The sequence below is a fragment of the Shinella lacus genome, assembly GCF_010994755.1.
GTDB lineage: Bacteria > Pseudomonadota > Alphaproteobacteria > Rhizobiales > Rhizobiaceae > Shinella > Shinella lacus.
The window spans coordinates 915191-969960 of the sequence record NZ_WHSB02000001.1 but is presented as its reverse complement, the minus strand read 5'-3'; the positions used below and the strand labels follow the sequence as shown (position 1 = coordinate 969960).

Annotated in this window: 60 protein-coding genes (2 of these 60 running past the window's edge); 22 read left to right on the top strand and 38 right to left on the bottom strand. The window is 63.0% G+C overall.

Annotated elements, in window-relative coordinates:
- The 4 genes in view from GB927_RS04440 to GB927_RS04425 are tightly spaced (at most 31 nt apart) and all read left to right on the top strand, a layout consistent with a single transcriptional unit that may run on beyond the window.
- Window positions 1-729, top strand: partial view of a tripartite tricarboxylate transporter permease gene (locus GB927_RS04440; protein WP_256115380.1) — the 3' portion only. Its footprint begins 792 nt before the window's first position; only the last 729 of its 1521 coding nucleotides appear in the window; its start codon lies beyond the left edge, outside the window; the stop codon is at window positions 727-729.
- A gap of 28 nt (window positions 730-757) precedes the next feature.
- Window positions 758-1747 carry a tripartite tricarboxylate transporter substrate binding protein gene (locus GB927_RS04435; RefSeq protein ID WP_256115379.1) on the top strand — a complete coding sequence of 330 codons (990 nt, stop codon included), beginning with the start codon at window positions 758-760 and terminating at the stop codon, window positions 1745-1747.
- On the top strand, window positions 1744-2250 hold the full coding sequence (locus tag GB927_RS04430) for a tripartite tricarboxylate transporter TctB family protein (protein WP_256115378.1): 507 nt from the start codon (window positions 1744-1746) through the stop codon (window positions 2248-2250). The genes GB927_RS04435 and GB927_RS04430 overlap by 4 nt, the downstream gene beginning before the upstream one ends.
- A 31-nt stretch (window positions 2251-2281) precedes the next feature.
- Window positions 2282-3349, top strand: coding sequence for a 4-oxalomesaconate tautomerase (locus GB927_RS04425; protein WP_256115377.1), 1068 nt, complete (start codon window positions 2282-2284; stop codon window positions 3347-3349).
- A gap of 119 nt (window positions 3350-3468) precedes the next feature.
- Here the strand turns inward: GB927_RS04425 and GB927_RS04420 are convergent, their stop codons facing one another.
- The 3 genes from GB927_RS04420 to GB927_RS04410 form a co-directional block, all read right to left on the bottom strand.
- Window positions 3469-4284, bottom strand: coding sequence for a transglutaminase-like domain-containing protein (locus tag GB927_RS04420; RefSeq protein ID WP_256115376.1), 816 nt, complete (start codon window positions 4282-4284; stop codon window positions 3469-3471).
- 76 nt (window positions 4285-4360) lie between these two features.
- On the bottom strand, window positions 4361-5257 hold the full coding sequence (locus GB927_RS04415; RefSeq protein WP_256115375.1) for a transglutaminase family protein: 897 nt from the start codon (window positions 5255-5257) through the stop codon (window positions 4361-4363).
- A gap of 44 nt (window positions 5258-5301) precedes the next feature.
- Window positions 5302-5613 (bottom strand): hypothetical protein, encoded by a 312-nt coding sequence (locus GB927_RS04410; protein WP_256115374.1) that lies wholly within the window; start codon window positions 5611-5613, stop codon window positions 5302-5304.
- Here GB927_RS04410 and GB927_RS34365 point away from each other — a divergent pair.
- On the top strand, window positions 5585-5776 hold the full coding sequence (locus GB927_RS34365; protein ID WP_369431621.1) for a DUF2934 domain-containing protein: 192 nt from the start codon (window positions 5585-5587) through the stop codon (window positions 5774-5776). The two genes, GB927_RS04410 and GB927_RS34365, sit on opposite strands and share 29 nt — an antisense overlap.
- Before the next feature lie 28 nt (window positions 5777-5804).
- Here the strand turns inward: GB927_RS34365 and GB927_RS04405 are convergent, their stop codons facing one another.
- The 3 genes from GB927_RS04405 to GB927_RS04395 form a co-directional block, all read right to left on the bottom strand.
- Window positions 5805-6026 (bottom strand): hypothetical protein, encoded by a 222-nt coding sequence (locus GB927_RS04405; RefSeq protein ID WP_256115373.1) that lies wholly within the window; start codon window positions 6024-6026, stop codon window positions 5805-5807.
- Window positions 6027-6272: 246 nt separating this feature from the next.
- A complete protein-coding gene (locus GB927_RS04400; protein ID WP_256115372.1) occupies window positions 6273-6521 on the bottom strand; it encodes a DUF6894 family protein in 249 nt (82 codons plus the stop codon).
- Window positions 6522-6970: 449 nt separating this feature from the next.
- Window positions 6971-7948, bottom strand: coding sequence for a LysR family transcriptional regulator (locus GB927_RS04395; protein ID WP_369431620.1), 978 nt, complete (start codon window positions 7946-7948; stop codon window positions 6971-6973).
- A 62-nt stretch (window positions 7949-8010) separates the two neighbouring features.
- Here GB927_RS04395 and GB927_RS04390 point away from each other — a divergent pair, with 62 nt between their 5' ends.
- The 4 genes from GB927_RS04390 to GB927_RS04375 all read left to right on the top strand — a co-directional run bounded on the left by GB927_RS04390 (window position 8011) and on the right by GB927_RS04375 (window position 11178).
- On the top strand, window positions 8011-9099 hold the full coding sequence (locus tag GB927_RS04390) for an NADH:flavin oxidoreductase (RefSeq protein ID WP_256115370.1): 1089 nt from the start codon (window positions 8011-8013) through the stop codon (window positions 9097-9099).
- A 97-nt stretch (window positions 9100-9196) separates the two neighbouring features.
- Entirely contained in the window at window positions 9197-10063 is an 867-nt protein-coding gene (yghU, locus tag GB927_RS04385; protein WP_256115368.1) for a glutathione-dependent disulfide-bond oxidoreductase, read from the top strand.
- Window positions 10064-10155: 92 nt separating this feature from the next.
- Complete coding sequence (gstA, locus tag GB927_RS04380; RefSeq protein ID WP_256115367.1) at window positions 10156-10767, top strand: glutathione transferase GstA; 612 nt, start codon at window positions 10156-10158, stop codon at window positions 10765-10767.
- Between the two features lie 72 nt (window positions 10768-10839).
- A complete protein-coding gene (locus GB927_RS04375) occupies window positions 10840-11178 on the top strand; it encodes a carboxymuconolactone decarboxylase family protein (protein ID WP_256115366.1) in 339 nt (112 codons plus the stop codon).
- A gap of 54 nt (window positions 11179-11232) precedes the next feature.
- On the opposite strand, the gene GB927_RS04370 is transcribed toward GB927_RS04375, so the two are convergent.
- Entirely contained in the window at window positions 11233-12126 is an 894-nt protein-coding gene (locus GB927_RS04370; RefSeq protein WP_256115364.1) for a LysR family transcriptional regulator, read from the bottom strand.
- Window positions 12127-12246: 120 nt separating this feature from the next.
- Between GB927_RS04370 and GB927_RS04365 the strand changes: the two genes are divergently transcribed.
- The gene (locus tag GB927_RS04365; protein ID WP_256115363.1) at window positions 12247-12858 is read left to right on the top strand and encodes a glutathione S-transferase family protein; all 612 of its coding nucleotides are present in this window, start codon (window positions 12247-12249) and stop codon (window positions 12856-12858) included.
- Between the two features lie 56 nt (window positions 12859-12914).
- Window positions 12915-14981, top strand: coding sequence for a 2Fe-2S iron-sulfur cluster-binding protein (locus GB927_RS04360; RefSeq protein WP_256115362.1), 2067 nt, complete (start codon window positions 12915-12917; stop codon window positions 14979-14981).
- A 389-nt stretch (window positions 14982-15370) separates the two neighbouring features.
- Here GB927_RS04360 and GB927_RS04355 read toward each other — a convergent pair whose 3' ends face one another.
- The 4 genes from GB927_RS04355 to GB927_RS04340 all read right to left on the bottom strand — a co-directional run bounded on the left by GB927_RS04355 (window position 15371) and on the right by GB927_RS04340 (window position 18100).
- Window positions 15371-15955, bottom strand: coding sequence for a TetR/AcrR family transcriptional regulator (locus GB927_RS04355; RefSeq protein ID WP_256115361.1), 585 nt, complete (start codon window positions 15953-15955; stop codon window positions 15371-15373).
- A gap of 130 nt (window positions 15956-16085) precedes the next feature.
- On the bottom strand, window positions 16086-17102 hold the full coding sequence (gene trxB, locus GB927_RS04350) for a thioredoxin-disulfide reductase (RefSeq protein ID WP_256115360.1): 1017 nt from the start codon (window positions 17100-17102) through the stop codon (window positions 16086-16088).
- 75 nt (window positions 17103-17177) lie between these two features.
- A complete protein-coding gene (locus tag GB927_RS04345; RefSeq protein WP_256115359.1) occupies window positions 17178-17495 on the bottom strand; it encodes a thioredoxin family protein in 318 nt (105 codons plus the stop codon).
- An 11-nt stretch (window positions 17496-17506) separates the two neighbouring features.
- Window positions 17507-18100, bottom strand: coding sequence for a carboxymuconolactone decarboxylase family protein (locus GB927_RS04340; RefSeq protein WP_256115357.1), 594 nt, complete (start codon window positions 18098-18100; stop codon window positions 17507-17509).
- 423 nt (window positions 18101-18523) lie between these two features.
- Between GB927_RS04340 and GB927_RS34490 the strand changes: the two genes are divergently transcribed.
- On the top strand, window positions 18524-18949 hold the full coding sequence (locus GB927_RS34490) for a hypothetical protein (protein ID WP_439617978.1): 426 nt from the start codon (window positions 18524-18526) through the stop codon (window positions 18947-18949).
- Between the two features lie 290 nt (window positions 18950-19239).
- On the opposite strand, the gene GB927_RS04330 is transcribed toward GB927_RS34490, so the two are convergent.
- The 9 genes from GB927_RS04330 to GB927_RS04290 are packed head-to-tail and all read right to left on the bottom strand — an operon-like array spanning window position 19240 to window position 26973.
- On the bottom strand, window positions 19240-20109 hold the full coding sequence (locus tag GB927_RS04330; RefSeq protein ID WP_256115355.1) for a Pnap_2097 family protein: 870 nt from the start codon (window positions 20107-20109) through the stop codon (window positions 19240-19242).
- A 5-nt stretch (window positions 20110-20114) separates the two neighbouring features.
- Window positions 20115-21389 carry an MSMEG_0569 family flavin-dependent oxidoreductase gene (locus tag GB927_RS04325; RefSeq protein ID WP_256115354.1) on the bottom strand — a complete coding sequence of 425 codons (1275 nt, stop codon included), beginning with the start codon at window positions 21387-21389 and terminating at the stop codon, window positions 20115-20117.
- Between the two features lie 11 nt (window positions 21390-21400).
- Entirely contained in the window at window positions 21401-21688 is a 288-nt protein-coding gene (locus GB927_RS04320; RefSeq protein ID WP_256115353.1) for an MSMEG_0570 family nitrogen starvation response protein, read from the bottom strand.
- Complete coding sequence (locus GB927_RS04315) at window positions 21681-22835, bottom strand: MSMEG_0565 family glycosyltransferase (RefSeq protein ID WP_256115352.1); 1155 nt, start codon at window positions 22833-22835, stop codon at window positions 21681-21683. Before GB927_RS04315 ends, GB927_RS04320 begins: the two co-directional genes overlap by 8 nt.
- The gene (locus GB927_RS04310; RefSeq protein ID WP_256115351.1) at window positions 22832-23806 is read right to left on the bottom strand and encodes a sll0787 family AIR synthase-like protein; all 975 of its coding nucleotides are present in this window, start codon (window positions 23804-23806) and stop codon (window positions 22832-22834) included. Before GB927_RS04310 ends, GB927_RS04315 begins: the two co-directional genes overlap by 4 nt.
- A gap of 1 nt (window position 23807) precedes the next feature.
- Window positions 23808-24350: an MSMEG_0567/Sll0786 family nitrogen starvation N-acetyltransferase gene (locus GB927_RS04305; RefSeq protein WP_256115350.1), complete on the bottom strand. Its 543-nt coding sequence runs from the start codon at window positions 24348-24350 to the stop codon at window positions 23808-23810.
- Window positions 24347-25465, bottom strand: coding sequence for an MSMEG_0568 family radical SAM protein (locus GB927_RS04300; RefSeq protein WP_256115349.1), 1119 nt, complete (start codon window positions 25463-25465; stop codon window positions 24347-24349). The genes GB927_RS04305 and GB927_RS04300 overlap by 4 nt, the downstream gene beginning before the upstream one ends.
- On the bottom strand, window positions 25392-26435 hold the full coding sequence (locus tag GB927_RS04295) for a Nit6803 family nitrilase (RefSeq protein WP_256115348.1): 1044 nt from the start codon (window positions 26433-26435) through the stop codon (window positions 25392-25394). The genes GB927_RS04300 and GB927_RS04295 overlap by 74 nt, the downstream gene beginning before the upstream one ends.
- A gap of 55 nt (window positions 26436-26490) precedes the next feature.
- The gene (locus tag GB927_RS04290) at window positions 26491-26973 is read right to left on the bottom strand and encodes an MSMEG_0572/Sll0783 family nitrogen starvation response protein (protein ID WP_256115347.1); all 483 of its coding nucleotides are present in this window, start codon (window positions 26971-26973) and stop codon (window positions 26491-26493) included.
- A gap of 365 nt (window positions 26974-27338) precedes the next feature.
- On the opposite strand from GB927_RS04290, the gene GB927_RS04285 reads away from it, so the two are divergent.
- The gene (locus tag GB927_RS04285) at window positions 27339-28742 is read left to right on the top strand and encodes an aminotransferase-like domain-containing protein (RefSeq protein ID WP_256115346.1); all 1404 of its coding nucleotides are present in this window, start codon (window positions 27339-27341) and stop codon (window positions 28740-28742) included.
- A gap of 28 nt (window positions 28743-28770) precedes the next feature.
- On the opposite strand, the gene GB927_RS04280 is transcribed toward GB927_RS04285, so the two are convergent.
- Entirely contained in the window at window positions 28771-29715 is a 945-nt protein-coding gene (locus tag GB927_RS04280) for an SDR family oxidoreductase (RefSeq protein ID WP_256115345.1), read from the bottom strand.
- A 15-nt stretch (window positions 29716-29730) separates the two neighbouring features.
- On the opposite strand from GB927_RS04280, the gene GB927_RS04275 reads away from it, so the two are divergent.
- Entirely contained in the window at window positions 29731-30444 is a 714-nt protein-coding gene (locus GB927_RS04275) for a TetR/AcrR family transcriptional regulator (RefSeq protein WP_256115344.1), read from the top strand.
- A gap of 22 nt (window positions 30445-30466) precedes the next feature.
- On the opposite strand, the gene GB927_RS04270 is transcribed toward GB927_RS04275, so the two are convergent.
- Window positions 30467-32374 carry a diguanylate cyclase gene (locus GB927_RS04270; protein ID WP_256115343.1) on the bottom strand — a complete coding sequence of 636 codons (1908 nt, stop codon included), beginning with the start codon at window positions 32372-32374 and terminating at the stop codon, window positions 30467-30469.
- 298 nt (window positions 32375-32672) lie between these two features.
- Between GB927_RS04270 and GB927_RS04265 the strand changes: the two genes are divergently transcribed.
- From GB927_RS04265 to GB927_RS04240, 6 genes are all read left to right on the top strand, one after another.
- Window positions 32673-33650 carry an AraC family transcriptional regulator gene (locus GB927_RS04265; RefSeq protein WP_256115342.1) on the top strand — a complete coding sequence of 326 codons (978 nt, stop codon included), beginning with the start codon at window positions 32673-32675 and terminating at the stop codon, window positions 33648-33650.
- Window positions 33651-33836: 186 nt separating this feature from the next.
- Complete coding sequence (locus GB927_RS04260; protein WP_256115340.1) at window positions 33837-35114, top strand: ABC transporter substrate-binding protein; 1278 nt, start codon at window positions 33837-33839, stop codon at window positions 35112-35114.
- A gap of 65 nt (window positions 35115-35179) precedes the next feature.
- Window positions 35180-36043: a carbohydrate ABC transporter permease gene (locus tag GB927_RS04255; protein ID WP_256115339.1), complete on the top strand. Its 864-nt coding sequence runs from the start codon at window positions 35180-35182 to the stop codon at window positions 36041-36043.
- A complete protein-coding gene (locus GB927_RS04250; protein WP_256115338.1) occupies window positions 36040-36852 on the top strand; it encodes a carbohydrate ABC transporter permease in 813 nt (270 codons plus the stop codon). Before GB927_RS04255 ends, GB927_RS04250 begins: the two co-directional genes overlap by 4 nt.
- A 15-nt stretch (window positions 36853-36867) precedes the next feature.
- Complete coding sequence (locus GB927_RS04245; protein ID WP_256115337.1) at window positions 36868-37911, top strand: NAD(P)-dependent alcohol dehydrogenase; 1044 nt, start codon at window positions 36868-36870, stop codon at window positions 37909-37911.
- Between the two features lie 2 nt (window positions 37912-37913).
- Window positions 37914-39017 (top strand): ABC transporter ATP-binding protein, encoded by a 1104-nt coding sequence (locus GB927_RS04240; protein ID WP_256115335.1) that lies wholly within the window; start codon window positions 37914-37916, stop codon window positions 39015-39017.
- Between the two features lie 36 nt (window positions 39018-39053).
- Here GB927_RS04240 and pqqE read toward each other — a convergent pair whose 3' ends face one another.
- The 10 genes from pqqE to GB927_RS04190 all read right to left on the bottom strand — a co-directional run bounded on the left by pqqE (window position 39054) and on the right by GB927_RS04190 (window position 48790).
- Entirely contained in the window at window positions 39054-40145 is a 1092-nt protein-coding gene (gene pqqE, locus GB927_RS04235; RefSeq protein ID WP_256115334.1) for a pyrroloquinoline quinone biosynthesis protein PqqE, read from the bottom strand.
- Window positions 40142-40414, bottom strand: coding sequence for a pyrroloquinoline quinone biosynthesis peptide chaperone PqqD (gene pqqD / locus GB927_RS04230; protein WP_256115333.1), 273 nt, complete (start codon window positions 40412-40414; stop codon window positions 40142-40144). Before pqqD ends, pqqE begins: the two co-directional genes overlap by 4 nt.
- A complete protein-coding gene (gene pqqC / locus GB927_RS04225) occupies window positions 40411-41181 on the bottom strand; it encodes a pyrroloquinoline-quinone synthase PqqC (protein WP_256115332.1) in 771 nt (256 codons plus the stop codon). The genes pqqD and pqqC overlap by 4 nt, the downstream gene beginning before the upstream one ends.
- Window positions 41178-42065, bottom strand: coding sequence for a pyrroloquinoline quinone biosynthesis protein PqqB (gene pqqB / locus GB927_RS04220; protein ID WP_256115331.1), 888 nt, complete (start codon window positions 42063-42065; stop codon window positions 41178-41180). Before pqqB ends, pqqC begins: the two co-directional genes overlap by 4 nt.
- Before the next feature lie 10 nt (window positions 42066-42075).
- Complete coding sequence (gene pqqA, locus GB927_RS04215; protein WP_160862034.1) at window positions 42076-42177, bottom strand: pyrroloquinoline quinone precursor peptide PqqA; 102 nt, start codon at window positions 42175-42177, stop codon at window positions 42076-42078.
- 99 nt (window positions 42178-42276) lie between these two features.
- Window positions 42277-42723 carry a pseudoazurin gene (locus GB927_RS04210; protein ID WP_256115330.1) on the bottom strand — a complete coding sequence of 149 codons (447 nt, stop codon included), beginning with the start codon at window positions 42721-42723 and terminating at the stop codon, window positions 42277-42279.
- 76 nt (window positions 42724-42799) lie between these two features.
- Entirely contained in the window at window positions 42800-44992 is a 2193-nt protein-coding gene (locus GB927_RS04205) for a PAS-domain containing protein (RefSeq protein WP_256115328.1), read from the bottom strand.
- Entirely contained in the window at window positions 44989-46140 is a 1152-nt protein-coding gene (locus GB927_RS04200; protein WP_256115327.1) for an FIST N-terminal domain-containing protein, read from the bottom strand. Before GB927_RS04200 ends, GB927_RS04205 begins: the two co-directional genes overlap by 4 nt.
- A gap of 82 nt (window positions 46141-46222) precedes the next feature.
- Window positions 46223-46909: a response regulator transcription factor gene (locus tag GB927_RS04195; protein ID WP_256115326.1), complete on the bottom strand. Its 687-nt coding sequence runs from the start codon at window positions 46907-46909 to the stop codon at window positions 46223-46225.
- 114 nt (window positions 46910-47023) lie between these two features.
- A complete protein-coding gene (locus GB927_RS04190) occupies window positions 47024-48790 on the bottom strand; it encodes a PQQ-dependent methanol/ethanol family dehydrogenase (RefSeq protein ID WP_256115325.1) in 1767 nt (588 codons plus the stop codon).
- A 191-nt stretch (window positions 48791-48981) separates the two neighbouring features.
- Here GB927_RS04190 and GB927_RS04185 point away from each other — a divergent pair, with 191 nt between their 5' ends.
- Window positions 48982-49956 (top strand): ABC transporter substrate-binding protein, encoded by a 975-nt coding sequence (locus GB927_RS04185; RefSeq protein ID WP_256115324.1) that lies wholly within the window; start codon window positions 48982-48984, stop codon window positions 49954-49956.
- The gene (locus GB927_RS04180) at window positions 49928-50608 is read left to right on the top strand and encodes an ABC transporter ATP-binding protein (RefSeq protein WP_256115323.1); all 681 of its coding nucleotides are present in this window, start codon (window positions 49928-49930) and stop codon (window positions 50606-50608) included. The genes GB927_RS04185 and GB927_RS04180 overlap by 29 nt, the downstream gene beginning before the upstream one ends.
- On the opposite strand, the gene GB927_RS04175 is transcribed toward GB927_RS04180, so the two are convergent.
- The 6 genes in view from GB927_RS04175 to GB927_RS04150 are tightly spaced (at most 24 nt apart) and all read right to left on the bottom strand, a layout consistent with a single transcriptional unit that may run on beyond the window.
- Window positions 50548-51093, bottom strand: a complete 546-nt coding sequence (locus GB927_RS04175) for a tetratricopeptide repeat protein (protein ID WP_256115322.1) — start codon at window positions 51091-51093, stop codon at window positions 50548-50550. The genes GB927_RS04180 and GB927_RS04175 overlap by 61 nt on opposite strands.
- A gap of 24 nt (window positions 51094-51117) precedes the next feature.
- Complete coding sequence (locus tag GB927_RS04170; protein ID WP_256115321.1) at window positions 51118-51960, bottom strand: ABC transporter permease; 843 nt, start codon at window positions 51958-51960, stop codon at window positions 51118-51120.
- Window positions 51957-52670: an ABC transporter ATP-binding protein gene (locus GB927_RS04165; protein WP_256115320.1), complete on the bottom strand. Its 714-nt coding sequence runs from the start codon at window positions 52668-52670 to the stop codon at window positions 51957-51959. The genes GB927_RS04170 and GB927_RS04165 overlap by 4 nt, the downstream gene beginning before the upstream one ends.
- 7 nt (window positions 52671-52677) lie before the next feature.
- A complete protein-coding gene (locus GB927_RS04160; RefSeq protein ID WP_160862044.1) occupies window positions 52678-53133 on the bottom strand; it encodes a cupredoxin domain-containing protein in 456 nt (151 codons plus the stop codon).
- A 21-nt stretch (window positions 53134-53154) separates the two neighbouring features.
- Window positions 53155-54120 carry a YVTN family beta-propeller repeat protein gene (locus tag GB927_RS04155; RefSeq protein WP_256115318.1) on the bottom strand — a complete coding sequence of 322 codons (966 nt, stop codon included), beginning with the start codon at window positions 54118-54120 and terminating at the stop codon, window positions 53155-53157.
- 1 nt (window position 54121) lies between these two features.
- Window positions 54122-54770, bottom strand: partial view of an ABC transporter substrate-binding protein gene (locus GB927_RS04150; protein WP_256115317.1) — the 3' portion only. It continues 443 nt past the right edge of the window; the window shows 649 of its 1092 coding nt (coding positions 444-1092); its start codon lies off the right edge, out of view; its stop codon occupies window positions 54122-54124.

Sequence of the window (54770 nt, the reverse complement as noted above, 5' to 3'; positions counted from 1 at the left end):
CCCGGCGTTGGAGGCAATATCGCCTGTTGGGTCGCCCGCGATTATGCGCGGGCCCGCGATCGCCGTCCCGAAGAATTCGGCCATGGCTCTGCAAACGGCATCGCCGCGCCCGAAGCCTCCAACAACGCGACCGTCGGCGGGGCGCTCGTTCCGCTTCTCGCACTTGGCGTGCCGGGCTCGCCGACGACCGCCATCATGGTCGGCGCGCTCATCATGCATGGCCTACATCCCGGCCCGCAGCTCTTCACCGAAGCGCCCTCGCTGGTCTATGCGATCCTCTTCGGCACGATTATCGCGTCGCTCGTGCAATATGCCGCGGGCTCGCTGTTCCTGCCGCTGATGGCGCGGGTGATGCGCCTGCCGGATGCGGTGATCGCGGTCGGCATCATGGCCTTTGCCGTGCTCGGCGCCTTCGCCATCCGCAACCTGATGTTCGACGTCTACCTGATGCTTGGTTTCGGTGTCGTCGGGTATCTCATGAAGAAGCTGCGCTTCCCCGTCGCGCCCATCATTCTCGCAATGGTGCTCGGCTATCTCGTGGAATCCAACTACCGCACAGCGCTGGTTTCCTCGCAGGGCGACTACATGATTTTCATCACCGATCCGGTCAGCCTGTTGTTCCTCGTCCTCAGCCTCGTCAGCCTGCTGACGCCGCTATGGCGGCGGCTCCAGAAGCGCCGCGTGCGGCAGGTCGATGTCGACGAAACGGCGAACGGCACTGCCCGCTGATCAAAAGTTCAACAGGAGGAGAAGGCATATGACCATCAATAGAAGAACGTTCGGCACGCGCGTGGCGGGGGCAGCCCTGGGACTGGCGCTCGCCCTTTCAAGCGTCGCTTTGCCGGCCCCGGCCATGGCGGCCGGTTTTCCGGAAAAGTCCGTGACACTCGTGGTCTGGGCGGGTGCCGGGGGAGCGCTCGATACCTATGGCCGCAAGCTCGCCGAGCTTCTGGAAAAGGAATCCGGCTGGAGCGTCAAGGTCGATAACCGGCCGGGCGGCAGCGGTGCGGTCGGCGTTTCGCAGATCATGACCCAGCCGGCGGACGGCTACAACATCCTCGTCTTCACGGGAACGCTGACTTTCGGAATCGCCCAGGGCCTCATTCCCTTCGAGCTCAAGGACTTCCGCATGCTGCGTGCCATGCAGTCGGAGCCATCCTCGCTGGCGGTATTGTCCGACAGCCAGTTCAAGTCCGTCGACGACTTCGTGAAATACATGAAGGAAAACCCGAGCGGGCAGAAGGTCGGCGGCCATGCGCCCGGCGGCTTCCACCAGTATATGCTCTACCAGCTGATGAAGTCGGGCGGCTTTGAGAGCGGCTGGATCCCGCATGACGCCTCCGGCAAGGTGACACTTGCGTTGCTCGGCAAACATATCGACGCCGCGATGATGACGCCATCGACCGGCCTTGCCCAGGTCAAGAATGGAGAGATCAAACTGCTCGGCGTTTCCACCGACAAGCGTAGCGAATTCCTGCCCGATACGCCGACCTTCAAGGAGCAGGGCTACGACATCGAAGGCGCGGTCTGGCGCGGGATCGCCGTGAAGGCTGGAACGCCCGACGATGTGGTCGAATCGATCCAGGCGGCGGTCGATAAGGTCACTGCCTCGGCAGACTGGAAGAAGTTCCAGACCGAGCAGTTCCAGGACAGCCCAGACTGGAAGGAAGAGGAATTCACCAAGCGGGCTGAAAGCGACCTCACCAACCAGCTCGAATTCCTGAAAGCGAACGGATACGCCCAATGACGAACCAGGCTTCGGCTGTTCCGGGCTCCCACCTCTCCCCCGCGCCGGGGGGAGAGGCCACCCGCAAGCACTTCTGGCAGAACCTCGTCGCGGCCTGCATTTCCATCGCGTGGAATGCGAGCTTCCTCTTCATGAGCCTCGCTCTGCCTGCCGGTCATTCGCGCGGCGATGTTGGGCCGGGGTCATTGCCGATGCAGGTCTCCGTCTTCGGCCTCATCGTCTCGGCGGTCTATCTGGTGCAGGTCCTGCGCGGCATCGACCTCGGTGGTTCAAGCGACAGGATCGACGTGCCGCGTGTTGCCGGCCTGCTCGGCCTCTTCGTTGCCGTGGCGCTCAGCGCGAACTGGATAGGCCTTGCGCTCTGCCTCGGTATTGGCACGGGCGTGGCGACGCTGCTCTTCCCCGGGGAAAGGCCGTTCGTGCGCGCGATCGCGACGGGTGTCGGCTTTTGGGCGATTGCCTATGGGCTGTTCGGCAAGCTGCTCGAACTGCCGCTTCCCTGAACTTGAATAGAGATCGATAGGAGTGACGGACATGACGCCGGATGGCATCGCGTGCATGATGATGAGGGGTGGCACGTCGAAGGGGGCCTATTTCCTCGCCGACGACCTGCCTTCAGACCCCGCGGAACGCGACCGGCTTCTGCTGCGCATCATGGGTTCGCCCGATCCGCGCCAGATCGACGGCATCGGCGGCGCGGACCCGCTGACCAGCAAGGTAGCAGTCGTGCGGGCCTCGACCCGGCCGGATTTCGACGTCGACTACCTGTTCCTCCAGGTCTTCGTCGACCAGGCGCTCGTAAGCGACAGCCAGAACTGCGGTAACATCCTCGCCGGCATTGGCGCGTTTGCAATTGAACGCGGGCTCGTCAAGGCCCAAGAGGGTGAGACCGTCATCCGCATATTCATGGAGAACACTGCACAATCCGCCGTCGCACGAATCCGCACCGAGAACGGCCGGCCGGTCTATGCCGGCGAGGCACGCATCGATGGCGTTCCGGGATCGGCGGCGCCCGTCTACCTTGCCTTCACCGATGCTGCGGGTTCAAGTTGTGGCGCATTGCTGCCGACCGGTTCGGCCGCGACCGAGATCGACGGCGTGACCTGCACGCTGATCGACAACGGCATGCCCGTCGTCGTCATGCGCGCCTCGGATTTCGGACTGACGGGTTATGAAAGCCGCGAGGAGTTGGAAGCGAACGAGACGGTCAAGGCGCGCGTCGAGCGCATCCGGCTTGCAGCCGGTCCATTGATGAACCTCGGTGACGTCGCGAAAAAATCCGTGCCCAAGATGACGCTCGTCGCCCCGCCGACCGGCGGTGGCGCCATCATGACCCGCAGCTTCATTCCCCACCGCGTGCATGCCTCCATCGGTGTTTTCGGTGCGCTGAGTGTGGCGACGGCCTGCATGTTTTCTGAAAGCCCGGCAGCCTCCATGGCGGTGCTTCCGGAAGGCGAAGTCAAGACCGTCGCCGTCGAGCATCCAACGGGCCAGATGGACATCCTGCTGCGGCTCGACAAGGATGCATCGGGCGGGCTCGGTGAGTGCTCGTTCCTGCGTACCGCGCGCAAGCTGTTGGATGGGCAAGTCTTTTTAAAGTGAGGTCACCAGATGTGGATCCGCACAGCGACGTCGGATTTTGCGTCTGAGAAAAGCTGTTGTTCCGGGGTCGTTCTCCTTCAACGCCAGCAGTTCTCGACTTCGCATTTTCGAATGCCCTTCTAGGCAGCGTGGGAAATCTCTTCTGTCACGACTTCGAAGCGGGAGAGAATTGCCGGCCCGAAGGCGGTTGTCAGCGCCACATCGGTGGCGTCCCGGCCGGTTGCCATCAATATACGGCCGATGCGGGGCGTGTTGTGCCGCGCATCGACGGTATGCCAGTGCCCTCCGAGATAGACTTCGAACCAAGCGCTGAAATCCATCGGGTTTGGGTCTATCGGCACGCCGATGTCGCCGAGATAACCCGTGCAATAGCGGGCCGGAATGTTCATGCACCGGCAAAGCGTGATCGCGAGATGGGCGAAGTCGCGGCAGACGCCTGTCTGGTCGGCATATCCGCCGGAGGCAGTCCTCAACGGATCCGCCTTCTGGTAATCGAAGGCGATATGGTTGTGGACGAAATCTAATATGGCCTGTACCCGCGGCCAGCCGAGCGGAGTGGCTGAAAACGTCTCCCAGGCGAAATCCGCCAGATGGTCGGTATCGCAATAGCGGCTGCCGAGCAGGTAGACCAGAACGTCGTCCGGCAAGTCCTTGATGTCATGCTGGAAGGCATTTTCCGGCACGGGATCGGGCTGGCCACTGTCATAGATCTCGAACCTCGTGGAGATCGTGGTCAGCCCCGGCGGCGCAACGATCCGGCTACACGCATTGCCGAAGCCATCGATGTAATCCCACGTCTCGATCGGCCGATCGAAACTCAGCACCTGTTCCGTGAGAAGATCCGGGCGGCGTGATGGGTGGATGTTGAGGACCAGCAGCATCGGCGTCGCCTGCTTGCATTCATAGCCGACGTGAAACCCAGCACGTATTTTCATGTTCGCGTCCTTTGGAGGAGGAAGTTTTGCCAACGAGGCTGTCGAGTGCAACGCCCGGAAAACGCGGGAGTTCCACTCATCCATTGTGTTTGGCATCCTGATCGTCGGTCGTAACATTAACCTGCACGGACATATTCTCGAAGTCGGATGCTCTGCCGTCGTAGCTGCCCCAAAGGGGGATGGCCTGTCTGGGATCGCGCGCAACGCCGACGCGGATGAGGTCGCGGTTGCCGACGATGCCGTTGGTCGGATCGAACTCCACCCAACCCGCGCCGGGCAGATACACCTGGCACCAGGCATGAGTTGATCCCCCGCCGAGCGTCGTTGAGCCGTCACGATCGGGAACGTAGATGTAACCGGTGACGAAGCGTGCTGCGAGGCCGAGCGATCTCGCCGCTTCCATCGTCAGCAGCGCGAAATCCCGGCAGGTGCCGCGCCGAAGTTTTAGCGTCTCGAGCGGCGCCTGCGTTCCGTGCGCCATGCGCCGGGCATAGGCAAAGCCCTCATGGATCGCGTAACACATCGTCATCAACAGATGGCCGGTTTCAGTGGGCTGTCCGATCTTCACAAACTGCTGTGCCCATCTGGCGATCTCGCCATCGGGATCGGGGTAATGGCGCTTGATTGTACTTTCCAGATCTGGCGCCTCTTCCGCGTCATAGACAAAAGGATAGGTGAGGGCCCTCTCGTCGATCTGCAGATCCATCGCCGCCTGCGGCGTGTGCTCAAGGCGGATGATCGTTTCGAAGCGGAGGTTACGCGAGGTTTGGGAAAAACCGACGAGCGCGACGCAATTGCCGAAAACATCGAGAATCCAACGGATACGATCTGGTTGCGGTTCCACAGAAAGGCGAGAATTCAGGAGTGTTTGATCGAAACTATCCCTCGGTCGAAACAGCAGTCGATGTTCACCAAACGCCACGCGCCTCTTGTACTGATACGTGGTGACATGCCGGACAGAAAATATGGTCATACAATCACCAATTGTGGAGGCGCCACCTCGAAACCGATTGCAGTTTAATAGAGGTCGATCCAAAGACGATACGTAGCAAACTCTTGTGGTCGAAGCTTCAATTGTCCGGTCGCTTTCGCTTCGAAGCGAAATCCACACGCGAGCGAATTGAGAGTTAGGCAGAACGCGTCGTGAATTTGCAGCGGGCAATTGATTGGAACTTCTACTCGGAAACGGCGTTCGTCTTCCCAATCAAATGGAGTTCCATCATGAACCGGATTATCTACATTGTCGGCCTCGTCGTCATCGTCCTTGTCGTGCTGTCTTTCCTCGGTTTCAGGTGACACCATGGGCGACGAACGCGACAGGCGCATCAAGGCGCGTGCCTTTGAAATCTGGCAGCAGGAGGGGTCGCTAGATGGGCGCTCTCTAGGCCATTGGCTTCAGGCCGAAAAAGACGTCGATGACGCGGAGCGTTCTGTCGATGGAGCCAGTCCTTCAACGAATCCTAGCCTTCGCACTTTGAACGGTAAAGCCTAGCGGCGACGATTTTCGTTCCGCGCTGCTTTCACCGCTCGAAATCGGGGTCGGCTAGGTGTGGTGGTATTTCGGTTGTTTCGCCTGCGGCCAACCGAAATAATTCGATATAGCGCGCCCGTTCTTCATTGATCGCTTCCACAATCATTTGCACGGGGTCCTTTTGACCGCGTGCGAGGTGTCGAGCTGCAATGTTCCAGGCCGCGCGTTCAATGCTAGAAATCTGCTCTTCGGCATTGCCAGATATTTCCACGCCCTCCTCCTATACGTTCGGCTGTGTAACCTGACTAAATAAGCTTGCGCGAAATTGACCTCAACCTATGCGGGATTACGAGTGGGAAGTTTGAAGGTGATCCACAAATAGGAAACGAGCGCCCGAGGCGGATAGGGCGCTCGCTTGTTTGGCCGTGCGTTAAGACGCTTTGATCTGAGCATAACAGCTGGCACTGCAACTTGTTCCGCCGCGTCTGACTATCGAAGAGATATCTTCTCCGCGGACCTAGGCTTCATGGACGCCGTGGGGAATGACCTCCATAACGAGCCGCACAGTGATGAGCGGCACGTGGTTTTCGTCCTGAAGTTCTACCGCAAGGCAATCGAGCTTGCCCCGAGGGAGTCCGTCAACCGCGATTTCCGCCAGGAGTAATTTGGCCTCGCTCTCCGCTTCGTCCAGCCCGGAAAATTCGAAACTTCGATCCGGCTGAAACACGTCTTCCTGATCTTGGATCTTGAAGTAGAATTTGGCCATCGGTCCCTCCATGCTACCTCAGCGGATAGACAATGACGAATCCGTCGCAACGTTCCCCCTGATCGCTGCGAAAAGAGCCGACGCAAGTGTGCCGGCGACGTGCGTGATGGAGCGCGGCTGCGGGGACGACCGCCCAAGATGGAATCGGTGACCACAGTCTGTACGCTCAGGCGTTTTTGAAGAACCTCGAAACGCTAGGCCTCGCCGACTGCTGAAATGATGACCATGCGTCGGCGCCTGTGGTCGGAAAGACGAATGATCGCATGTTCAGCCGAGGCTTCCGGGTAACCCGTGCGTTGTAATAAGATGTTGCGCCCTCTTGTGTCGATGAATTGTCGAGAGAATCTCGCGAGGAGTAAGGGTCTCACGTTGTAGGTTCATATCCCTTCAAGGGCTTAGTCGAGCAACTGTCGAGGGTCGCCGTGTGATCGATAAGCCGACATCGCCGCTTACCCGAAATTTGCGTGTAATCCACTTCTAATGGCTTCGGTCATGAATTTGACGAACGCTGACAGTTTTGGTGGCGGGGTCTTGCTTCGGGGCCACAGCAGCCGGAAGGCGCGTGTCCGTTTCTGGGAGCCGGGAAGCACCTCCTGAAGAACACCGGTACGGATTCGGGCTGCTACCGCGAAGTCCGGAAGCCACGCGATCCCATGCCCCGCTTCGGCAAACCGGATCAATGGCTCAAGCGACGTTGCCGCCAGAGTCACCGGCAGCACCATCCCCTCCGGAACGATGGGATCCCAGCCTCCGAGCTTGCCGGTGTCGTAGAAGCGGTGGTGCAGGAGACGGTGATTGATGAGATCCGAAGCTATGCGCGGCTCTCCAAATCGCGCGATGTAGCTTGGGGCGGCCACCAAAAGGTTCGAAAACTCACCGAGCTTCACATGCATGAGACGACTATCGGAGACTTCGCCGGATCGGATCACCGCATCGAAACCGTCATCGATCACATCGACCATGCGATCGTTGAAATCAAGATCAAGCTCGATCTCCGGATATTTTTGCGCAAATGCGCCCAGCAGCGGTGTCAGAAGATCGAGAGAAAAGGGAACAGCCACGCGAAGTCTTCCGCGTGGCGCTGCGGTCGTGTGTGCAAGTTCGGCTTCGGCAGCCTCCATTTGCGACAGGATGTGACGGCAACGATCGAAGAACATCTCGCCTTCCGCGGTCAATCTGATCGCGCGCGTCGAACGGTGGAAGAGCCGAACGCCAAGCTGCTCCTCCAGCTTGGCAATGGTCTTTCCGATTGCCGAAGAGGACAGTCCAAACTGCTGACCCGCTAGCTTGAAGCTGCGCAACTCTGCCGCCTGAACGAAGGCTGACATCGCACTCACGCTTTCCATTCTGATCTTCATGGCATCCAGTTTGTCCGCAATGTTCGGAAATGCGGCTTGTTTATCGGTCTTATCGACTTCGGTAGTCAAGGGACATGCCGTCGCCATCGTTACCGCCGCGACGAAAGACACTGCCACCGGAGACGTTTTCGATGTCGCATTCGCACTTGTTTGAACCCCTTACGTTTCTGCACGGGCCGCCGATGCAAAATCGCTTCATGCTTGCACCGCTCACCAATCAGCAAAGCGAACACGACGGTACCGCGACCGAGTTCGATTTGGACTGGATCCGGCAAGTCGCCCGGTCCGGCTACGGGCTGGTGCATACCGGGGCGGCCTATGTCGAGGGGTGTGGCATCGCCTACGAGCGGCAGCTCGGCATCCAAGACGATGCAGAACTATGGGGCCTGACACAGATGGCGTCCGCGATCCGCGAGGGCGGCGGATTGTCGTCGGTGCAGCTTCACCATGCCGGTCATCGCGCCAATCCACGGCTCGGAGGTATTCCGTCGCCGGCATCTGGCCGGACGCTGCCCGGGATTTCGGCGTTGACCACGGAGGCAGTCGAGCGGATCCGCGACAGCTTCATCGCGGCTGCCAAACGGGCCCAGCTTGCAGGTTTCGACGGTGTTGCGCCGCATGGCGCATTCGGGTGGATCCTGTCGGAGTTCCTGTCGCCGCTGATGAACGACCGAAAGGACAAATACGGTGGCAGCATCGAAAACCGGGCCCGGCTGACGATAGAGATCATCGAGGGTATCCGGCGTGCCTGCGGACCGGATTTCCAGATCGGCTGGCGCCTTTCGGTCGAACGCTATGGCCTTCTGCTGGAGGAACTTCGCGAGATCGTTTGGGAAATCCTCGACCGGGAACTGATCGACTATCTCGATCTCGCGCTGTGGGATTCTGCCCAGATCGTCGGGACGGGAACGTTTCGCGGAAAACGCATGCTTAGCGTCTTCACCGAAATCCCCCGTCGGGGTGTCCGCGTCGGCACGGCTGGAAAGATCATGAGCGCCCGGCGCAGCGCAGAACTGCTCGAGGAAGGGTGCGATTTCGTGTTGATCGGCCGCGCCGGCATCCTCGAGCGCGATTTCCCGCTCCTCGTCAAAGCCAACCCGCTGCACGAGGGCCCAAAACTGCCGGTAACCGCGCAGTTTCTGCGCGACGGTGGTCTGAGCGAACGCTTCATCAACCACATGCGCGGATGGGAAAGCTTTGTCCGGCCGGGCAGCCCGTGACATCAGCCGCTTAGGGCTCGAGCAGCTCCCCCTTCAAAATCAGCAACCAACAAGCTTTTCAGAACGTCCCACTCATCGTGGGCGAAAGGAGAATGTCATGAATGCCTCAGAAGAAAACCTGCCGGCAGGTTACGTGCCACCGAAGGTCTGGTCTCAGAAACAGACTTATGGCGGCGTCTTCGGCACCAGCAACCGGCCGGTGTCCGGCGCCAGGTACGAAAAGGCACTGCCCGTTGGCGAGCACCCTTTGCAGCTCTATTCGCAGGGCACGCCCAACGGCCAGAAGATCACGATCATGCTCGAGGAGCTATTGGCTGCCGGGCATACCGGCGCCGAGTACGATGCCTGGCTGATCGATATCTTCGAGGGCGACCAGTTTGGAAGCGGGTTCACGGCCATCAATCCCAATTCCAAGATTCCGGCACTTGTCGATCGGTCGACGGAGCCGGCCACTCATGTCTTCGAGAGCGGCTCGATTCTCGTTTATCTCGCGGAGAAATTCGGCGCCTTCCTACCGACCGAGCACCGCGCCCGCACAGAGGCGTTCAACTGGTTGATGTGGCAGGTGGGAACGGCGCCCTTTGTGGGCGGTGGCCTCGGCCACTTCTATGCCTATGCTCCGTTCAAGATCGAATACGCGATCGACCGCTACGCGATGGAGGTCAAGCGTCAGTTACATGTGCTGGACACGCACCTGGCGCGCCACGAATTCTTGGCCGGCGATCAGTACACGATCGCCGACATCGCCGTCTGGCCTTGGCAACCGGGCAGTCTTTATGGCGTCTACAACACTCATGAGTTCCTGAACGTCGAGGAATACAGGCATCTTTTGCGTTGGTACCGCGCGATTGCTGCCCGGCCTGCCGTGGCGCGGGGGAGGATCGTCAATCGTACGTCCGGAGGGCCTAGCGAATTCCTGCGGGAACGCCACAGCGCTGCCGATCTCGACGCCCTGTTCCGATAGCGCAGGCCATTTCACGCTGAACTGCAGATATCTCCCATTCAATCAAAGCGCGGGCAATCCCGCCTGCGCGAAGTCTTATCCATGGAGTGAATATGAAGCTGTATTACGCCACTGGTTCCTGTGGGCTTGCCCCGCAGATTGCCCTGCGGGAAGCCGGACAGACATTCGATCTCGTCAAAGTCGACTTCAAGACGAAGACGACGGTCGAGGGAAACTATTTTGAGGTGACGCCAAAGGGTTTTGTGCCGGCGCTCAAGCTAGATGACGGCGAGGTGATCACCGAAGGTGCTGTCGTCCTACAATGGATCGCCGATCACAATCCCGATCGCGGGCTCCTGCCGGCGCATGGATCCGCTGAGCGCTATCGAGCCCTGGAATGGCTGAATTACATCGCGACCGACATGCACAAGGGCTATGCGAACCTGTTCTACCCCCATCTGGACGACGCCTCGAAGTTGAGGTTCATCGAAGGAAATCTCGCGACCCGCTTCGCCTATCTGGACGATCACTTGTCCCGCAACGACTATCTGCTGGAGAGTGGTTTCTCGGTTGCCGACGCCTATCTCTTCAACATCCTGACCTGGTCGCACCGCGTGAACGTCGATCTTTCGGCCTATCCCGCGATCCGGCGCTTCATGGCGCGCATGGGCGAGCGCCCGACGATACGGGCATCGCTCGAGGCCGAGGGGGTAATGCTCGGCTGACCACAGATCGCATTCACATCCTCGACTACAGGTCACAGCACTGGCGATGGCCGACCAAAAAGGAAATCTCAAATGGACTGGAATGAAAATCGTACGAACCTTCTGGCAAATGTCGGCGAGTTGCAAAAACTGTCACCCGACATTGTGAGAGGCTACCTCACGATATCGGGCGCGGGCCGCAAGACCGAGCAGATGGATGAGAAGACGCGTCAACTCATCTCCCTTGCCGTCGCCGTCACCACGCGCTGCGACGGATGCATCGCAATCCACAGCGCCGAAGCGCTCAAGTCTGGCGCCACCCGCGAGGAACTGGCCGAGGCGTTGAGTGTGGCGGTCGCGATGAATGCGGGTGCGGCACTGGTCTATTCGACCCGTGCGCTTGAAGCCTTCGGAGCGGCCGAACACGGCTGAGGCGGTCGATATCAAGTTGCGAGCAGCTTGCGGGCCCCGATACCAACTGTTCCGCTATGACAGGACTGCCCTGAGCCGTGGAGTGGCAAAATCTAGAAACGTCCTGAGCTTCAGCGGCATCAGGCCTTGTGACAGATGTACGAGTTGTACCGGCGACGGATCCAACTCGAAGTCTTCAAGGACGGGCGCCAGCAAGCCCGCCTCTACGGCACGTCGTGCCTGATAGGCTATGACACGGGTGATACCAAGACCGGCAGAGGCGGCATCCACCGCCGCCTCTGCCGTGTTGACGGAAAGGCGTGACCGGATAGGCGTGGACATCTCCTGCCGCCCGTCACGGAATGTCCAGAACCGGTTTGACAGCAGCCCTTCGAAGGAGATGCAGTCCAAGTTCGCTAGATCGCGCGGGTGGGTGGGGCCAGGATTGCGCCTCAGATAATCCGGATTGGCATAAACGGTCGTGCGGATCGAGCCGAGGCGGGTGGCGATCAGGCTGCTATCTGCCAGATGGCCGATCCGAAGCGCCACATCGATCTGCTCGTCGGCGAGGCTGACCGACCTGTCGCTCATCGTCAGGCGGATATTGATGTCGGGAAACGCCTTTAGGAAATCCGTGACGACGGGCAGCACATGCAGGCGGCCGAAGACGATCGGCGCCGATATCGTCAAGTCCCCGCGTGGGGCAATATATTCACCCGATGCTCGGCGTTCGGCCTCCTCGACGCGCCCAAGGATTTCGCGGGCGGCTCCCACATAACTTTCTCCTGCCTCGGTCAAAAGGATCTTGCGGCTGGTGCGTGTGATCAGGCGAACCCCGAGATGGGCCTCAAGCTCGGAAATCTTGCGGCTGACGGTCGGGAGCGGCGAATGCAGCGCCCGAGACGCAGCCGAGAGACTGCCGGCCTCGACCACGGCGATGAACACGGACATGGCGTCGAGACGATCCATCGATCATTCCAGAATTCGAGAGGATACCTTTTCAGATATCAGTCTACTACAGAAATTCGGATGCCAATAGTCTCCTTGCTGTCATTGACGCTTTTGTTCAGCACTTCAAAGGAGCCTTCCATGAAACTCTACAATTTCCCACTTTCCGGTCATGCGCATCGCGCTCTCCTGTTCCTCTCGCTTCTTGGCGTCAAGACAGACATCGTTGACGTGGATCTCGCAAATGGTGCTCATAAGGCGCCGGATTTCCTGAAGCTCAATCCTTTCGGTCAGGTTCCGGTCCTTGACGATGACGGTGTCATCGTCGCCGATTCCAATGCCATCCTCGTTTATCTGGCCACCAAGCTCGGCCGGAAAGACTGGCTGCCCGATGATCTCCAGTCCGTCGCGACTATCCAGAAGTGGCTCTCCGTCGCTGCTGGCGAGATCGCTTACGGTCCTGCCGCGGCTCGCCTGATCACGGTGTTCAAAGCCGACTTTCGCGCCGACGAGGTGATTGCCCGCGCTCACCACATTCTGGGTCTCGTCAACGCCGAACTCGGACGGCATCGGTTCATCGTCGGCGACCGACCGACTATCGCCGATGTCGCACTCTACAGCTACATCGTCGGCGCGCCGGAGGGGAATGTCGATCTGACGCCACACCCGGAAGTCCGCCATTGGCTTGCCCGTATCGAAGCACTGCCGGGCTTTGTGCCTTTCCCCAAGACGGCAATCGGTCTCGCGGCCTGACGGTGTGGGCGCGGCCGGCCCGTTCCGGCCGCATCCTCTTTGGAGAAGGAGGCGGTATGTTTCAAAAATCGGATTTGTCGGAGGCCACTCCAGCCCCTTCTCCCTGGCACGAGGGTGAGCTTGAATTGCAGCGCCACGCTGGCGTTGCCGAGCAAATGGATAGGGTCGGGCGCAAATTCGTGCGGCATTTCTTGCTCGACCAACATCGCGAGTTCTTTCCGCTCATCTCATTCATTGCCATCGGAACCGTCGATCACCAGGGCGTTCCCTGGGCGACGATCCGTTGTGGCGAGCCGGGTTTTCTGCATTCTCCCGATCCGCAGACCTTGGAGATCAATGCAATCCGCGATCCCGGCGATCCGGCGGAAAAGGGTATGGATGACGGTGATCCTGTCGGGTTGCTTGGCGTCGATCTTATCACGCGACGCCGCAACCGAATGAACGGTAGGATCGTCCGCAGCGGAAATGATAGGTTTTCGGTCGCTGTCGACGACAGCTACGGGAACTGCCCGCGCTATATCCAGAACCGGCATTTCCGGTTCGTCAGAGATCCGGCCGAGATGTCGTCGTCAGCGTCCCTCGTTTCGGACCGGTTGGACGACCGTGCGCGGCAAATCATAACGGCGGCCGATACGTTCTTCGTGGCCTCCTATACGGACCGCGAAGGCGAGGGCCGGCAGGTCGACGTCTCCCATCGCGGCGGCCGGCAGGGCTTCGTGCGCATCGACGCGGACGGCGGGCTTACCATTCCGGATTTCAACGGCAACCTGTTCTTCAACACGCTCGGCAATTTCCTCGTCAATCCGCGCGCTGGCCTGCTGTTCATCGATCATGAGACAGGCGATACGCTGCAGATTGCTGGCCGAACCGAGGTCATTCTGGATAGTCCGGAAATTGCGGCCTTTGAGGGTGCCGAACGGCTCTGGCGGGTCATCCCCGAACAAGTGGTGTTGCGGCCAGATGCGCTGCCCTTGCGGTGGACATTTGCGGAAGACGGAATGTCGCCAAGCATCCTGATGACCGGCACCTGGCAGGAGGCGGAGGCGCGCCTTCAGGCGGCCGCCAAGGCGAAGATGTGGCGGCGGTTCCGCATCGAGCAGATCGTTGCCGAAAGCGCAACAATCCGTTCCCTGCATCTGGCCCCGGTGGATGGCGAGGCGCTGATCCCGTATCTGGCGGGGCAGCATTTGCCGATCCGGATCGCCGATGGCGGCGAATTCATCCGTCGTAACTACACACTGTCGAGTGCGCCCTCTGATGGTTATTACCGATTGGGCGTCAAGCGCGAGGGCAGGGCGTCATCACTTCTACATGCTATGCGGGAGGGGGACGAGATTGAGGCCCTGGCGCCGGCCGGTGCCTTCACCATCGATGCGATGGAACGCAGTCGGCCGGCCGTGTTGTTGGCTGCAGGCATTGGCATTACGCCGCTGCTGTCCATGCTGCGCCACGTCGTTCGTGAGGGTGACAGGACGCGCCATCGCCGCCCGGTTTGGCTGTTCAGATCATCGCGCACGCTTGAAGAGAGAGCTTTTGATGCCGAGATTGCCGAACTGGTCGAGCGCGGGCAGGGCTCCGTCCAAGATGTCCGGGTCCTGAGTGGTCCCGCATCTGCTGATGTGGGGAGGTATGACGCCGCAGGCCGCATCGACGTGGGGTTGCTGAAGGCGCATCTGCCGTTTGGTGATTACGATTTCTATCTCTGCGGGCCTGCTTCCTTCATGCAGGCGATCTATGACGGTTTGCGGCGACTGAACATTGCCGATGGCAGGATCCACGCCGAAGCCTTCGGGCCATCCGGCCTGAAGCGTGAGGCAGAACCAGGTCCGCGCGCCGCTCCCGCCGTACCCGCGGCCACAGAGCCTGTCCGGGTGATCTTCGCTCAATCGGGGAAGGAGGCTCGCTGGAAGCCGGATGGCGGGACCCTGTTGGAACTTGCCGAGCTGAGAGGATTGACCCCGCCTTTCGGGTGCCGGGCTGGTAGCTGTGGGGATTGCAGGACGAAGATCTTAAAAGGCCAAGTCAGTTATCAATCGAACCCTGCCTACGCTGTCACGGACGACGAAGCCTTGATCTGTTGCTCGGTCCCGGCGGCCGGCGGCGACCTACATGTCAATCTCTGATCTTGTCCATGTCTTTAAGCCGACGAAATCTCGACGCGTTACTCCTTCCTATTCATGGGTCGTCGGTTCAGATTTCTTCGAGAGCTTAGTTTGCCTGAGATGGTCTGGAGCCGCGAAAGGATGGCCGCTCGTGCCGCGTGTGAACTTCAAGACGGATTTCACGTCAATCTCGGCGCATTCACCGTTGCCCGACAGGACGTCCCTTCGCTTTCGCTGATCAAAATGGCGGACGGCGTTTCCATGGAGGAAATAAGGGCGAAAAGGGGCGCGAGTTTTCGCCTGCAATTGCGGTTGAGATGAGTCGGCTTGAGGAATGGTTTAGCCGTGCGACAGCTCCTGAGGACCAGGCCGATGGGCGGGCTCAACAGAAACGGCAACTGCACGCTGGTTTATCTCAGGCAGTCGAGGGCCATGTCGCGCGCCGAACGCATGCTCTCGATATCTTTGGTGCTTTTGGAGATCGCGAGCATGCCCTGCAGCAGGACCATTATGTAGGCGGCCAGCCTCGGCGCGTCTGTTCCAGGCTCCAGTTCGGAATTATCACGTGCCTCCTCGATCCTCAACTCTATCGCTTTCTGCATGTTTTGAAGCTGCATGGCGGCGGAGTTCCCCAGTTCGGAATCAACCGTGGCCAATTCGGCTGCGAGATTGCTGACAAGACAGCCGGGCAGGCGTCGGGCGTTGGGTCGAGCGCTCTCGATGGCCACGTCCAACACTTCGCGGAGAGCATCGCGCAGCGGTAGGGCGGACTTGCTTTTCAGGATCGCCAGGTAGGACTGTTCGTCCATATACTTCTTGACGCAATGGGCAAAGAGATTGCGCTTGCTGCCGTAAGCCTTGTACAGGCTTCCGGTTGTCAGGCCGGTTGCCGTCTCCAGGTCGCGGATGGACGTTGCTTGGTATCCATTTTTCCAAAAGGCGTGGATAGCAGTTCCGAGCGCGTCTGACTCATTGAATTCACGCGGTCTCGCCACGCCAACATCCTTCCCACGATTTTGCGCACCCGGGCTACGCGTCTTTTTTAGCCCATGTGTCTGGGGAAATACCGGCAAAACCGATTTTTTTCAACCGGCTCCCCAAATGTCGGAGCGTTGGCCGGCCGGTTCAATTCACACGCAAGTCCATCGCAGCAGACGATTCCGCTTCTCCCGCAGGCATGATAGCATCATCGTGTTCGGGCGCATCTGCCTCCAGGAAAACCTGTGCGTCAAGCGCCGCCATGCATCCGCTACCGGCGGACGTAATGGCCTGGCGGTAGGTGTGATCCATAACATCACCAGCTGCAAAGACACCGGCAACGCTTGTAGATGTGGCGGTTGGCATGGGACCCCTGCGAACGGACACATAACCGTTTTCCATTTCGATCTGACCACGGAAGAGAAGGGTATTAGGCTCGTGACCAACGGCGATGAAGACGCCTTGAACGTCAAGACTGCTCACTTTGCCCGATAGGGAATTAAGAAGGCGCAAGCCCTGCATGCTCTTACCGTTACCGAATATTTCGACCACCGTGGAATTCCAGCATACGTCGACGCGGCCACTGGCGACGAGCTTCTGCAGCCTGTCGTGCAGAACCTTTTCGCCCCGGAGCGTGTCACGGCGGTGAACGAGCGTGATCTTGCGCGCGATGTTTGCCATGTATAGCACTTCTTCGACGGCCGTGTTCCCGCCACCGACGATGGCGACGTCGCGGCCGCGGTAGAAGAATCCATCGCATGTCGCACAGGCAGAAACACCCTTGCCACGGTACGAGGTCTCGCTCGGCAATCCGAGATATTTCGCCGTGGCACCGGTCGCGATGATCAGTGCATCCGCTGTATAGCGTCCTATCTCTCCCTCGAGACGAAAGGGTCGAGAGGAGAGATCGACGGAGATGACGTGATCCTGCGCCAGCGTGCTGCCGAAGCGCATGGCGTGCTCCTTCATGCGCTGCATGAGATCCGGACCGAGCAACCCATGCGCATCGCCCGGCCAGTTGTCCACTTCGGTCGTCATCATCAGTTGGCCGCCTTCCTCTGACCCGCTGACGATCAGCGGCGCCAGATTGGCGCGCGCAGCGTAGATCGCCGCCGTGTAGCCCGCAGGCCCGGATCCCAATATGACAAGCCTGCTGTGTGTCATCGTGCCCTCTATGTCGATATTGCAGCCAATAGGAAATGCCGCCGCGAACCGGGGTTCACGGCAGCATCGTGCGGTTTAGTTTTGCAGCGCCCGTTGCATGAGCGTGTAAGGAACCTTGCCGCGTAGTTGCTCCACGCGCATTCCCGAGCGGTAAACCTGCAATGTCGGCAGGCTCTGCACCTCGTATTCGGAAAGCAGGTCCTCGTGTCTTTCCGCATCGACCTTGATGATCTTTACGGCTGGAAACTCGCTCGCGAGACGGTCGATGAGAGGCGCCATTGCCCGGCAGGGCGCGCACCACGATGCCCAGAAATCGACGAGGACGACTTCGTTTGCGGAAATCGCCTGCTTAAGAGCCGTTCCGTCTGCGTGAATGATGTTTTCGCTATTCATCGTTCCACCCCTCAACCGGCGTTTGCCAAGGCGGCGCGCGCTTCGCCGCCGGGGTAGATCATGCCCTTCGTGTAGCGGCTGTCTTCGCTGCCATCGATCTGCATGGTGATGTTGAATTTGTTGCCCCAGTTGAAAATACTGCAGGCGAAAACAAGTTCGATAATCTCTTCTTCCGTAAAGACTGTCGCCAGCCGTTCAAAAAAGCCGTCCGGAATGTAGTTGGGGTCTCCCGCAATGTACTCGGCTAGCTGGACGGCGAGTGCCTCGTTCAGGGGGAGATTATCAAAGTCAACCTTGCCGAAGATCGCATTTTCCCGCTCGGAGACAAGAGCACGGGTGGCCTCGCTACGCACTTCCTTGCAATATGTGCAGTCGTTGATTTCGCCGGTTTTCAATCGCATCATTTCGAAGATGTGCGCAGGGATGCGCTGTCCTCCAAAGAAGGATTCAAAGACCGGAACAATGGTCTTCAGCAGGGACGGTTGCCGGCCGATGGTGCCGAACATGGATGTATCCTGCCACCATCCGGTCCGTGCTCCCTCCAGCAGGCGGTTGACATCGCTGTCCGGCGACTCGCCGGGTTTAAGGGCTTTAAATCTGCTCATATCAGTCTCCTCCCGAGATAGGCGACGTCTTCGTGAATTCGGAAACGATCGCTTCCTAATTGATGCAGATGAGAGGAATATGTCAACTCAAAAAGATGACGTCCGTTGTCCGCCCCTATCGGTACCCTTGAAAACGTTAGGGAAAAGAACGCTATTTCGGCAAAACTCAAGCGGCGTTTTCGTAAGTTTAAACCTAGGCAGCGACAACGCCGGCCGCCGCCAGCGGAAGTGATGTGCAAGTATGCGTGCGTGCGACTAAACGAGCAGGAAGCCGTTCAGAGGTTGCAGAGGATAGCGTTCAAGCCCTTTTTTGCGAGGTCGATTCCCTCGCTCGTCGTAAGCACGCTGACAGCGACGGCATCGAGAACGTGTCGTCCAATATGACGGGGCGCGACGCCACCGAAACCCGTATAGCGAGGAGTAATGAACCGGCCGCGCGTACTGTTTTCGGGTGAGTGCGCAGGCAATCTCTATGGCCAAGTGGCTTTCGCTTCCTCTGCCGCCGACGAGTACCATGTTGCGCTGATTGCGCTCATAAGTTGCTTCTGCCGAGGCCTTGCAGAAAATCGCGTTGGCCTGACGAAGCTTGCGGTTCTCCCGCTCAAGAGCCTTCAGCCTCTCGACCGCATCACTCGACAAGCCTGCTCGTTTGCCGGGTCGCGCTGGATCGTTATGACTTGCGGCCTGACGCTCGCCGGTTTGAGACCTGGGAGAACAATTATGCCGCGCGGCTGGGATTCGGTGTTGCAATCGATTATGCGCAAGCAATTGGGACCGATGTCATTATGGAGCGTTGTCGATCCTTGGCCGACCAGCTTCGTAAAGCCCTTGCCGGGATTTCCGGTGTGAAGGTCCACGATCTTGGGCCATGTCCCGCCGCGATCGTGACACCTTGCTCGATGCAACCGCCCGCGCACTGCCCAACGTCGTGCGGGCGTCGCCCCACTACTCCAATAGTGAAGCAGAGATTTCGCGCCTTGCGGCCATGATCCACAGTCTGGTGCACGGCAGTTAGGCACACGCAAGATCACCGAAAGCCTAATTTCGATAAAAGACCGCACGGCCGGTAGACTTTGTGAAATCTGCATGCATCTTATCGATCAGGATGATGTCCGAGATCGAGTCCAGGTGCGAGCTTCTCATCGAAGAATGCGGCCCGCCCTATAGTTGGAAAACACCACCCCGATTGTCTTTCCGTCGCTCCGCTTGAGCCGGCATAGCTGGGTCGGGCTGTTGGGTGTCTCGGCCGCCAGCTCGGCCTCGATGGTTTCTCCGGCATCGATATTGCCGAAGAAGAAGACATCGCGGTCGCCGATCGTCCTGTCTTCCGCTGGGCGCCAAGACGCGAGGGCTCTGCTGGCGATGGTCTGGAACTCCACGCAGTAGAACAGGCCGGCGCCGTTGAATTCCTGAAGGCGATCGGGCTGGAAGCGGTGGGAGGAGAGGGGCGCACTGTCGGTTGCAAGGTCGAAATGGCTGCGTAGAGTTCCCGCGCGAAGCGCTGCCGCCGTCTTCGCCAACGTGCTTTCCACGCCGGCCGCGCTCCTGCGATTCGACAGCGCGGTGCGCATGATGGAGCGGTTGTCGCCCGCCCGGCTGCGTGTCACGAAAAGCGAAAGGAGTTCCACCGTGCCGATCGGCCTTTCACCGCAGGAGAGGTGGTGCCGCGTGAGCGTCTGCGTCCGCCCGACGGGATGAAGCGTCGAGCGGATGGTGAGCACATCGTTTGCCTCGACCGCGGCGAAATCGGCATTGCTCAACGCCGTCGCGCAGAAGGCCGCATAGGCCTCGGCCCCGTCCGGCGTGCGAAAATCGGCGTCGTCCATGCCGAGATCGCGCGCCAGCATCAGCCAGTGGCGATGCCCGAGCTCCTTCATCAGCCAGGTTTCGGAAAGCCCGTCCGGCGTCAGGTGCGGCATGCCGATCAGGAGGTGCGGTTCCAGCGCCCGCTCCATCAGCAGTCGGGCGGTGGGCGCGCGTATCGCCTCGGGGAAGATCGCGAGATTCATGGGTGTCAACCGTTCGCCGCCTGCCGGGTCATGGATCGCCGCTCGGCAAGCGTTCCGGCGAGATGGCCAACGACATGTTCGGCGTCCTTGCCGACGGCGAGGAGGCGGCCCGAGCCCCAGGTCCACAGCCACGGCAGGCCGAGCACGTAGGCGCCCTCCACGCCGGTTACGCCGCGCCGCTGCACCGGGTAGCCGGTGCCGTCGAAGATCGGCAGGCCGACATAGGACCAGTCGGGCGAAAAGCCAATCGCCCAGATGACGGCGGAGACGCCGGCCGCGGCGAGGTCGAGTTCCGTCGGGTCCGTCTCCGGTCGCCAGGCCGGCTGGTAGACGGTTTCCCCTGACGCATTGATGCCGTGTTTGAGGATGTGTTTGTCGATCAGTGCGTTGATGCCGTTATAGACCCGGTCAGCGTGGTCGAGATTGGCCGTCAGGTCGGCATCGAAGAGCATGCGGCCGTGTTCCACCGTGCGCATGCGGCCGTAGAGGGACATGCCCTCCAGCGCGAATTTCCTGAGGTCGATGTCGCGTCCGCCGTCGCGGCCGGTGAGGTAATGGTTGGTGTCGTGACGCTTCTTCGTCATGCCGTCGTGCTCTACGGTGATGTCGTACTGGCCGATGTCGGCGAGCCAGTCGACCACGTCGCGGCCGCGGTAGAAGCGGGCGCAGCGCGGGGCGTTGCCGGTGACCATGTGCACCTTGCGGCCGGCAAGATGAAGATCCTCGGCGATCTGCGCGCCCGACTGGCCGGAGCCGACGACGACGACCGCACCCTCCGGCAGCTGTCCGGGATTGCGGTAGTCCGCGGTGTGGATCTGGACGATCGTGTCGAGCAGGCGTTCGGCGGCGCGCGGGATCGCGGGGCGACTGTAGAGGCTGGTGGCGAGGATGACGCTTTCGGCCGTCACGGTGCCGATGGGGGTCTCGACGCGGAAAAGATCGCCGGTCTTTTCCACCGCGGTCACGCTCGTATGCTCGAAGACGGGCGCTTTCACCTTGTCGATGAAGCCGTCGACATAGGCGATGACCTCGTCCTTGACCATGAAGCCGTGCGGGTCGTCGCCGTCATAGGGATGCTCGGGAAGCTGGCATTGCCAGTTGGGCGTGACGAGGCAGAAGGCGTCCCAGCGCTCGTCCTTCCATTTGTGGGCGACGGTCTTCTGCTCGAAGACGACGTGGTCGATGCCGTGTTTCTGGAGGTAGTGGCTGGCCGAAAGGCCTGCCTGCCCGCCGCCAACGACGACGGCGCTGTAATGGGATTTGAGGAAGGGCTTGGTCATGACGGGTCCTTTCAGGGAAGGAAGGTTTCGCAGCGCACGCGCGCCTCGGTGTCGGCAAGGAAGGGGGCGCCCGTCGCCACGATGCGGGCGAGTTGGCCGCGGGCGAGCGAGCAGGGATATCCGTATTTCGCCTCCACCCGCTCGCTGGCGATGGTGAGCGCCTTGCGGCTGCGGTCGAGAAAGTCGGAGACGGGGTAGCTTGCGCCTTCGTCGAGGAATTCCTTCACGACGAGCGAGGGCGAGTAGCAGGTCTCTTGCCGGCCGTCCGGCCAGGTGACGACGAAGTGCATTTCAGGCATGGACGGCCTCCTTCAGGGTCCGGTAGGCGGCGAGATGGCTTTCAGCGACGCGGCGCCAGCTGAAGCGCGCCGCCACATCCAGCCCGCGGGGAATGACGCGCTCGCGGATCGCCGGCACGAGGGCCAACGCCATGGCATCGGCAATGGAGGCGGGATGCTTCGGATCGCACCAGAGCGCATGGTCGGCGCCGAGATATTCGGTGAAGGGCGGGATGGAGGAGACGATGGCCGGAATGCCGCTCGCCAATGCCTCCAGCACGACGAGGCCGAACCCTTCCTTCAGCGAGGGGAAGACCAGCGCGTCGGCGAGCCGGTAGAGGTTCGGCATGTCCTCGTCCGCAACGGGGCCGATCATGTGCACAGCGGCGGCATGGCTTGCGAGCGCGGCAAGCTCGGCGCGGAATTCCGTCTGGTAGGCGCTGTGGTCGAGCAGCGAGGCGCCGCCGGCGATCACCAGCTGCGCATCGGGGCGCACGGCGCGCAGCTGGCGGAAGGCCTCGAGGATGGCCGTGGTGTTCTTGCGCTTCTCCACTCCGCCGATGCTGAGGAAGACTGGGCCTGACGGAATGCCGAGCCGGTCGCGCAGCGCCGTCTGCTCGCCGCTCCAGGTCGGCGCGAAGCGCTCCGTGTCGACGCCGTTGCCGACGACGACGGCCGGCATGCCGCGCTCGCCGAGCGCTTTCTGCCAGAGCGTGCTCACGGTGAAGAACAGGTCCGCCTCGACGATCGAGCGGTCCTGCAGCGCCACCAGGCGTGGGTCACCGAACGTATCGACATGGTGCACGGTGCGGGCGAAGCCGGGGATGAGGCCGCGCGCCTTCAGCGTCGCCAGTGCATTGCCGGAAATGCCGTCATGGGCGTGGAAGATATCGAAGCCGCGGTTGGCGCGCTGCTCGAAATGGGAAATGTAGTCGGCAATGCGCTGCTCGACCATCGCCGTCATATCGGGCGGTGCCGCGGCGACGGGGAAGGCGGCGGTGCCGCAGGTCGGCTGGCGGAAGAAGCCCTTGCCTTTCGCATCGGGCGCATGCAGCACGACCGCGTGGCCGAGTGCCGTCAGCGCCTCTGCGAGGTGCATGGCGTGCACCACCCCGCCGCGCGGATTGGTGGAATGCGCCAGCATGGCGATGCGCAGCCGGTCCGTCATGCGCTTTCCTCCAGCGGTGCGGCCTTCATGAGCGGGGTTTCGGCGTGGTCGCGGACAACTGCGCGGGTCCCCCCGTCGGTGATCGCGACCGTGCTGCCGGCCGTGACGGTGCCGATCACGGCGGCGGTGATCGCGCGGCGGGCAAAGCACTCCAGCACGCCATCGCGCTTTTCCGGCGGAACGGAGAGGAGATAGCCGAAGCTCGGGAAGGTTTTCAGCCAACGTCCCAGCGGCACGCCGGCCGGCAGCGGAATGCGAGTCACGTCGATCTCGATCGCCACGCCCGAACATTCAGCGAGCATGATCGCCGTGCCGATGATCCCGCCCTGGCTGATGTCCTTGGCGGCAAGGGCGAGGCCTGCTTCCGCGATCTCCGGCAGGGTTTCGAGGTCGCCGCGAAGCCGGGCCGGCGGGGCGTCGGTCGCGGCCTCCCAGTTGTCGAAGGGTTCGCGGTAGCGACCGCGATGGTCGATCGCCGCCACCAGCACGTCGCCGGGTTTGGCGTCGAAGCTCGTCAGCAGCCGCTTCGCCCGACCGAGGATGGCCACCGAAAGCTGGCCGCGGTCGGTGCGGATGTTGGTGTGGCCGCCGACGATCGGCACGCCGAAGGCGGCGGAGGCCGCGCGCATGCCGTCGAGTACGGGGGCGGCCGCCTCGCTGCCATCCGCCCAGACGGCATCGACCACGGCGAGCGGCCGGCCGCCCATAGCGGCGACGTCCGAAATGTTGACCATGACCCCGCACCAGCCGGCAAACCACGGATCGGCGGCGACGAAGCCATTCATGAAGCCCTCGATGGCGAAGAGCAGGTAGCCGTCGCCATCCGGCAGCGCCGCGCAGTCGTCGCCGACGGCGACCGGCGCGCCGGCAAGGCCGAGCCGGGCGGAGACGTCGGCAATGTCCGCCTTGGCGGCGACGCCGCTGGATTCGGCGAGAAGGGCGGCAAGGCCCGGGATATCGATTTCCGCCATCTCACGCCGCCTTTCTCGCAAGCGCCACGAAGCCCGCTTCGGGCGTGGGGCAGGGCGGATACCAGGCAAGGTCCGCCTTCATGCGCAGGTGCGGCCGGCCGTAGATGTCGATTTCCCCGATTACATCCCAGTGCAGCCGGCGGAAGAGGAGGCCGTTCTGCGGCTGCACATTGGCGAAGAACGTGCGACAGCCCATAGCGCTTGCCGAGGACACGGCAAGGCGGACGAGCGTGGCGCCGAGCGCGCCGATCTTCCGGTAATCCGCATGGACGGCAAGCCGCGAGCCCCACCAGACGCCCGGCTCCGCCTCGTGGATGCGCACCGTGCCGACCAGGCGGTCCGCCGCCACGCCTAGCATCGACAGGGCGACGATGGGCGTGGCGTGCGCGTCGATCGCGTCGCGGTCGTCGCCCTCGAAGAGGCCCTGTTCCTCGCAGAAGACGGCGCGCCGCAGCGCATGGGCCTGCGCCCGCTCCCAGGCGGAGGTGGCGAACTTCACCTGAAACTCGCTGGCGCTGAAGGGTAAGACCGGTTCGATGATCATTTCGTCAGCATCCTCTCATAGGTGGAAAGGGCCGAGCAGGCGCCGCATTTGCCGCAGCCCGCCTTGATGTCCACGGCCTTGAGACCGCTATCGACCAGCATCTTCGAGAGCGGTCCGAGGATCGAATGCATGAAATCCGGCTTCGGCGCGGGGTGGCTTTCGAGCGGCGTGCCGGAGATCGGCACGAAGGGCACGACGAAGGGATAGACGCCGATCGCCACCAGCTTCGCGCAGATGTCGAGGATCGCCTCGTGCGTGTCGCCGAGGCCAGCAAGGATGTAGGTGGAAACTTGCCCGCGGCCGAAAATCTTCACCGCCGCCTCGAAGGCACGCATATATTGCGGGACCGACACCTGCGCCTTGCCGGGCATGATCCGCGCGCGCAGTTCCGGTGTCACCACTTCGAGATGCATGCCAAGCGTATCGACGCCCGCATCCTTCATGATCCTGTACCAGCCGTCGTCCTCCGGCGGCTCGCACTGGGCCTGGATCGGCAGGTCGACGGCGGCCTTGATGGCGCGGGCGCTTTCGGCGAGGATAGCGGCACCCCGGTCCGGCCCCTTCGGCGTGCCCGTGGTCATCACCATGTGCTTGACCCCGTCGAGCTCTACGGCGGCCTTCGCTACCTCGGCCAGCTGCTCCGGCGTCTTGTGGGCGATGGTGCGGCCGGCGGCAAGCGACTGGCCGATCGCGCAGAACTGACAGGTCTTGGTGCGGCTCTGGTAGCGGATGCAGGTTTGCAGCACCGTCGTCGCCAGCACGTCGCGCCCGTGCAGCACGGCGATCTGCGAATAGGGAATGCCGTCCGCCGTCGTCTTCTCGTAGAAGCGCGGGCGGAGTGGAAAGGCGACCTCGCCGATGACGTGGCCGTCGCGGCTGATGCGGCTCTTGCCCGCCGCGTCCGGCTTTTCGACCAGATAGGGGCTTTCGAAGGCGGGTGCGGTGTGCACCGGCACCATGACAGTCATGCCGTCGATGGTCATCGGCTTGTGGTCGGAAGGGCCGGCGCCGCCGCGGCGGCTCTCATGCCCCGCCTTCGGATCAACCAGTCTGGCCCCGAAGGACTGCAATTCGTTGATCAGTTTCTCGGTCGGAAGACGCGTCATCGTGTCCATCGGTGCTGTTCCTTGCCGGATCGGTTTCGAAGGCGGGGTGGGCGGTGACCATCGGCCGCGCCGGCCGGTCGTCGTGGAGGAGGGAGAGCAGTTCCGGCCGGGCGTAATGGCCGACCGAATCCATCATGCGCTTGCGCTTGACGATGAGGCTCATGTCGAGGTCTGCGATGAGGATGCCTTCGCCCTCGGTGATCGGCGGCGCGAGGTGCTTACCTTCGGGCGAGATGATCGCCGTCATGCAACCGCCGCGCAGCGCCCGTTGCAGCTTCTCGTCCGGCGTGATCGAGGCGATCTGCTCGTCGGTCAGCCAGCCGGTCGCGTTGACGACGAAGCAGCCGCTTTCCAGCGCGTGGTGGCGGATCGTCACCTCCATCTGGTCGGCGAAGATCGGGCCGACCATGGAGCCGGGAAACTGCGCGACGTGGATCTCCTCGTGGCGCACCATCAGCGCATAGCGGGCGAGCGGGTTGTAGTGCTCCCAGCAGGCGAGCGCGCCGATGCGCCCGACGCGGCTGTCGACCACCGTCAGCCCGGCGCCGTCGCCCTGGCCCCAGATCATGCGCTCATGGAAGGTCGGCGTGATCTTGCGGCGCTTCAGGAGAAGCGTGCCGTCGGCGTCGAAGACGAGCTGGGCGTTGTAGAGCGAGCCGCGGTCGCGTTCGTTGATGCCGAGCGCGACGACGATGCCGTTTTCCCGCGCGGCAGCGGCGACCGCCTCCGTCGCCGGGCTCGGCACGGTCACGGCCTCCTCGTAGAGCCGCAGATGCTCGCTGCCCGAAAGCACCGGCGGCAGCACGAAGGAGAAATAGGGATACCAGGGCACGAAGGTCTCGGGAAAGACGATCAGGTCGGCGCCCTTGCCGGCAGCCTCGCGGATCGTTTCCAGCACGCGCGCCATCGTCGCCTCGCGGGACGTGAGGTCCGGTGCGATCTGCGCGGCGGCGGCCCGGACCATCAGCTTCTTGTCCATGACGAATTCCTTCCATCGGGGCGGGGAGGCGGAGCGTATCTCCGCCTCCGCCGGTTCAGAGGGTCCACGTATCGAGGATGAAGGCGCCGTCGCGGCGGTGGATGAGGATCAGGTCGAGCACGTCGAGCGGACTGATCGGGCGGATGCCGGGGATCAGTGCCTGTTCGCCGTGGCCATAGAGCGCCTGGAGTGCGAAGCGGCAGGCATAGACCTTGCCGCCTTCCTCAATGAAGCCCTTGATCTGGTTGTTGAAGTTGAGATGGCCGGGAAAGGCCTCAGCGCCGAGTTTTGGGAAACCGCGCTGCACGCCGAGCGTGACGCCCGGGCCGTAGAGCAGGACCGCGGTCTCGAAGCCCTTGCGTTTCAGGCGCTTGGCCTGCAACAGGTTGACGAGGCCGATCGAACCTTCGAAGGCGACGGTGTGGAATGTGATGAGGGCTTTCTCGCCTTCCCTGGCCTGGACGTCCTCGAAAACCTTCTCTTCGTAATCGACGAAGAAGTCTCCGTCTGCATGGGCCGGTGCGGTGACTGCGGGCATGAATGGCTCCTGTGTTGGCGTCAAGCCCCTGCCGGGGCACAGCCATTCAATTGCAAGGCCCATGCCAGAATTGATTTTGCACAAATTGCAGTCAACGGTCGCAAAAATGCATTCAATTATGCATTCAATCGGTGAAATCCCAATTCTAAGAGTCAAAAATGAGAGCAGAGACCTGCTGAAACAGCGATCAGCAATGGCCGTATTGAATGCATTCAAATTGCACTCAATACGGCGCCGGAAGACCGCAGTGCGGCGGTACCCCGTCTGGATGCCGCGCTTTGCCATGCTTTGCCCGCAATAGCGGGATGACAGGGAGAAAAAGCAGCAATATACAGTCAATGATCGCAGACGGACTCCCGCACCTCATGAAGACCTGGCATCCCGACCTCAGCCGCTCCAATAGCCCGCGCTACATGGCGATCGCCGATTTGATAGAGATGGACCTGCGCAGCGGCCATCTGGTCGTCGGTGACCGGCTGCCGCCGCAGCGTGAGCTGGCAAAGCGGCTCGACATCGACTTCACCACGGTCGCGCGCGGCTATCTGGAGGCGCAGAAGCGCGGGCTCGTGCAGTCCCATGTGGGGCGGGGCACCTTCGTCACCGGCGGCCTGGACAGCGAACGACGCGGTTTTTCCTCCGCCATGGCGTCCGATCCGCGCCGCGCCACCGTCGTCGATTTTTCCATGAACATGCCGCCGGAGCCGGACAATCCGGATCTGCTCGCCCGCATGCGGGAAGGGCTTTCGGCCGTCGCCGCCGATCTCGTGCCCCTCCTGCGCTACCAGGGGTTTGGCGGAACCGTCATGGACAAGGATGCGGCCGCCGCCTGGCTCAGCCGCCGCGGCCTCGTGCCGGCGCAGGAGCGCATTTTCGTCACCCCCGGCGCGCACCCGGCGCTGCTCGCCATCCTGAGCATGCTGGCAAAGCCGGGCGAGACGGTCCTTTCGGAAAACATCACCTATCCCGGCATGCGCTCGATCGCCGCCCAGCTTCGCCTGCGCCTCTTCGGCCTGCCGATGGATGACGAGGGCATCCTGCCGGACGCGTTCGCAGAGGCCTGCGAGCGCGAGAAGCCGAAGGCGATCTACCTCAATCCGACCCTTCAGAACCCGACGACGCTGACGATCCCGACCATCCGGCGCGAGGCAATCTGCGCGGTGGCGCGCAAGTACCATGTGCCGATCGTCGAGGACGACGCGTACGGTTTCATTCCGCTCCATGCCCCGGCGCCGCTCGCCGCCATGGCGCCGGACCTCACCTGGCATATCGGCGGGCTGGCGAAATGCATCGGCGCAGGCCTGCGCCTTGCCTATGTGGTCGCGCCGGACAGCCGCGCCGCCTGGCCTTTCGCCAGCGCCATGCGGGCCAACAACGTCATGGCCTCGCCGCTGATGATGGCGCTTGCCACGCGCTGGATCGAAGACGGCACGGCCGACACGATCCTGCGCTTCATCCGTGCCGAATCCGAAGCGCGACAGGCGCTCGTCGCCGCGATGCTGCCTGCCGGCAGCTACCGCGCCGATCCGATCAGCTTCAACATCTGGCTGCCGCTTTCAAACGGCTGGACGCGCTCCACCTTCGGCACGCACATGCGCTCCGCCGGTATCGGCGTCGTCGCCTCCGATGCCTTCACCGTCGATGGCACGCCGCCGGAAGCGGTGCGCATCTGCCTCGGCGGCCCGATCAGCCGCCCGTCCCTGCAATCGGCGCTGGAATTCATGGCCCACGCCCTCGAAGGCCCACCGGAAATGGCCGGCTCCTTCTTCTGAATTCCGGGTCAAGCCTGCGTACGCCATTTTAGCTTGCGAGGGTTTGTCTTGCGGAGATCGGCTCGCGCCCTAGGAGTTTGCCGAGCGTGGGGTCCGTCCTTGCGAACTCTCCGGCGCGCGCTGCGCGATACATGCTGAGCGTGATGGCGATCACGGCCGGGGGCAGGCTGCGGGATGCGAGAAGCCGCTCGAATTCGTCATCCGCCACGGTTCGGCGCGCGATTGTCTGCCCGGAAATCTCGCTCAGAATATTGGCGATATCCGTGAAATCCAGCGCCGCCGGGGCTGTCAGCGGCGGCGTTGGGCCGTCGAAGCGGCCTTCCTCGGCGAGGATGGTTGCAGCGGCCGCTGCTAGGTCTTCGTGGGCGGTCCAGGAGAATTTTCCGTCCTCCGGAGCGACGACCTCTCCCGTCCTTGCAGCATCGGCGGTCATTTGTCGGGCGCTCTCAGCGTAGAAACCGTTGCGCAGCGCCGTCCAGGCCAGGCCGGACTCCTGCAACATAGTTTCCGTCGCCGCATGCACGTGCATCGGCAGGAATGCCGACGTCGCGCTCACGGCCATATGGCTCGTATACAGGATGCGCCGCACGCCCGCGGTCTTGGCCGCCGCTATGGCGTCGCGATGCTGCGCTTTCGAATCTCCGCCATAGGCGCTGGCGTTGGATGAGACGACAAGCACCTGCGTTGCATCCTCGAATGCACTGGCAAGGCTGTCCGGCTGTGCGAAATCGCCATGGCGCACCCGCACACCCTGCTGCAAGAACGCTGCTGCCTTGCCGGGATCGCGCACGCTGACCGCGATCCTCTCTGCGGGAACCCGTTCGAGCAGGTGTTGAACCACCAGACGGCCCAGCTTTCCGGTGGCGCCCGTTACGACAATCATGATTCTACCTCTTGTTAGCGATGATAACGCGACGGTGATATCAGTGATTATCGTTGAAATCAAGTTTTTGATAGCGCTGATAACAATCACTGCTAAAATCGGCCCATGGCGACGAATGATTTTCCCTCTCCCGCAGATGAACCCGGCGATACGCGTGCGCGCATTCTCGCCGCGGCTACCCGCCTTGTGGCGGCGGGCGGGGAGGAGGCGGCGACCACGCGGGCGGTGGCGGACGCCGCTTCCGTCCAGGCACCCACCATCTACCGCCTGTTCGGCGACAAACGGGGGCTTCTCGACGCCGTGGCGGAAGGGGCCTATGCAAACTACATCGCCGAGAAGGTACGGCGCGAACCGGCGGCCGATCCCGTTGAAGACATGCGCAGGGGGTGGGACGACTATATCGCGTTCGGTCTCGCCAATCCGGCGATCTTCAACTTGATCCGGACGACCTACCCGAATCCGCCATCAAAAGTGACCCTTGCCGGATTGGCAGTGCTGCGGGAAAAGGTTGGCCGTCTTGCGCGCCTCGGGCGTCTTCGCGTGAGCGAAGAACATGCGGTCGATCTCGTTCATGCGGCAGGAATTGGTTGCGTTCTTTCCCTCTTGGCAAAGGCCCCGGATCAACGGGGCGATTTGGCGGATGCCGCGCGCGAAACTGTGTTCTCGCAGATTATCGAGGGGCGCCCCCTGAAGAATGGCGGCGAGCTTTCAAGCATCGCTACCGCGTTGCGGTCCCGGCTGAACGAGGTTGCCGTTCTGTCGCCGGGTGAGCGCCTTCTCCTGGAGGAGATGCTGCAGAGGATCGCAGACCGAGGATAGTGGTGGCCTTCGGGTGCGCCGATCATCCCTTTGTTTTCACGAGGTGCGGCTTGGTGGGCTCCCATGCGCGCACGAGGTCCCGACCGGACGCCTTGGCAAGATAGAGGGCTTCATCGGCGCGCAGCACGAGCCGGCCGGCATCCGGCCCGATCGTATGGTTGGTGAGCGTCGCCACACCGATGCTGGCGGTCACGATGCCTTTCTCGCTGCCGGTATGGGCAATCTCCAGCGCGCGGATGCGGTTGCGCAGTTTGTGGGCGAGGGTGAGTGCGCCTTCCTCCGGCGTGTCGGGCAGGATCAACGCAATCTCCTCGCCGCCATAACGGGCGACGCGATCGGTGGGGCGGTGCGCGACTGCGCGCAGGCACTCGGCGATCGCACGCAGGCAGTCATCCCCGGCCGTGTGGCCATAGGTGTCATTGAATGCCTTGAAACGGTCCACGTCGAGAAGCAGGAGGCTCAATGGTCCTTCTCCGCGCCCCGCGGCCGCTATTTCCTGTGCCAGGATGGTGTCGAAGGCGCGCCTGTTCAGCAGGCCCGTCAGCCCGTCCGTTTCTGCAAGTTCCGCCAGCCGGATGTTGAGATCGCGCAGCCTCTGTTCGCTTTGCTTGCCGTCGGTAATGTCCGAACAGACCACGAAGCATGTACCGTCCGGCGCGGGGTTCGTTCTGGACTCGATCCAGCGTCCGTCGAAGAGCGGGAACTGCACCGTGCCGGGGCTGCGCAGGCGGGATACGGCGGTATTGACCCATTCGGTCACGTTGTCCGTGGGAATGTTGATGAGCTCGCCGCGCGCGATCGAGGCATAGAGGATGGATGCGGCCGGCGTGCCCGGCACGCGCAGGTCCGCCGTCAGGGGAAACATCGTCCGATATTGCTCGTTGCAGAAAACGACGTTGAGGTTCTCGTCGAACATGACGAGGCCGTCGGCCATGTTCGTCAGCGCGGCCGTCGCCTTGCGCTCGCTTTCGGCGAGCGCCGTCTCAAGCTCCTTTTTTGCCGTGACGTCGCGATTGTGGGTGATGACGCCGGTCACGTGTCCGTTCTCGTCCAGCAGCGGCGACTTGAGCGTCGAAAGCCAGGCGATCGTTCCGTCCCGGTGGGTCACCTGCTGCTCGATGACGTAGGACGTTTCCCCCTGTGCCGCCTTCTCCTCATCGGTTTTGAACTTGAGGGCGATGTCGGCCGGATAGAAGTCGAAATCGGATTTTCCGATAAGGGCGTTCGAATCCGCTGCTTTCATGAGCGCTGCCGTCGCCGGATTGGCGACGATGAACCGTCCTTCGACGTCTTTCACGTTCAGGCAGTCGGGAAGGCTGTCGATGACGACCTTGTAGATATGGTTTTTCTTCGTCATTTCCCGCCGGCGAAGCTCGCTGGCGATTGCAAGCGAGATCATCAGGGTGGAGGCAAAAACGATGATCGTTGTCGGCAGCAGCACGGTGGGCGCGATGGCGATCAAGGTGTCGCGCGGCAGCGCAAGGAAGCCCAGGAGACCGCTGACGGCGACGGTCGCGGAGAAAACCAGAATGGCAGGAAAGGAAGGGCGCTGGTCCTTCTTCAGATGGTAGGCCGCCATGCCGACAGCAGCGGCGATCGCGATGCCCGTCAGCCCGGCCACGGTTCCCGCGCCGCCGGAAGAGAGCCTGAAGGCCGCGACGAGAACGGTCGTCACGGTCAGGGCGATCGGTCCGCCGAAAAGGCCCGAAACCGCAATCACCGTGGTCCGCAGGTCGATGAAGATACCGTCGCTGATCTGGAACGGCAGCAGCATCACCAAGATCGCGCCGGTTCCCAGAAGCAGGCCGAAACTGAGCTGCCGCACGACGGCGTGACGGAAGAGCCGCGGAAGTTGTGTATTGCTCCAGATCGAAACCAGGAGTGCCAGGATCGCCATGTTGGCGAGCAGATCATGCCATACTGTACCCACGCTTCGCCTCCGCGGACAACGTGCTAGCCGGTTGCACCGATGTCAAACAGGATAGGCGCTTAGGTAAAACGTCCGGTTAACGCGGGGTTAAATTTGGGTGACCCTCGAGCGTCGGGAGGTTTCGGATTGTCGGCCTCATGAGGGGCTAGCTTCGTCCTCGGTAAGCGCGACCTCCGCTCGATCGATTGTCCGACGCAGTATTTGGCGTCACAATGCAAGTGGAAGGCAGGATGCGGGACGTCTGGGGGCGGGCGGGTGGCACGTGCTTTCCTTGGAGTTTGATCCGCAGGAGCAGGACGTGGCCACTCTTACCAAGATGCGCGAAGCCAAGGGCGGCATAGAGCTGAGGCCCGGTCCGTTCGCCTCAAGCCCGCCGACCTTCGAGCACATCATCACGGGCATTGACGAGAGCTTTCTCTGGCGGCTCGACGATTATCCCTGGGAGCGCAATGTCTGGAATTTCCACCCGGAGTTCGAGATCCATCTGATCCGCAAGGGCGAGGGCGTTGCCTTTGTCGGCGACTATATCGGCGCCTTTTCCGCCACCTATCTCACCGTGATCGGCAGCGACCTGCCGCATGACTGGGTGACGATGACCGCGCCGGGCGAGGTGATCGAAGGACGGGAGGTTGTCGTGCAGTTCCATCCGGACCGCATCCGCGAGGCGACGCGGTTGCTGCCGGAATTCGCCGAGCTGGAGGACTTTTTTGCGCGTACCCAGCGGGGTCTCGTGTTCAACGGCGAGACGCTGGTGAAGGGCGCGGACCTTATCGAGCGCATGGGAACGGAAAAAGGCGTGGCGCGGCTTGCGCTCTTCCTGCAACTGCTCGATCTGCTTGCCCGCTCTGCGGAATACGAGATCCTCTCCTCGCCGGAATACTCGCCGAAGCTCGATGCCGAAACGCTCGATGCCCTCCAGCGCGCGCTCGTCTTCATCTATCGCAATTTCGCGACAGACATCCGCCTGTCCGATGTCGCCGATCTGGCCGGCATGAGCGAGAGCGCGTTTTCGCGCTTCTTCAAGAAGAACACCGGCAACACCTTTACCGATCACGTCAACAAGCTGCGCATCTGGCAGGCCTGCAAGCTTCTGGCGGAGAGCGACATGCCGATCACCGACATCTGCTTCGAGGTCGGTTACCTGAACATCTCCAATTTCAACCGGACCTTCCTGCGCCACCATCGTATGACGCCCTCGGCCTATCGCCGGCTGACGCCGCAGCGCCGCCCCCAGCGCGATGACCTGGCGCCGCCCGATGAAACCTTGCGCAGATAGAACCATTTTTTCGCAATGCAGCATAATAATTCGCATTAAAGTACAGAATCTCCGCATCAAGCGCGCTAGTTCCCGAAATTTCCTCCGCTAGTATCAGTGTTAGCGAAGATATTCGCTGACAGATTGGCGTAGGCCACGAGGAGGTCGTGCCGCGCCGACCATCGGATCCTTAGGGGAGGTTCATCCATGACATCCGTGAAGACGCTCGTTTCGAGCATCGCCTACGCATGCCTTCTTTCCAGCGCGGTCTCGTCGATTGCACTGGCCGCCGAATGCTCCGGCACGATCCGCGTGCTTGCCCAGCCACGCGAAGGCCTGACGCTTCTGGAAAACTACAAGGACGAATTCGCAACGCTTTCCGGCGGCGCATCGTTCGAGATCGACTATCTCAACGAGAACGACCGCCGTGCCAAGACCAAGGCGGACGCCTCCACCATCGGCAAGTACAATGTGTACTATATCGACGAGGCGAACGTCGCGCTTTTTGCCTCCGCGGGCTGGGTCTCGCCGCTGATGGACTACTATCCTGAAGAATACGACTACGCCGATTTCGACCCAGGTCGCCAGAAGGTTGCGACCTATGACGGCAAGGTCTGGTTCGCGCCGCTGACCGGTGGCGGCGACCTCCTGGTCTACCGCAAGGATCTCCTGGAGGCTGCCGGCGTCAAGCCGCCGACGACGCTCGACGAGATGAAGGAGGTCGTCAAGAAACTGCACCAGCCGGACAAGGGCATTTACGGGATCGCGCTGCGCGGCCAGCGCGGCTCGGGCGCGAATGTCTGGCGCTGGATGCCCTATTTCAAGGGCTTCGGCGGCGAGTGGTTCGATGGCGACACGCCCAAGTTCAACAGCGAGGCGGCCGTCAAGGCGACGGAGACCTATCTCGAGCTGTTCAAATATTCCGCACCGGGCACGCAAACCGGCGGGTGGGACGAGTCGGTCGGTGCATTCACCTCCGGCCAGGTGGCGATGCTGGTGGAATCGACCCCGCTCGTCGGCATGGCGATCGACCCGAAGTCGTCGCAGGTTGCCGGCAAGGTCGGTTACCTGCCGCCGCCGACGCCGCTGACCGGCGGCGGTTATGGCCATGGTCTTGCCATCGGCACCAAGGCCAATGCGGATGATGCGTCGAAAGCCTGCGCCGGCCTCTTCATCGCCTGGGCGACGTCCAAGGAGAATGAACAGCGTCGTCTGGAAGCAAACCAGTTCAGCGAGCTCAACCGCACGAGCATCATGACCAGCGAGACCTTCGCCAAGCTCTACGGTCCTGATCTCGGCCAGGCGCTGGCCGATACGGGCAAGGTCACGGCCGTCAACTTCTGGCAGAGCCCGCTCTGGCCCGATCTCGGCGACCGCTGGGGCATTATCCTGGAAGAGCTGATCGCCGGTTCGCGCACGGACATCAAGGATGGCCTGAACGAACTCGAAGGCTTTGCCAAGGACCTCGTCGCCCGCAACCAGTGAGCCTTTGAGCCGCGCGGCCGCTTCGCCTCCCGAGACGGCGGCCGCGCGATCTTGAGGAAAAATCCATGAAATCCAGAACCAGCCTGCCCGCCGTCTTCCTGGCGCCGCCGCTTGCCATCCTCGCGGTGCTCGCCTTCGTGCCGACGGCCTATGCCATCTATATTTCCTTCCGCGACCGCGAACTCAGCCGTCCGGATGGCAGCTTCGTCGGGCTTCAGAACTATCTCGACCTGTTTTCCGATCGCCGCTTCATCAATGCGGTCGGCGTGTCGCTGACCTGGGAGGTCCTCACCGTCACGCTGACGCTTCTCGTCGCGATCGCTCTCGGGATCCTGCTTTTCGAGTTCGCGTCGTCACGCATGCGTGGGGTCATGACGCTGCTCTTTCTCGTGCCGGTCATCCTGCCGCGTGTCTCGGCCGCCTTCGTCTGGAAGTTCGCCTTCCATCCGCTCTATGGCATCGTCACCTATCCCTACAAGGCGATCACCGGCCAGCCGCTGGATCTGCTTTCGAGCCCCGCCACGGCGCTGATGACGGTGGCTTTGGTCGATGTCTGGCAATGGGGCCTGTTCTTCGCGGTTATCGTGCTGAAGCTGCTCGAAACCCTGCCGCCGCAGCCCTTCGAGGCCGCGCGGCTCGACCATGCGCGCCCCTGGGAAGTCTATGCCTATGTCGCGCTGCCCATGCTCAAGGCGCCGCTCATCTCGCTTGCCTTCATCAAGATGATTGAGTCCCTGCGCGCCTTCGATCTCATCTATGTCATGACCCGCGGCGGCCCCGGCATCGCGACGGAAACGCTCGATATGTACGCCTTTTCGCAGGGCTTCATCGAATCGGGACGTATCTCCTACGCATCCGGCATGGCGGTGCTGATGATGCTGGCGACGACCGTGATCTTCACGGTGATCTGGAAGAGGGTGAAGCCATGAGTGTCTCCCGGTTTCTCGGCAGGTCCGTGCTCTATCTTGCGGCCTTTTCCGCGGTCTTCCCCATGGTGTGGACCGTCATCAACGCCTTCAAGAACCGGGTGGATATCGTCACCCCCACGCCGCTCTTCATCTTCACGCCGACGCTCGATAACTTTGCCTATGTGCTGGGTCGGGAGAGCGTGGCGACCGGCCTCGTCAACTCGCTGATCGCCGCCGGCGGCTCGGTGCTGATCGGCGCGCTGCTGGGCCTGCCGGCAGCCTATGCCATCGCCCGCTACCCGAACCGCTGGTCGGCGGACATCCAGTTCTTCGTTCTGTCCTTGCGCTTCCTGCCGCCGGTCGCGGTTGCGATCCCGCTGATGGTCATCTGGCTCGATCTCGGCTTCTACGACACGCGTCTGTCGCTGATCCTGACCTATACTTTGTTGACGCTCGCAACCGTCATCTGGCTCGGCGTGCCCGCCTTTGCCCAGGTGCCGAAGGAGGTCGAAGAAGCCGCGCGTGTCGATGGCTACGGCCCCTACGCCGTCTTCCTGCGCGTCGCACTTCCGATCGCCGCGCGCTCGCTCATCGGCGCCGTCGCCTTCGCCTTCGTGCTGGTCTGGAATGAGTTCCTGATCGCGCTGATGCTGACGACCTCGGATGCCAAGACGCTGCCGATCGTCGCCTCGGAACTCACCCAGCTCGGTCGCGACGTGCCTTGGGGCATCCTCAATGCCTCGGTGGTGTTGCTCTCCATTCCACCGCTCCTGCTTGTCGGCATTCTGAGCGGCCTCCTCAACAACGCGTTCCGGCGCAACAGCAAGTGATGACAGGAAAATTTCATGCAAGCCTTGATTCTTGAAGAAAAGGGTGTGCTTGCCCTGCGCGACATCGATCTTCCGCTGGCTGTCGGGCCGGATGACGTGAAGATCGCCATCCACACCGTCGGCATCTGCGGCAGCGACGTGCACTACTATACGCATGGCGCAATCGGTCCCTATGTGGTGCGGGCGCCCATGGTGCTCGGCCACGAGGCGGCGGGCACGGTTGTTGAGGTCGGCGAGAATGTACGCTCCCTCTCGGTCGGCGACCGGGTTTGCATGGAGCCCGGCATTCCCGATCCCTCGTCCCGCGCCTCCAAGCTCGGGCTCTACAATGTCGATCCGGCAGTCCGCTTCTGGGCGACGCCACCGGTGCACGGTATTCTTGCGCCCTATGCGGTGCACCCCGCCGCCTTCACCTATCGCCTGCCGGACAATGTCTCGTTCGCGGAGGGCGCGATGGTCGAACCCTTCGCCATCGGCACGCAGGCGGCGGCGCGGGCCCGCATCGTGCCGGGCGACGTCGCTGCGGTGATCGGCGCGGGACCGATCGGCATCATGGTGGCGCTTGCGGCGCTTGCCGGCGGCTGCAGCCGTGTGCTCATCTCGGATTTCTCCGCGGAGAAGCTGGCGATTGCCGCCGCCTATCCGGGCATCGAGCCGGTGAAACTCACCGAGACCACCTTTGCCGCCGCCATCGCCAAGGCGACGGAAGGCTGGGGCGCCGACGTGGTCTTCGAGGCGAGCGGCAGTGCGAAAGCCTTTGACGGCCTCTTCGATCTCGTGCGGCCGGGCGGTGCCGTTGTGCTGGTCGGCCTGCCGGTCGATGCCGTGCGCTTCGACGTGCCCGGCGCCATTTCGAAGGAAGTGCGCATCGAGACGGTCTTCCGCTATGCCAATGTCTTCGACCGCGCGCTCGAACTCATCGCCTCCGGCAAGGTCGACCTGAAGCCGTTGATCACCGGCACCTATGCCTTCCGCGAAAGCATCGCTGCTTTTGACCGCGCCGTCGAGGCGCGAGCGACCGACGTGAAACTTCAGATCCGTGTGCAGGAGGAGAACTGACCATGGCCCATATCGTCTGCTCCCATGTCGACAAGGCCTACGGGGCCGTCAATGTCATCAAGGACTTCAACCTGGAGATCGACGATCATGAATTCGTCGTCTTCCTCGGTCCGTCGGGCTGCGGGAAGTCCACGCTCCTGCGCATGATCGCGGGACTGGAAGACATTTCCGGCGGCGAAGTGTCGATTGCAGGACGCACCGTCAACGATCTCGAGCCGCGCGACCGCGGCGTCGCGATGGTTTTCCAGAACTATGCGCTCTATCCGCATATGACGATCTACGACAACATCGCCTTCGGCCTGAAGCGCATGAAGGTCGACAAGGCGGAGATCGACAGCCGCATAAAGACCGTCGCTGCCACGCTTGGGCTGGAGCCATATCTGTCCCGCAAGCCGACCGAATTGTCCGGCGGCCAGCAGCAGCGCGTGGCCATCGCCCGCGCGATGATCAAGACGCCGCGTGTCTTCCTCTTCGACGAGCCGCTTTCCAACCTCGATGCCAAGCTGCGCAACCACATGCGCGTCGAAATCGCCCGCCTGCACCAGAATCTCAAGACCACCACGATCTACGTCACGCACGACCAGCTCGAAGCCATGACGCTGGCCGACCGTATCGTCCTGATGAAGGGTGGTGCGATCGAGCAGGTCGGCACGCCGGCGGAAATCTACGAGCGTCCGCGCACGCTCTTCGTCGCCGGTTTCATCGGCACGCCCAACATGAATATCCTTGACGTCACCGCCCGTTCCGACGGTCAAGACTGGCTGCTCGAAGGCGATGGCCTGCGCTTCAGGGTCGACCGCAACCGGTTCGCGCTGAAAGAGGGGCATGCCTATACGCTCGGCGTGCGGCCGTCATCGCTGTCAGCCGCGCCTCTACAAGACAACAGGGAGAACACGCTCGCCGGCATCACCGATCTCGTGGAGTTCCACGGTGACAGCGCGCTTGTTTCCTTCCTTGTCGGCGGCAAGGAAATCGGCGCCCTCGTTCCTGCAAGCAGCCGGCCGAAGACCGGGGCCCCTGTTGCCTTTTCAACCAGCGTCGAGAGCCTGCATCTCTTCGATCGCTCGACGGGCCTTTCGATGTTGCGGATGGAATCGCAGGCTTGAGGGTGATCGCCTCCGAGCCGGGGACGCTCGGGCGGTTCATTGGTGCTTGTGGCTGCGATAAATGAATGGTGGCGATGCCGCGGTTTGCTCGGAAATGATGTGGTCCACGATGGAGCGTGCCGCTGAGTGGTGACAGACCGGGTCGGCGGCGTGGGGATCGGAGGCCAGGGCCATGGCCTGGCAGCGGCATCCGCCATGGTCCCGGTCGCGCCGCGCGCAGCTGCGGCAGGGCTCCTGCATCCATTCGTGGCCGCGAAACGCGTTGAAGGCCGCGCCGTCGTACCAGATCTCGGCGAGGCTGCGGTCTGTCACCCGGTCGAACCGAAGGCCCGGTATCGTCGCGGCGGCGTGGCAGGGCAGGGCGGTGCCGTCGGGGGCAATGTTGAGGCCGGTCGAGCCCCAGCCACCCATGCAGGCCTTGGGATAGTCCGCGTAATAGTCCGGTGGAACGAAGTCGATCGTCATGCGACCGGCATAGGCTCGCCGTGCCGCGGCCACCGCGCTCTTCGCGCGCGTGACCTGGTCACGGGAGGGCAGCAGTGCAGCCCGATTCGCCAGTGCCCAGCCATAGAACTGGACACAGGCAACCTCGATCCGCCGCGCTCCGAGATCTGCGGCGAAGGCAATTGCCGCGTCGATATCGTCGATCGTATGACGGTGCATGACGGCATTGACCGTGAGGGGAATGCCGCGCTGGCGAACCTCGCCCGCGAAAGAGAGCTTGCGGGCGAAGCCGCCGCTGTAGCCGCCGATCCAATCGGCCTTTTCGGCGTCAATCGCTTGCAGCGAGAGCTGCACATGATCGAGCCCGGCTGCCTCTAGCGCGTCGAGCCGCGCCGGGGTCAGGCCGATGCCGGAGGTGATCAGGTTCACATAGAGGTTCGCGTCGCGGGCCGCCTTGACGAGATCCTGGAGATCACGCCGCGATGCCGGTTCGCCACCGGAAAGATGCAGTTGCAACACGCCGAGATCGGCGGCCTCGCGAAACACGCGTGCCCAGACATCCGTCGGCAGTTCTCTTTCGCGTGCCGTCAATTCTAGCGGATTGGAACAGTAGGAGCAGGACAGCGGACAGCGATGCGTGAGTTCCGCAAGCATGGCGATCGGCGGGCCGGGGCGCTCGGTCATTGGTAGTCCACCAGACGCTGGGCGACCAGCCCGTCGAGAAAGGCGCGGATGTCGGCCGCCACATCCGGCTCCGGCGCGCCATAACGCTCCGCCAGCCGGGCGGATATCGCCGCGAGCGTCGATTTGCCGTCCACCTCCTGAAGGATGGCGGTGCCGATCTCGTCGAGCAGCAGCGCGCGTTCGGGGACAAGCAGCACCATGGTGTCGCGGACCCGGTCGTGATGAAGGCGTGTGCCGCGCGGTAGGAGGGGAACGGGATCGGCGTTCATGGACGATCCGCCATTTGTCCTTCGCCAGGTTTCCAGGCGCCCGGCGGTATGTGGCCTTCGACATAGCCGCTCCAGAGCGCGTCGAGCTGGGCCCAAAGTACGTCCGTCTTGAATGTCAGGGCGGCGATCGCCGCTTCCTGGTCCGCACGGGTCACGGCATGGGTCAACACCCAGTCGAGCGTGAACTGCACATCCTTTGGCGCTTCCGTCAGGCGGTGGCCGAAATAGGCGATCGTTTCCGGGTCGGCGAAGTCGTAATGCGCCAGCAGGCCGGCGATGCGCTGTGTGTGAATGGCGGGCGCAAACATCTCGGTCAGCGAGCTTGCCATGGCGGCGATGAGCGGCTCGTCGCGCACGAAGCGGATATAGGCATCGACGATGAAGCGCGTGGCCGGCATCACGCCACGGCCGGAGGCGACATAGGCGGGATCGAGCCCGACACCCTGCGCGAGCCGCAGCCAGCGGCGAATGCCGCCGCCGTTTTCGACCGCGCCGTCATGATCCTCGATGCGGGAGCGCCAGATGCGGCGCAGATCCGGGTCGCGACAGCGCGACAGGAAAGCAGCGTCCTTCATGGGGATGGAGGACTGGTACTGCCAGCGATTGATCACCCAGGCCTGCACCTCGTCCATGGTGCATTGGCCGCCATGCAGGCGATCATGGAACCGGTGTTTGTCGTGATAGCGCGCCTCGCCGACCTGGTGCAGGCGCGCCTCGAATTCCGCGCGGCTCAAGGGCCAGTCTTCGTGCCTCGGGCTGATGTTCACAGGATTATCTCCATGCCATCCTTCGCAATCTCCCATCCGGCGGCCGTGATCGCCGCGCGGGCATCGCTTTCGGGCATCAGCGCCGGATTGGTATTGTTCACATGGGTGTAGATACGCCGTCCCCGAAGCTTAGAGAGACGTTCGAGCGAGCCCTCCGGTCCGCTGATCGCCACGTGCCCCATGCGCGCTCCGGTCTTGGAGCCGGTGCCGGAGGCCGGCATTTCGTCGTCGCTCCAGATCGTCCCGTCGAACAGCACGACGTTGGCTGGCTCCAGCCGCGCGACGAGCCAGTCGTGCAGGACCGCGCAACCCGGAATGTAGTGCACGTCGTGTTCCGACGATTGTAAGCGCAGGCCTACGGTCTGTTCTCCCATCATTTCCAGGTCCGGCGCCTCACCTTCCAGATAAAGCGGGATCTTTCCGGGCACCGCATAGGCGGTGATGGTCAAGCCCGGCAGCGGACTGAACGGCTGATCGAGGACAATCGTTTTCCGCTCGACCAGCGCCGGATCGAGAACGCCGAAGACCGTGTTCTCCGAGAGAACCCGATGCGTGGCTTCGGTCGCGTAGACGGCCAGGGCGGTTTTCTCGCGCAGCGTGAGAAGGCCGGTAATGTGATCGACATCGCCGTTGGTCAGCACCACCGCCTTGACGGGGCTGCCGCGCAGGCTCGTCGGGTGCAGCGATGCATTGGCGGCAAGCTGGTGGCGCAGGTCCGGAGAGGCGTTGAGCAGCACCCAGTCGGCACCGTCGAGGCTGACGGCCAGCGTGCTCTGCGTCATAGCGGGGATCAGGCCCTTGCGCGCCGCGGCACACTGCAAACAGCCGCAGTTCCATTGGGGCAGGCCGCCACCGGCGCCTGCCCCGAGAACGGTGATGCGCATAGCGTCCCGTTCAGAAGGGATGTTCGGGACGCGGATCATCTTCCGACGGGCCGTACATGTTGATTTCCATGCCGCAGGCAATGTCTTTGACGACGGGTTTCTTCCAGGCCATTTGTCTCTCCTCCAGAATGTGGACAGTTCACCCTGTCAGGCTGCGCTCGTCCGGTCGGCTTCACAATGCGACCAAGGTCTTGGGTCTCTTAAACCGGGGTCAGTTCACCGCCGCTGCGGCCAGCGTATCGAAGGCAGCCATCATGCGCTCCGCCGCTTTCTTCGGCAGTTTCACCGCTTTCGCAGCGTCGAGATTGGGGGAACCATCGCCGACCCGGATGAGGGCGACCATGCCCATGCTGTAGTGCGGCGAGCACTTAACGCCGTAGAAGCCGGGCTCGCTGACCTTCAGGACATATTCCTGGTTCACCTTGCTCTTGAAGGGTTTTACGCCTTCGGGAAGCATGCCCTTGATACCCTCGACATTGTGGCTCTTGTCCGTCGGGATGAAGCGGATCGTATCGCCGGGTGCCGCCGCGATGGCGGCCGGTTCGAAGACCATGGCGCCGCTTTCGCCCTTGTTCATCATCTTGACGGCGTGTTCGGCCGCCTGTGCCGCACCGCTTGCAAGGATCATCAGGGCGGTTGCCGCGAGTAGCTTCTTCATGTCCTTCCTCCTCCAATTCGGGTGGAAGGGATGTCCCATCTGGCACGCCGTGTCGCAATGCGACCTTGGTGCCGGGTCAGCTGGCGTGCAGCACGAAGGCCTCCAGCGCGTCCGCAGCGATCGGTTTGTACATGACCTCGATGCCCGCGGCGTCCGCGGCAAGCCGCGTCTGCGGCGTGCGGTTGGCGGTGAGCAGGCGGGTGGGGCGCTCGCCATATTCCGCATGCAGCGCCAGCACGGTTTCGATGCCGGTGAGCGTGCCGTTGAGTTGCTGGTCGATCAGATAAAGGTCGGGCACGATGCCGATTTCTTCCAGAAGGGAGAGCGCCTCTTCGCCACTTGCCGCTTCGAGCACGCTGACCCCGCGCCGCTCTAGGAGCAGGGAGATGGCGCGGCGCAGGTCCTCGTCGTTCTCCACGAGAAGCGCGATGCGGTCGGAGTTGTCGCCCGGCTCCTCGGGTATTGCCGGCGCGGTCTCCCGGTAGGCCGGTTTGGCGTGGTGCGGAACAACGGCCAGATCGACGGCGAAACAGGTGCCGCGCCCAGGCTCCGAATAAAGCGCCAGCCGGTGGCCAAGCAGGCCGCAGGCCCTTTCCACGATCGCAAGGCCGAGCCCCATCCCTTCGGATGCCGAGGCGGAACCCTGGATGCGGTGGAACTCGCGAAAGATCGATTGCTGCTGGTCTGCCGCGATGCCCGGCCCGGTGTCATGTACCTCGATGCGCACATGTCCTTTTACCCGCCGCGGCCCGACGAGGACGCGGCCGCTGCTCGTGTAGCGGATGGCGTTGCTGATCAGGTTCTGAAGGATGCGGCGCAGGTAGGTTGGATCGCTCGAGACGGTGAGGCCGCAGTGCAGAATGTCGAGCCGCAGGCCCTTGCGGGCGGCGATGGGGGCGAACTCGTCGGTCAATTGGTTGAGGAGAACGGAAAGAGGAACCGGGCCGATATCGACCGCAGCGCCGCCGGCCTCCAGGCGGGAAATGTCGAGCAATGCGCCGAGGATCCCCTCCACGCTGACAAGGGCATTGTGTGCCTTTTCCAGCGTCCCGCACATCGGGGTTGCGCCCGCATCGTCACGCGCCGCCGCGACGAAGAGTTTTGCGGCCGACAGTGGTTGCAGCAGATCGTGGCTCGCCGCCGCGACGAAGCGGACGCGGGCGGAATTGGCGCGTTCGGCCTCGGCAAGCGCTGCCGCGAGATCCCCGGTGCGCGCCGCCACGCGCGCTTCCAGCGAGCTGTTGGCGCGGATCATGGCGTGGATGGCAAGGCGCTCGCGCGTCACGTCGGCAAACGACATGACGAAGCCGCGCCCTGGCATTTCCTGCGCAAAGACGTCGAGGATGATGCCCGAGACGTGCTGGAGTTCGAAGGACAGGGGTTCGCGCGGCAGGCGGCCGTCGATCCATTGGCGTAACATGTCGGCGGAAAAACCGTCGCTGAGGGTGATCGAGCGGGCAATGCGGTCCGCCAGCAATTCGAACGGCGTTCCCCGCCGCAGCAGCCGCGGCGGAATGTCGAGAAGCTGCGCGACGCGACCGTTCCAGCCGGCCAGCCGGCGGTTTGCGTCGAAGATGCCGACGCCCTGGTTGATGTGCTCCAGCGTCGCGCGGATCATGCGGGCCTGGTCGTCCAGCAGCTTGCCGCGTTCTGAGCGCTCCATGCGGATGATGTCGGTGATATCGGTCTGGAGGATGACGGTGCCGCCATCGGCGGTGCGCTGCTCGCTGACCTGAAGCCAGCGGTCGCCGGTCAGCCCGACATTGAAAACCTGCCGGGTCCGATGCAGGCGCATGCGTTCCGCAGCCCAGGCCTTGACCGTGACGCCTTTGGGAAAGGCCAGCATCGTGGAACGGCTGACGATTTCCACGTAATCGGCAAAGGCGATGCCGGGAAAGAGTTTCGGGCGGACGTCGGTGAGGTCGCGACAGAAGCGGGAATTGCAGAGCACGAGGATGTCGGCGGGGTCAAAAAGGGCGAAACCCTCATCGACCGCCTCGATTGCCTGGGACAGGTCTCGTCTCGCCCGCTCGGCGGCGCTGTTGGCGTCGTTGAGCTGCTTCAGCGTTGTTTCGAGGTCGCGCGTGCGCTGGCGCACCCGGTCCTCCAGAACCGCGGCGCGGCGGAACTGCTCGAAGGCCGCACCCCTGTCGCCGGAATTCTGCTCGACATGGCGGATGAGGGCATCGGCAATGACGAGCATCTTTTCGAGGTTTTTCGTCTCGCCGTCGGCGGGGTCGAGCAATCCTTCGGACAGGCGTGTGTTCATGGATCGCTTCCCGAAAGGATCGTGCCGGGCGGGTAGAAGGCAAAACCGGTCATGGTATGGTTGATGTGCATCGGGCCGATCTGCTCGCCATAGGTGGAAAAGCCGATGACGCCATGATGCCGCAGAAGCTCGGAAACGCGGCCGGTCATCTGTTTTTCCTGCGCCTCGACGCGCCGCAGGATGCAGTCGAAAGCAAGCACGGCGACGGGGTTTCCCGGCTGTTTCAGGGCCTGCAATTCGCCCGCCAGGTGGTCCACGAGATCGTGCGGTTCGGCGATGGTGAGAACCATTCCCTCGTCGATCGCCGAAAAGAACAGGAGTTCGCCGGACGGCAGAACGCGTTGGATAGCACGCACGTGGTGGCGCTCGCCCATGCGCACGGTAAGCGGATGGATCGCGAAGGTGAGGGTATCGACGCTTTCCGGCTGCATGCCGATGAGACGGGCATATTCCTGCACGGCGGGTTCGGCGTTGATCTTTCGCACGATGCGGGCGGCAGGGTCGGCTTCGGTTACGACCATGCGCCGCTCCGTCGGCCTGATATGGTCCATTTTGAAGGCCCGCAGCGGACAGGCGCCGCGCATGACGGAAATCACCGCGGCATTTGCCAGAAGCTGCCTGCCGTCGAAGACGAGGGTTTCGCGGAAATTCGTGCCGTCGCCGGCCGATCCGCCGATGAGCGGCATTGCGCCCGTGCCGGCGGCAAGCACCGAGGCAAGTTCGTCCTCGCGCGCCGACAACCCATCGACGAACAGCAGCGCGAACTCTTCGGGCAGGTGCCCGTGATCGCGGGCGAGCGATTGCCTCACATGCAGCAGCGCCTCCGAAAGCTCGCTTGCCGCAAGCTGCGACAGATCCGGAATGAGCAGCGTTTCGGCCGCGAAATGGCGTGCACGGAAACCGATGGCGACGATGCTTCCGTCCTCATAGCCGGCGCCGGAGATTTCTCCGGCGGTGGTACAGCCGGCGATGCGTGCATCCGGCCAGGCCTTTGCCGCGCCCGAGACGATGCCGGGCACGTCGGCTTCCGGCGAGACGAACAACAGGACGAGCGAGAACGGGCCGGGACCGAGGCTTGACGCCAGTCTCTCGACCGCATGGGCGTCATGCGCCGATGCGAGCGCACGCGTGATGAACTGTTCCTCCACGGGTGATGGCCTCCTCCGCCGGTTCCCCCGCCTTAAAGCTTAGAGCATCCATGATGACCGGACGCCAGCACGCAGTTCGTTGTCAGATATCGGTCGCCATGACGTTGAAACTTGCCTCCTGGGCGAAAAGCACGGCCTGCATGCGCGTCTGCACGCCGAGCTTGCGCATGATGGCGGTGACATGAGCCTTCACGGTGGTTTCCGCGATGGAAAGCTCATAGGCGATGTGCTTGTTCATGCGCCCGGCGCAGACGAGTTGCAGGATGCGCGCCTGCTGGCGGGTCAGCAATGCCAGCCGCTTCACCGCCTCTTCCGACGGCGTCGGCGCCGAGGCTTCGAGCGCCATGCGGCTCGCATGGATTTCGCCGCGTGCAATGACGGCGAACGCCTCGCGGAATTCTTCGCGGGAGGCGTGTTTGGGCACGAAGGCATTGACGCCGGCCTTGAGTGCCGCGCGCACGACGCGGATCTCGTCGAGCGAGGAGACGACGACGATCGGCGTGTCCGGCAGGGCGCGGCGCAGGCGCACCACCCCGTCGAGCCCGTTGACGTCGGGAAGGTTGAGATCCAGCACGACCACGTCGGGCAGCGGGCCGGTCTCCAGCCTCGCAAGCGCCGCCTCAAGCGCACCGACGGCCTCGACGTCCGGAATGCCGACCGGACCGGTCAAGGTCATCGCCAGCGCATCGCAAAACAGCGGGTGATCGTCGACGATCAGCGCCGATTTCAGCGTGCGCACGGGTTTCTCGGGGGCTGGGACTGGCATCATGCGAAATTCCCGAAAGGGCTGGCGATAGCTTAGCATTGATTTCGTCCGTCTTCATCGGCCTTGTTGGCCCGTGCAGAAAGCAGGAAGCCGGGCGTTTCCGCCCGGCTTGTCGTCTCAGTCCAGCGCTGCGAGCTGTTTTGGCAGGCGGAAGGTCCAGACCATGCCGCCCTGGTTGAGATAGTTGACCTTCTTGGCCACCTCACCGCCCCACAGGGGGACCGCGCCGCCCCAGCCGGAAATCACCGAGACATATTGCTCGCCGTCCTGTTCCCAGGTCACCGGCTGTCCGACGATCCCGGAGCCGGTCTGGAACTTCCAGAGCTCCTCGCCGGTCTCGTTGTTGAGGGCGACGAAATCGCCTTCGGGCGTTCCGAAGAAGACGAGGCCGCCGGCGGTGGTCATCGCGCCGCCCCAGAGCGGAGCGCCGTTCTTGTATTCCCACTTGATCTCGCCCGTATTGGGGTCGATCGCCTTCAGGCTGCCGATATGATCCTCGAAGAGCGGCTTGATCGTGAAGCCAGCGCCGAGATAGGCGGCACCCTTCTTGTAGCTGATCGGCTCGTTCCAGATGTCCATGCCCCATTCGTTGGAGGGAACGTAGAACAGGCCGGTCTTCGGGCTGTAGGCCATCGGCATCCAGTTCTTGCCGCCAAGGAACGACGGTACGGCGAAGACCTGCTGGCCCTTGGCGCCATCGGCGGCGGCGGCGGCATCGCCCGGACGGTTGTCCTCGTTGTAGATCGGGCGGCCCGTCTCATCGATGCCCTTCGCCCAGCTGATGTTCTTCACGAAGGGATGGGCGGAGACGAACTTGCCGTCCTCGCGGTTCAGCACGTAGAAGAAACCGTTGCGATCGGCCGTCGCAAAGCGCTTGTTGCCGTCCTTGTCGACGAAGGGCACGACCTCGTTGACGCCGTCGAAATCCCAGCCTTCGCGCGGCGTGGTCTGGAAGTGCCACTTGATCTCGCCGTTTTCCGGATCGATGCCGATGCGCGAGGCGGCATAGAGGTTGTCGCCCTTGTTGCCGTCCACCGGCTTGCCGGCGCCGCGCAGGTGGCTGTTCCAGGGCGAGGGGTTGCCCGCGCCGAAGACGAGCGTCTTCGTGTCTTCGTCGTACGAGCCGCCGAGCCAGGTCGCGCCGCCGCCCGTCTTCCACATGTCGCCGGGCCAGGTCGCGTTGAGCGTCCCGGTCATCGTGCTTTCCTTGCCCTTGAAGGTGCCCATGTGGCCTTCGATCACGGGCCGGGTCCAGACAAGCTCGCCGGTCTCGGCATTGCGCGCCTGCACCTCGCCGACGACACCGAATTCGCCGCCGGAATTGCCCGTGACGACGAGGCCGTTCACGATCAGCGGTGCGGCGGTGTAGCTGTAGCCTTCCTTGTAGTCGGCGATCTTCTTGTTCCAGACGACATCGCCCGTCTTGCGATTGAGCGCCACGAGGCGGGCATCGAGGGTGCCGAAAAAGATGTTGTCGCCGAAGATCGCCGCGCCGCGATTGACCACGTCGCAACAGGGCAGGATGCCTTCCGGCAGGCGGGCATCGTACTGCCAGACTTCCTTGCCGGTCTTGATGTCGATGGCATAGAGGCGGCTGTAGGAGCCGGTAATATACATCATGCCGTCATAGATGATCGGCTGGCTTTCCTGGCCGCGCTGCTTTTCGCCGCCGAGCGAGAACGCCCAGGCCGGCAGCAGGTTCTTGACGTTCTTCGTGTTCAGCGTCTCCATCGGCGAGAAGCGCTGCAGGCCGCGCCCCATGCCGTTGGTCAGCACGTCGGCGGCGGTTTCGGCGTCCTTTGCGAGATCCTCCTCCGTTACGCCGGCCTGCACGGCACCCGCACAGGCAATGGCCGCAACCGCGGCCAGAACGAGACTCCTCATGGCATCCTCCCACTCCCTGCCCGCAGATCGATGCGGGCTTCATGGCGTGGATCATCTGCTCACTCTTGCAACGGATGAATTGGACCTTGGTCGTAATGCCGAGACCCGGGTGTCCTTGGGGGCCCCCAATAGGTCGTATATCGGGCTGTGCCCGCGGCGGATAGCATCGCAGGAGCAGGGGAGGAGAGCCCATGACAATCCTGAAATCGTTCGTCGCGGCAGCATTTGCCGCGGTTCTGTCCAGCCTGCCGGCGCTCGCCGAGCCGGCTGTCGTGCGCGCCGCGCTCCAGCTTTCGGGCACCGTGAACTGGGAAGTCGATACGATCCGTCACTACGGTTTCGACACGGCGAACGGCTTTACGATGGAGGTGATGGACATTGCCGGCGCTCCCGCGGCCCAGATTGCGCTTGCCGGAGGCGAGGTGGACGTCATTGTCTCCGACTGGCTTTGGGTGGCGCGGGAGCGGGCCGCCGGCCGCGACGTCGTGTTCATTCCCTATTCGCGTGCGGTCGGCGGCCTGATGGTGCCGGCGGACAGCACGGCAAAAAGCCTTGCCGACCTGAAAGGCCAGAAGATCGGCGTCGCCGGCAGCCCGATCGACAAGAGCTGGCTGATCCTGCGCGCCTATGCGCAGAAGGTGGAGCATTTTGATCTTTCCGGCACGACCGAGCAGGTCTTCGGCGCGCCGCCGCTGATCTACAAAGCCGCCCTCGACGGCGAGGTGCAGGGCGCCCTCAACTTCTGGAATTTTGGCGCACGCATGCAGGCGGCGGGCATGCGCACGCTGGTCGGCGTCGACGAGGCCGCGAAAGCCCTCGGCCTCGATCCGGAGACCCCGCTGATCGGCTACGTCGTGCGGGGCGACATCCTGAAGAGCCATCCCGGACTGGGCGAAGCGATCGCCACCGCTTCGCGCCAGGCGAAGGACAAGCTTGCCGCCGATCCGGCGGCATGGGAGCGCATTCGGCCGATGATGCGGGCGGAGACCGATGCGGAATTCGAAGCGCTGAAGGCGGGTTTCCTCGCGGGCACGCCAGAAAGGCGCGTGGTGGATGAAAAGGCGGCCGCACGCATGCTGGCCCTCATGACCGAACTTGGCGGTGCCGATCTGGTCGGCGACCTGAAAGAGCTGCCCGATGGCGTCTTCCACCACCCCGGCAGTTGAGCCCGTCCTCACGCTCGACCTTGAACGCGGCGGGCCGGGCGGTGTGCTCGGCCCGATGAGGCTTTCGCTGGCGCCGGGCGAGACTGTGGCCTTGACCGGGCCTTCCGGCGTCGGAAAAACCTCGCTGCTGCGCGTCGTCGCTGGCCTCGACCGCGGTTTTCGCGGGCGACGGGAGGCCACGGCGCGGCTTGCCATGGTGTTCCAGGAACCGGTGCTTTTGCCGTGGCGGACCGCGATCGAAAACCTCACCATCGTCGCGCGCATCTCCCCTGAAGAGGCGCGGCATTGGCTTGAGGCCGTGGAGCTCGGCGGTCTCGGCGAACGTTTTCCCGGCATGCTTTCCCTCGGCCAGCAGCGGCGCCTGTCGCTGGCGCGCGCCTTTGCCTCTAAGCCCGATCTTCTCCTGATGGACGAGCCCTTTGTCAGCCTGGACCCGGCGCTTGCCGGCGACATGATGGGCCTTTTCGAGCGCCTGATCGCGAAGCGGCCCTGTGCGACGCTGCTCGTCACCCATGTCCGCGCGGAAGCGGAGCGGCTCGCCGGGCGTATCCTCCGGCTTGAGGGACGTCCCGCGCGGATCGTCGAGGAGGATCAGAAGGCCGGGGCGTATTTCCAGTTGTCGGCGTCCGGCGTCACGACATCGAGGTCGTAGTCGGCGGCGCGCAGGCGCTTTGCGGTGGGAAGGCCGCTGCGGGCCGCCTCGTCGATATACTGACGGCCGAGTGCGCGGTTTTCCATCACGCCGCGGCCCCGCATCAGGTCGAGCCCGTAGTTCAGCTTGCCGATCGGATCGCCGGCCTCCGCGGCCCGGCGGTCCCACTCGGCCGCCTTATCGGGGTCTTCCGGGCCGCCGAGGCCGTTGTCGTCAAGCTGGGACATCCAGGTCATGGCGTGCGTCCACCCGGCTGCGGCGCACCGCTCGAAAAGTTCGCGCGCCATTTCGTGGCGGCCCGATTTGGTGATGTAGTAGCCGGTCGCGCAGATGGTCATGCTCGTCCGTCCTTCCGCCACGTCTTTCATGACGCGGTTGAGCGTCAGCTCTTCGGGATTAAGCGTGCCGCCGGCAGTCTCCGTCTGGGACAGGGCGGTGTTGGCGGATATCAGCAGAAGGCCGGCGGCGAGGGTGGCAAGGCGCATGGCAATTCTCCTTTGCGGCCTTGGTCAGGCCTTTCGCGCGGTGAGCCCGCGGGCGGGATCGTAGCCCCAGACGGCGACGAGCCCGAAGACGGCGAAAGCGGCGAGCGTGACGGCCAGCGCTGTCAGGTTGCCCTTCGCATAGAGCGCGAAGCGGATGAGTTCGACGGCATGGGTGAAGGGGTTCAGCGCGCACAGGTCCCGCAGCCTCGGAGAGGCCTCGGCCATTTTCCACAGCGGATAGAGCGCGGAGGACAGGAAGAACATCGGGAAGATGACGAAGTTCATCACGCCGGCAAAGTTTTCCAGCTGCCGGATGAAGGAGGAGAGGAGCAGCCCGAGCGCGCCCAGCATCATCGCGCTGGCGGCCATCGCTGGCGCTGCGGCCAGGTAGCCGAGCAATGGAAAGCGGATGCCATAAAGTGCGGCGATCGCCAGGAAGGCATAGGCCTGCAACATGGCGATCAGGCTGCCGGCGAGAAGCCGGCAGAACAGCAGCCACCAGCGCGGCAAGGGCGCCGTCAGCAACAGCCGCATCGATCCCATCTCCCGGTCATAGACGAGGCTCAACGAGGATTGCATGCCGCTGAACAGCAGGATCATGCCCACCAGCCCGGGCACGATGTAGATCTCGTAGGTGATGTAGGTCTGGTAGGGCGGGGTGATCGAAAGACCGAGCGCCGCCCGGAAACCGGCGGCGAAGACGAAGAGCCAGACGAGCGGCCGCACAAGCGCTGCAATCAACCGCCCGCGCTGGCCGAGAAACCGCAGCGCCTCGCGGTGGATGATCGCGCGCAGCGCAATGAAGGGGTGCGATCTGAAGAACACGGTGGGTGCCGAGTTCACGCTTGGAAATGCCCCCGCCGTCATGGCCGATCTCCGGTGAGCGCAAGAAATCGGCCGGTCAAATCCGTACCGCCAATGTCTCCGGCTTCGCCATCGGCCAGCACCCGGCCGTGGTGCAGGATGACGAGCCGGTCCTGCGGGCGCACCTCGTCCACCAGATGGGTCGCCCACAGCACCGTCAGCCCTCCGGAAGCAAGATCGTGCACGTGCTGCGTGATGGCGGCGCGCGAGGCTGCATCCAGCCCCACCGTCGGCTCGTCCAGTAGCAGCACGTCGGGCCGGTGGATGAGGGCACGCGCGATTTCCATGCGCCGGCGGTGCCCGCCGTTCAGCCTTGCGGCCTTCTCCTCCGCCCGCTCCGCCATGCCGAGCCGCTCCAGCGCTGCCATGGCGCGCGTCTCCGCCTCCCGTCCGAAGAGCCCGTGCAAGGCTGCGAAGTAGAGCAGGTTGCGCCTGACGGTCAGGTCCGGATCGAGCGTGGAGGCCTGGAACACGACGCCCATGCGGGCAAGGGCGGCGCGCGGCGCGCGGGCCATGTCATGGCCGGCGATCGCGATGCGGCCGGTGTGCGGCGTGAAGAGCCGCGTGAGCATACCGAACAGTGTCGATTTTCCGGCGCCGTTCGGCCCGAGCAGCGCGCAGAAGCGGCCGCGTTCGACGGTAAAGGACACACCGTCGAGGGCGCGCCGGGCGCCCCAGTCGTGGCTGATGTCCTCTACCGTCAAGCCGCTCATGTGTTGCTCATTCTATGGTGATCGAGACCTGTTGCGTATCGCCCGTGCTGCCGGGCACCTTGAGGTGATAACTCCCCGGCTTGATCGCGATGAAGCTGATCTCCGCTTCGCCCGCCTCGTCGAATTCGATGGAATCGACGCCGAGCGGCCGGATCTCGATGCCCTCGATGACGATCTCGTTGACCCAGACGGCGCGGAAGAAACCGGCGCCCTCCAGCGCCAGTTCCTGGCTGCCGTCCGCCTTGATTTCCAGCGTGTAATATTTGCCGGATTTCAGCGTCAGCGCGCCCTTGGCAACCGGCTGGCCTGCCGAGAGGGTGAGTTCGGGCAACGCTTCGCGATTGGATTTGGACAGGATGCCGGCAAGGCCCATGCCGGCTTCGGCCTTGTTGTCGTCGTCGTCCGCCAGCGCCACGAACGGCACGGCGACAAGCGCGATGGCGGTCAGGATTGCTCTTTTCATGATGTCCTCCCTCTTCGACTGTTATGGCCGGCTCGCCGCGCCCCAGGGGAAGCGGCCAACCTTGATGGATTTCACGGGTTCCAGCGAGGCGACGTCGATGACGGTCACGTCGCCGGAGACGCCGTTGGTGGTGAAAAGCTGCGTGTGGTCCGGCGAGAAGGCGAGGTGCCAGACCCGACGGCCGACCAGGACGTAGGACTTGACCGCGAACGTATCGGCATCGATCACCGCGACATGGTTGGCAGGGCCAAGGGCGACGAAGGCCATCTTGCCGTCCGGCGTGAACTCGAAGCCGACGGGCTGGACGAGGTCGGCATTGACGCCGGTGATCTCGAAGCGGATCTTGGCTTTTTCCGCCTGCGTGGCCACGTCGAAGACGGTGATCGTGCCGCCGATTTCGGACGAGACCCAGAGCTCTGTTCCGCCCTTGGCAAACTCGGCATGGCGTGGACGGGAATCGACGAGCGTGTTGGCGAAGATCTTTTTGGTGCCGGTGTCGATCCAGTGCGCCATGTTCGTCGTTTCCGACGTGGTGATGACGATCTTGCCATCCGGCGAGACCGCCATGCCTTCCGGCTCGATGCCGACATTGACCTGCGCCACGACCTGCCGGGTCTCGACATCGACGACCGTCGTCACGGCATCGTCCTCGTTGGCGATCCATAAATGCTTGTCGTCCGGGGCGAGCACGAACTGCTCGGGGTCCTCGCCGGAGGGCAGGTCGTGCAGGATCTCGCCGGTTGCGGGGTCCATCACCTGCACCGTGTCGCTGTCGGAGGCGCAGATATAGACGCGGCTGTGGTCGGAATTGAAGGTGATGCCGCGCGGACGCTCGCCGGTCTTGATGGTGCGCACCATTTCCAGCGTCTGCGTATCGATCACGGAAATCGTGTCGTCCTTCTCGTTCGTCACCCAGATCTCTCCGGCAAGTGCCTGAAGCGGCATGGCGGCCAGCATGGGCGCGATCAGCAGGGCCGGAAATTTCATCTCATCCTCCAAAGGCGGTGCAGGTGCTCTCGGGCCGGTCGAGGCCCAGCGTGTCCATTTCGTTGGTCTGGTGCAGGTAGCCGTCGAGCGGCGCGAGTTCGACCAGCGCGCGCGCATTGACCACCGCCATCGGCTGGCGCAGTTGGCCATCCCAGTCGCGATACGTGAGGCTGCGGCCCTTGAAGCCGTCGAGGGCGAATTTTTTAGACAGGATGAAGGTGCGTAGTACCGAGGGATCGGCGGAATTGGTTCGCGTGACGGCCTCGCCGATGGTGCGTAGCGCCGTCCAGGCGGCATAGTCGCGCGAGCCCATCTCGCGCCCCGCCGCCTTTTCGAAGCGGTTCTGGAGCTGCACGGCGGCCCACTGTTCCAGCACCGGCGCCCAGCCCTCGCCGCGTAGGCCATCCGAGCCCGCGACCGGTCGCGGCAGCCAAGTATTGTCCTGAACGTAACGCGCGAAATCGTCGGCCTCGTCGGCGATCAGCAGGATGTCGTGGTCGGGAAAATCCTGGGTGAAGAGGGGGATTTCCTGGCCGGCGGCGCGCCGCAGGTCCGTGTCGAACGTCCAGTCCTTCGCGGCGAGGATCTCGACGCCGAATTTTTGCGCGGAGGCGCGCAGCGTGTCGGCGAAGGCGCGGTCCTCCGGCTTC

Bases quoted from the DNA above. Each gene is read 5' to 3' on its own strand.
- GB927_RS04435 (WP_256115379.1), top strand. From the start codon at position 758: ATGACCATCAATAGAAGAACGTTCGGCACGCGCGTGGCGGGGGCAGCC.
- GB927_RS04430 (WP_256115378.1), top strand. From the start codon at position 1,744: ATGACGAACCAGGCTTCGGCTGTTCCGGGCTCCCACCTCTCCCCCGCG.
- GB927_RS04425 (WP_256115377.1), top strand. From the start codon at position 2,282: ATGACGCCGGATGGCATCGCGTGCATGATGATGAGGGGTGGCACGTCG.
- GB927_RS04420 (WP_256115376.1), bottom strand. From the start codon at position 4,284: ATGAAAATACGTGCTGGGTTTCACGTCGGCTATGAATGCAAGCAGGCG.
- GB927_RS04415 (WP_256115375.1), bottom strand. From the start codon at position 5,257: ATGACCATATTTTCTGTCCGGCATGTCACCACGTATCAGTACAAGAGG.
- GB927_RS34365 (WP_369431621.1), top strand. From the start codon at position 5,585: ATGGGCGACGAACGCGACAGGCGCATCAAGGCGCGTGCCTTTGAAATC.
- GB927_RS04400 (WP_256115372.1), bottom strand. From the start codon at position 6,521: ATGGCCAAATTCTACTTCAAGATCCAAGATCAGGAAGACGTGTTTCAG.
- GB927_RS04390 (WP_256115370.1), top strand. From the start codon at position 8,011: ATGTCGCATTCGCACTTGTTTGAACCCCTTACGTTTCTGCACGGGCCG.
- yghU (WP_256115368.1), top strand. From the start codon at position 9,197: ATGAATGCCTCAGAAGAAAACCTGCCGGCAGGTTACGTGCCACCGAAG.
- gstA (WP_256115367.1), top strand. From the start codon at position 10,156: ATGAAGCTGTATTACGCCACTGGTTCCTGTGGGCTTGCCCCGCAGATT.
- GB927_RS04375 (WP_256115366.1), top strand. From the start codon at position 10,840: ATGGACTGGAATGAAAATCGTACGAACCTTCTGGCAAATGTCGGCGAG.
- GB927_RS04370 (WP_256115364.1), bottom strand. From the start codon at position 12,126: ATGGATCGTCTCGACGCCATGTCCGTGTTCATCGCCGTGGTCGAGGCC.
- GB927_RS04365 (WP_256115363.1), top strand. From the start codon at position 12,247: ATGAAACTCTACAATTTCCCACTTTCCGGTCATGCGCATCGCGCTCTC.
- GB927_RS04360 (WP_256115362.1), top strand. From the start codon at position 12,915: ATGTTTCAAAAATCGGATTTGTCGGAGGCCACTCCAGCCCCTTCTCCC.
- trxB (WP_256115360.1), bottom strand. From the start codon at position 17,102: ATGACACACAGCAGGCTTGTCATATTGGGATCCGGGCCTGCGGGCTAC.
- GB927_RS04345 (WP_256115359.1), bottom strand. From the start codon at position 17,495: ATGAATAGCGAAAACATCATTCACGCAGACGGAACGGCTCTTAAGCAG.
- GB927_RS04340 (WP_256115357.1), bottom strand. From the start codon at position 18,100: ATGAGCAGATTTAAAGCCCTTAAACCCGGCGAGTCGCCGGACAGCGAT.
- GB927_RS34490 (WP_439617978.1), top strand. From the start codon at position 18,524: ATGAACCGGCCGCGCGTACTGTTTTCGGGTGAGTGCGCAGGCAATCTC.
- GB927_RS04330 (WP_256115355.1), bottom strand. From the start codon at position 20,109: ATGAATCTCGCGATCTTCCCCGAGGCGATACGCGCGCCCACCGCCCGA.
- GB927_RS04325 (WP_256115354.1), bottom strand. From the start codon at position 21,389: ATGACCAAGCCCTTCCTCAAATCCCATTACAGCGCCGTCGTCGTTGGC.
- GB927_RS04320 (WP_256115353.1), bottom strand. From the start codon at position 21,688: ATGCCTGAAATGCACTTCGTCGTCACCTGGCCGGACGGCCGGCAAGAG.
- GB927_RS04315 (WP_256115352.1), bottom strand. From the start codon at position 22,835: ATGACGGACCGGCTGCGCATCGCCATGCTGGCGCATTCCACCAATCCG.
- GB927_RS04310 (WP_256115351.1), bottom strand. From the start codon at position 23,806: ATGGCGGAAATCGATATCCCGGGCCTTGCCGCCCTTCTCGCCGAATCC.
- GB927_RS04305 (WP_256115350.1), bottom strand. From the start codon at position 24,350: ATGATCATCGAACCGGTCTTACCCTTCAGCGCCAGCGAGTTTCAGGTG.
- GB927_RS04300 (WP_256115349.1), bottom strand. From the start codon at position 25,465: ATGGACACGATGACGCGTCTTCCGACCGAGAAACTGATCAACGAATTG.
- GB927_RS04295 (WP_256115348.1), bottom strand. From the start codon at position 26,435: ATGGACAAGAAGCTGATGGTCCGGGCCGCCGCCGCGCAGATCGCACCG.
- GB927_RS04290 (WP_256115347.1), bottom strand. From the start codon at position 26,973: ATGCCCGCAGTCACCGCACCGGCCCATGCAGACGGAGACTTCTTCGTC.
- GB927_RS04285 (WP_256115346.1), top strand. From the start codon at position 27,339: ATGAAGACCTGGCATCCCGACCTCAGCCGCTCCAATAGCCCGCGCTAC.
- GB927_RS04275 (WP_256115344.1), top strand. From the start codon at position 29,731: ATGGCGACGAATGATTTTCCCTCTCCCGCAGATGAACCCGGCGATACG.
- GB927_RS04260 (WP_256115340.1), top strand. From the start codon at position 33,837: ATGACATCCGTGAAGACGCTCGTTTCGAGCATCGCCTACGCATGCCTT.
- GB927_RS04255 (WP_256115339.1), top strand. From the start codon at position 35,180: ATGAAATCCAGAACCAGCCTGCCCGCCGTCTTCCTGGCGCCGCCGCTT.
- GB927_RS04250 (WP_256115338.1), top strand. From the start codon at position 36,040: ATGAGTGTCTCCCGGTTTCTCGGCAGGTCCGTGCTCTATCTTGCGGCC.
- GB927_RS04245 (WP_256115337.1), top strand. From the start codon at position 36,868: ATGCAAGCCTTGATTCTTGAAGAAAAGGGTGTGCTTGCCCTGCGCGAC.
- GB927_RS04240 (WP_256115335.1), top strand. From the start codon at position 37,914: ATGGCCCATATCGTCTGCTCCCATGTCGACAAGGCCTACGGGGCCGTC.
- pqqE (WP_256115334.1), bottom strand. From the start codon at position 40,145: ATGACCGAGCGCCCCGGCCCGCCGATCGCCATGCTTGCGGAACTCACG.
- pqqD (WP_256115333.1), bottom strand. From the start codon at position 40,414: ATGAACGCCGATCCCGTTCCCCTCCTACCGCGCGGCACACGCCTTCAT.
- pqqB (WP_256115331.1), bottom strand. From the start codon at position 42,065: ATGCGCATCACCGTTCTCGGGGCAGGCGCCGGTGGCGGCCTGCCCCAA.
- pqqA (WP_160862034.1), bottom strand. From the start codon at position 42,177: ATGGCCTGGAAGAAACCCGTCGTCAAAGACATTGCCTGCGGCATGGAA.
- GB927_RS04210 (WP_256115330.1), bottom strand. From the start codon at position 42,723: ATGAAGAAGCTACTCGCGGCAACCGCCCTGATGATCCTTGCAAGCGGT.
- GB927_RS04205 (WP_256115328.1), bottom strand. From the start codon at position 44,992: ATGAACACACGCCTGTCCGAAGGATTGCTCGACCCCGCCGACGGCGAG.
- GB927_RS04195 (WP_256115326.1), bottom strand. From the start codon at position 46,909: ATGATGCCAGTCCCAGCCCCCGAGAAACCCGTGCGCACGCTGAAATCG.
- GB927_RS04190 (WP_256115325.1), bottom strand. From the start codon at position 48,790: ATGAGGAGTCTCGTTCTGGCCGCGGTTGCGGCCATTGCCTGTGCGGGT.
- GB927_RS04185 (WP_256115324.1), top strand. From the start codon at position 48,982: ATGACAATCCTGAAATCGTTCGTCGCGGCAGCATTTGCCGCGGTTCTG.
- GB927_RS04180 (WP_256115323.1), top strand. From the start codon at position 49,928: ATGGCGTCTTCCACCACCCCGGCAGTTGAGCCCGTCCTCACGCTCGAC.
- GB927_RS04175 (WP_256115322.1), bottom strand. From the start codon at position 51,093: ATGCGCCTTGCCACCCTCGCCGCCGGCCTTCTGCTGATATCCGCCAAC.
- GB927_RS04170 (WP_256115321.1), bottom strand. From the start codon at position 51,960: ATGACGGCGGGGGCATTTCCAAGCGTGAACTCGGCACCCACCGTGTTC.
- GB927_RS04165 (WP_256115320.1), bottom strand. From the start codon at position 52,670: ATGAGCGGCTTGACGGTAGAGGACATCAGCCACGACTGGGGCGCCCGG.
- GB927_RS04160 (WP_160862044.1), bottom strand. From the start codon at position 53,133: ATGAAAAGAGCAATCCTGACCGCCATCGCGCTTGTCGCCGTGCCGTTC.
- GB927_RS04155 (WP_256115318.1), bottom strand. From the start codon at position 54,120: ATGAAATTTCCGGCCCTGCTGATCGCGCCCATGCTGGCCGCCATGCCG.